At 58.7% G+C, this 41,194-nt stretch carries 39 protein-coding genes and 1 pseudogene; 21 read left to right on the top strand and 19 right to left on the bottom strand.

Annotated elements, in window-relative coordinates; translation table 11 throughout:
- The first annotated feature begins 338 nt into the window (after nt 1-338).
- From ACPF7Z_RS18095 to ACPF7Z_RS18085, 3 genes are all read left to right on the top strand, one after another.
- Nucleotides 339-1,370 (top strand): Fe(3+) ABC transporter substrate-binding protein, encoded by a 1,032-nt coding sequence (locus ACPF7Z_RS18095; RefSeq protein WP_425194638.1) that lies wholly within the window; start codon nt 339-341, stop codon nt 1,368-1,370.
- Between the two features lie 92 nt (nt 1,371-1,462).
- Nucleotides 1,463-3,172 carry an ABC transporter permease gene (locus ACPF7Z_RS18090; protein WP_425194637.1) on the top strand — a complete coding sequence of 570 codons (1,710 nt, stop codon included), beginning with the start codon at nt 1,463-1,465 and terminating at the stop codon, nt 3,170-3,172.
- An 84-nt stretch (nt 3,173-3,256) separates the two neighbouring features.
- Complete coding sequence (locus ACPF7Z_RS18085; protein ID WP_425194636.1) at nt 3,257-3,619, top strand: hypothetical protein; 363 nt, start codon at nt 3,257-3,259, stop codon at nt 3,617-3,619.
- Nucleotides 3,620-3,624: 5 nt separating this feature from the next.
- Here ACPF7Z_RS18085 and ACPF7Z_RS18080 read toward each other — a convergent pair whose 3' ends face one another.
- Together ACPF7Z_RS18080 and ACPF7Z_RS18075 are read right to left on the bottom strand one after the other, a co-directional pair.
- The gene (locus ACPF7Z_RS18080; RefSeq protein ID WP_425194635.1) at nt 3,625-4,104 is read right to left on the bottom strand and encodes a hypothetical protein; all 480 of its coding nucleotides are present in this window, start codon (nt 4,102-4,104) and stop codon (nt 3,625-3,627) included.
- Nucleotides 4,101-4,958 (bottom strand): TatD family hydrolase, encoded by an 858-nt coding sequence (locus ACPF7Z_RS18075; RefSeq protein ID WP_425194634.1) that lies wholly within the window; start codon nt 4,956-4,958, stop codon nt 4,101-4,103. Before ACPF7Z_RS18075 ends, ACPF7Z_RS18080 begins: the two co-directional genes overlap by 4 nt.
- A gap of 113 nt (nt 4,959-5,071) precedes the next feature.
- Here ACPF7Z_RS18075 and ACPF7Z_RS18070 point away from each other — a divergent pair, with 113 nt between their 5' ends.
- Nucleotides 5,072-7,015, top strand: a complete 1,944-nt coding sequence (locus ACPF7Z_RS18070; RefSeq protein ID WP_425194633.1) for an ATP-binding cassette domain-containing protein — start codon at nt 5,072-5,074, stop codon at nt 7,013-7,015.
- A 70-nt stretch (nt 7,016-7,085) separates the two neighbouring features.
- On the opposite strand, the gene ACPF7Z_RS18065 is transcribed toward ACPF7Z_RS18070, so the two are convergent.
- Nucleotides 7,086-7,541 carry a universal stress protein gene (locus ACPF7Z_RS18065; RefSeq protein ID WP_425194632.1) on the bottom strand — a complete coding sequence of 152 codons (456 nt, stop codon included), beginning with the start codon at nt 7,539-7,541 and terminating at the stop codon, nt 7,086-7,088.
- Nucleotides 7,542-7,634: 93 nt separating this feature from the next.
- On the opposite strand from ACPF7Z_RS18065, the gene ACPF7Z_RS18060 reads away from it, so the two are divergent.
- Nucleotides 7,635-8,168 carry a preprotein translocase subunit YajC gene (locus ACPF7Z_RS18060; RefSeq protein ID WP_425194631.1) on the top strand — a complete coding sequence of 178 codons (534 nt, stop codon included), beginning with the start codon at nt 7,635-7,637 and terminating at the stop codon, nt 8,166-8,168.
- 5 nt (nt 8,169-8,173) lie between these two features.
- Here the strand turns inward: ACPF7Z_RS18060 and slyA are convergent, their stop codons facing one another.
- The 3 genes and pseudogenes from slyA to ACPF7Z_RS18045 all read right to left on the bottom strand — a co-directional run.
- Nucleotides 8,174-8,620 carry a transcriptional regulator SlyA gene (gene slyA / locus ACPF7Z_RS18055; RefSeq protein ID WP_425194630.1) on the bottom strand — a complete coding sequence of 149 codons (447 nt, stop codon included), beginning with the start codon at nt 8,618-8,620 and terminating at the stop codon, nt 8,174-8,176.
- A gap of 95 nt (nt 8,621-8,715) precedes the next feature.
- Nucleotides 8,716-9,006: a DUF2914 domain-containing protein gene (locus ACPF7Z_RS18050; RefSeq protein WP_425194639.1), complete on the bottom strand. Its 291-nt coding sequence runs from the start codon at nt 9,004-9,006 to the stop codon at nt 8,716-8,718.
- Nucleotides 9,007-9,057: 51 nt separating this feature from the next.
- Nucleotides 9,058-9,843, bottom strand: a pseudogene (locus ACPF7Z_RS18045) (DUF5924 family protein); the annotation flags it as partial.
- Between the two features lie 178 nt (nt 9,844-10,021).
- Here ACPF7Z_RS18045 and fadB point away from each other — a divergent pair.
- The 9 genes from fadB (at nt 10,022) to ACPF7Z_RS18000 (ending at nt 20,766) form a co-directional block, all read left to right on the top strand.
- The gene (gene fadB / locus ACPF7Z_RS18040) at nt 10,022-12,202 is read left to right on the top strand and encodes a fatty acid oxidation complex subunit alpha FadB (protein WP_425194629.1); all 2,181 of its coding nucleotides are present in this window, start codon (nt 10,022-10,024) and stop codon (nt 12,200-12,202) included.
- 26 nt (nt 12,203-12,228) lie between these two features.
- Nucleotides 12,229-13,407, top strand: coding sequence for an acetyl-CoA C-acyltransferase FadA (gene fadA, locus ACPF7Z_RS18035; protein ID WP_425194628.1), 1,179 nt, complete (start codon nt 12,229-12,231; stop codon nt 13,405-13,407).
- A 282-nt stretch (nt 13,408-13,689) separates the two neighbouring features.
- Entirely contained in the window at nt 13,690-15,600 is a 1,911-nt protein-coding gene (gene thrS, locus ACPF7Z_RS18030; protein WP_425194627.1) for a threonine--tRNA ligase, read from the top strand.
- Entirely contained in the window at nt 15,551-16,159 is a 609-nt protein-coding gene (gene infC / locus ACPF7Z_RS18025) for a translation initiation factor IF-3 (RefSeq protein WP_425194626.1), read from the top strand. Before thrS ends, infC begins: the two co-directional genes overlap by 50 nt.
- An 89-nt stretch (nt 16,160-16,248) precedes the next feature.
- A complete protein-coding gene (gene rpmI, locus ACPF7Z_RS18020) occupies nt 16,249-16,443 on the top strand; it encodes a 50S ribosomal protein L35 (RefSeq protein ID WP_227369601.1) in 195 nt (64 codons plus the stop codon).
- Nucleotides 16,444-16,480: 37 nt separating this feature from the next.
- Nucleotides 16,481-16,834 carry a 50S ribosomal protein L20 gene (rplT, locus tag ACPF7Z_RS18015; protein WP_425194625.1) on the top strand — a complete coding sequence of 118 codons (354 nt, stop codon included), beginning with the start codon at nt 16,481-16,483 and terminating at the stop codon, nt 16,832-16,834.
- 134 nt (nt 16,835-16,968) lie between these two features.
- The gene (gene pheS, locus ACPF7Z_RS18010) at nt 16,969-17,988 is read left to right on the top strand and encodes a phenylalanine--tRNA ligase subunit alpha (protein WP_425194624.1); all 1,020 of its coding nucleotides are present in this window, start codon (nt 16,969-16,971) and stop codon (nt 17,986-17,988) included.
- Nucleotides 17,989-18,013: 25 nt separating this feature from the next.
- On the top strand, nt 18,014-20,416 hold the full coding sequence (gene pheT / locus ACPF7Z_RS18005) for a phenylalanine--tRNA ligase subunit beta (protein WP_425194623.1): 2,403 nt from the start codon (nt 18,014-18,016) through the stop codon (nt 20,414-20,416).
- Nucleotides 20,417-20,445: 29 nt separating this feature from the next.
- On the top strand, nt 20,446-20,766 hold the full coding sequence (locus ACPF7Z_RS18000; RefSeq protein ID WP_425194622.1) for an integration host factor subunit alpha: 321 nt from the start codon (nt 20,446-20,448) through the stop codon (nt 20,764-20,766).
- 116 nt (nt 20,767-20,882) lie between these two features.
- Here ACPF7Z_RS18000 and ACPF7Z_RS17995 read toward each other — a convergent pair whose 3' ends face one another.
- The gene (locus ACPF7Z_RS17995; protein ID WP_425194621.1) at nt 20,883-21,092 is read right to left on the bottom strand and encodes a DUF2788 domain-containing protein; all 210 of its coding nucleotides are present in this window, start codon (nt 21,090-21,092) and stop codon (nt 20,883-20,885) included.
- Between the two features lie 152 nt (nt 21,093-21,244).
- Here ACPF7Z_RS17995 and ACPF7Z_RS17990 point away from each other — a divergent pair, with 152 nt between their 5' ends.
- Nucleotides 21,245-21,706, top strand: a complete 462-nt coding sequence (locus ACPF7Z_RS17990; RefSeq protein ID WP_425194620.1) for a flavodoxin domain-containing protein — start codon at nt 21,245-21,247, stop codon at nt 21,704-21,706.
- Between the two features lie 45 nt (nt 21,707-21,751).
- Nucleotides 21,752-22,123: a hypothetical protein gene (locus ACPF7Z_RS17985; protein WP_425194619.1), complete on the top strand. Its 372-nt coding sequence runs from the start codon at nt 21,752-21,754 to the stop codon at nt 22,121-22,123.
- A gap of 28 nt (nt 22,124-22,151) precedes the next feature.
- Here the strand turns inward: ACPF7Z_RS17985 and ppnN are convergent, their stop codons facing one another.
- A complete protein-coding gene (ppnN, locus tag ACPF7Z_RS17980) occupies nt 22,152-23,516 on the bottom strand; it encodes a nucleotide 5'-monophosphate nucleosidase PpnN (RefSeq protein WP_425194618.1) in 1,365 nt (454 codons plus the stop codon).
- Between the two features lie 20 nt (nt 23,517-23,536).
- Complete coding sequence (locus tag ACPF7Z_RS17975; protein WP_425194617.1) at nt 23,537-23,827, bottom strand: hypothetical protein; 291 nt, start codon at nt 23,825-23,827, stop codon at nt 23,537-23,539.
- Between the two features lie 247 nt (nt 23,828-24,074).
- Between ACPF7Z_RS17975 and ACPF7Z_RS17970 the strand changes: the two genes are divergently transcribed.
- Nucleotides 24,075-24,992: a LysR family transcriptional regulator gene (locus ACPF7Z_RS17970; protein WP_425194616.1), complete on the top strand. Its 918-nt coding sequence runs from the start codon at nt 24,075-24,077 to the stop codon at nt 24,990-24,992.
- 99 nt (nt 24,993-25,091) lie between these two features.
- Here the strand turns inward: ACPF7Z_RS17970 and gcvP are convergent, their stop codons facing one another.
- Both gcvP and gcvH read right to left on the bottom strand, forming a co-directional pair.
- On the bottom strand, nt 25,092-27,986 hold the full coding sequence (gene gcvP / locus ACPF7Z_RS17965) for an aminomethyl-transferring glycine dehydrogenase (protein ID WP_425194615.1): 2,895 nt from the start codon (nt 27,984-27,986) through the stop codon (nt 25,092-25,094).
- 307 nt (nt 27,987-28,293) lie between these two features.
- Nucleotides 28,294-28,689, bottom strand: coding sequence for a glycine cleavage system protein GcvH (gcvH, locus tag ACPF7Z_RS17960; RefSeq protein ID WP_425194614.1), 396 nt, complete (start codon nt 28,687-28,689; stop codon nt 28,294-28,296).
- A 539-nt stretch (nt 28,690-29,228) separates the two neighbouring features.
- Here gcvH and ACPF7Z_RS17955 point away from each other — a divergent pair.
- Together ACPF7Z_RS17955 and gcvT are read left to right on the top strand one after the other, a co-directional pair.
- The gene (locus tag ACPF7Z_RS17955; RefSeq protein WP_425194613.1) at nt 29,229-30,608 is read left to right on the top strand and encodes an alanine/glycine:cation symporter family protein; all 1,380 of its coding nucleotides are present in this window, start codon (nt 29,229-29,231) and stop codon (nt 30,606-30,608) included.
- 38 nt (nt 30,609-30,646) lie between these two features.
- The gene (gcvT, locus tag ACPF7Z_RS17950) at nt 30,647-31,759 is read left to right on the top strand and encodes a glycine cleavage system aminomethyltransferase GcvT (RefSeq protein WP_425194612.1); all 1,113 of its coding nucleotides are present in this window, start codon (nt 30,647-30,649) and stop codon (nt 31,757-31,759) included.
- Nucleotides 31,760-31,877: 118 nt separating this feature from the next.
- On the opposite strand, the gene ACPF7Z_RS17945 is transcribed toward gcvT, so the two are convergent.
- A complete protein-coding gene (locus ACPF7Z_RS17945) occupies nt 31,878-32,312 on the bottom strand; it encodes a DUF488 domain-containing protein (RefSeq protein WP_425194611.1) in 435 nt (144 codons plus the stop codon).
- 187 nt (nt 32,313-32,499) lie between these two features.
- Between ACPF7Z_RS17945 and ACPF7Z_RS17940 the strand changes: the two genes are divergently transcribed.
- Nucleotides 32,500-33,000: a GreA/GreB family elongation factor gene (locus tag ACPF7Z_RS17940; protein ID WP_425194610.1), complete on the top strand. Its 501-nt coding sequence runs from the start codon at nt 32,500-32,502 to the stop codon at nt 32,998-33,000.
- Here the strand turns inward: ACPF7Z_RS17940 and ACPF7Z_RS17935 are convergent, their stop codons facing one another.
- The 7 genes from ACPF7Z_RS17935 to ACPF7Z_RS17905 form a co-directional block, all read right to left on the bottom strand.
- Nucleotides 33,001-34,029 (bottom strand): dipeptide ABC transporter ATP-binding protein, encoded by a 1,029-nt coding sequence (locus ACPF7Z_RS17935; protein WP_425194609.1) that lies wholly within the window; start codon nt 34,027-34,029, stop codon nt 33,001-33,003.
- Nucleotides 34,030-34,076: 47 nt separating this feature from the next.
- Nucleotides 34,077-35,033: an ABC transporter ATP-binding protein gene (locus ACPF7Z_RS17930; protein WP_425194608.1), complete on the bottom strand. Its 957-nt coding sequence runs from the start codon at nt 35,031-35,033 to the stop codon at nt 34,077-34,079.
- A 16-nt stretch (nt 35,034-35,049) separates the two neighbouring features.
- The gene (locus ACPF7Z_RS17925) at nt 35,050-35,949 is read right to left on the bottom strand and encodes an ABC transporter permease subunit (protein WP_425194607.1); all 900 of its coding nucleotides are present in this window, start codon (nt 35,947-35,949) and stop codon (nt 35,050-35,052) included.
- A 10-nt stretch (nt 35,950-35,959) separates the two neighbouring features.
- A complete protein-coding gene (locus tag ACPF7Z_RS17920; protein WP_425194606.1) occupies nt 35,960-36,964 on the bottom strand; it encodes an ABC transporter permease subunit in 1,005 nt (334 codons plus the stop codon).
- A gap of 105 nt (nt 36,965-37,069) precedes the next feature.
- Entirely contained in the window at nt 37,070-38,656 is a 1,587-nt protein-coding gene (locus tag ACPF7Z_RS17915; RefSeq protein WP_425194605.1) for an ABC transporter substrate-binding protein, read from the bottom strand.
- A 108-nt stretch (nt 38,657-38,764) separates the two neighbouring features.
- Entirely contained in the window at nt 38,765-39,664 is a 900-nt protein-coding gene (locus ACPF7Z_RS17910; RefSeq protein ID WP_425194604.1) for a S66 peptidase family protein, read from the bottom strand.
- 42 nt (nt 39,665-39,706) lie between these two features.
- Entirely contained in the window at nt 39,707-40,171 is a 465-nt protein-coding gene (locus tag ACPF7Z_RS17905) for a flavodoxin family protein (protein ID WP_425194603.1), read from the bottom strand.
- A 542-nt stretch (nt 40,172-40,713) separates the two neighbouring features.
- On the opposite strand from ACPF7Z_RS17905, the gene ACPF7Z_RS17900 reads away from it, so the two are divergent.
- Nucleotides 40,714-41,124 carry a hypothetical protein gene (locus ACPF7Z_RS17900; protein WP_425194602.1) on the top strand — a complete coding sequence of 137 codons (411 nt, stop codon included), beginning with the start codon at nt 40,714-40,716 and terminating at the stop codon, nt 41,122-41,124.
- Nucleotides 41,125-41,194: the final 70 nt, after the last annotated feature.

The raw sequence follows: 41,194 nt of genomic DNA, 5'->3' as shown, positions 1-41,194 counted from the left end.
CGGTGGGCATGGTACATTTTGTCATGGCGGCTGATGCGGTTGATTCTGGTGTAGGAGCTTGAATTATAACCGATTTTCAGCCGCTTTTTTCATGCCCGATGCAATATCCGGGCTAGGGCGCAAGCTTTCCACGGCGCGCTACGGGCGTTCTATCACCATCGCCGATCCTTGAGCGAGGCAACCGACCTGGGGAAATCGTCTCTGGCGACGCCTTCGGCTGGATAATAATGTCGCAGCCGGAAATTAATGTGTCTGTAAGTGTTGTTGCGCAATGAAAGTATAAATAGAATGATTCTCAGTTATTATGCGAGCAACTCCTATAGATACAAGGAAACGCCATGTCCGCTTCTAAAAAACTTCTTGTGACCCTCCTGGCATCTTCAAGCGCCTTTGCAGGGAATGCGGCGATTGCCCAGGAAGATGCAGGGGAAGTCAATGTCTACTCCTACCGTCAGCCCTTCTTGATCGAACCGTTCCTCAAAGAGTTCACTGCCGAGACGGGTATCGAAACCAACATTATCTTTGGCGACCAGGGATTGACGGAGCGTCTCAAGCGAGAGGGGCGTAACTCCCCTGCGGATGTGGTGTTGACTGTGGATATTGGGCGTCTACAGGACTTGGTCGACCAGGGGGTGACTCAGCCCATTGAAGACGAGACCATCGAATCCGATATTCCCGAACAGTATTTCGGTGAAAACAACGAATGGGTGGGGCTGACCAGTCGCGCACGTATCTTCTTCACCAGCGTCGAGCGTATGGAGCCTGGCGAGATCGAGACCTATGAGGATCTCGCCGATCCGCGCTTCGAAGGGCGCATCTGCACTCGACCGTTCAACGACGCCTACAATGTCGCTTTGGTCGCCTCGATGATCGCCGAGCATGGCGAGGAAGAGACCAAGCAGTGGCTCGAGGATGTCAAGGAGAACCTGGCGCGCAAGCCTCAGGGCAACGACCGCGCTCAGGTCAAGGCGATTCGTGATGGCGTCTGCGACATTGCCATCGGCAACACCTACTACTACGGCAAGATGATGGAAAACGAGGAGCAGCGCTCCTGGGCCGAGGCTGCGCGTATCGAATTCCCCAATCAGGACGGTCGTGGCACCCACGTCAATATTTCCGGCATGGCACTGGCCAAGCATGCGCCTAACGAAGAAAACGCCTATGAATTGATGCGCTTTCTGACTGAGAAGACTGCCCAGTCGATGTACGCGGATGTCAACTACGAATACCCGCTCAATCCCGAGGTGGAACCTTCCGAGACCGTCGCTTCCTGGGGCGACTTCAAGGCCGACGATGTCTCGCTCGCTGAAGTTGCCTCTCTACGCCGTCGCGCCACGGAACTGATCAATGAGGTCGGCTTCGATGGCTAGACCTGCGTGAGCCGGTGGTCGTTACAATCGATGGAATGTTCAGGGCTGCCGGCATGTTCGGCAGCCTGTTTTGTTGTTAGGGGAGTCGTCGCATGAAGGGTACGGTGATCGCCACGGAGGAGTTCATCGAACGTCAGAGCACCGTCTCGTCGAAACGTATCGGTACCCACTGGGGCTGGTTCATCGCCGCCTGGTCGGTGGCGGCACTGGTGGTACTCCCGGTGTTGGCGGTTATCTTCCTGGCATTCACCGGCAGCGATGGCGGTGGCGGTGTCTGGGCGCACCTGGCTGAAACGGTGTTGCCGGGTTATATCGTGACCAGTCTCAAGCTGATGGTGGGGGTTGCACTGCTGACAGGCAGTATCGGTGTGATCACCGCTTGGTTGATCACGATGTATCAGTTTCCGTTACGCCGCTTCTACGAATGGGCACTGCTGCTGCCGTTTGCAGTGCCCGCCAATGTCATCGCCTATGTCTATACCGATGTGCTTGAGTATGCCGGCCCATTGCAGAACTGGCTGCGTGATCTATTTGGTTGGGAATCGCCCCGGGATTATTGGTTTCCGGAGATAAGAAGTCTCGGCGGTGCCGTGGTCATGCTCTCGCTGGTGCTCTATCCCTATGTGTTCATGCTGGCCCGTGCCGCGTTTCTTGAGCAGTCGGCGGCGTTGCGGGACGTTAGCCGTACCTTGGGGTGTAATGGTTTTCAGAGCTTCTGGCGCGTCGCGCTACCCTGCGCCAGACCTGCTATCGCCGTCGGCCTGGCGTTGACCTTGATGGAAGCACTCAACGACTTCGGTACCGTGGATTATTTTGCCGTACGCACCATGACCGCGGGTATCTTCAACGTCTGGTTGAACATGGGGAGCGTGCGCGGGGCCGCGCAGATTGCCTTGTGCTTGATGGTCTTCATCGTCGGATTGATCTGGATCGAGCGCCATGCTCGTCGGCGTCAGCGTCAATTCGGCAAGGGTGATCAATTCCGCTGTTATCGGCGTCCTCGCCTGGCGACGGGCTGGGGATGGCTTGCCTCCCTGGCCTGCTTTTTACCCTTCGGCCTGGGGTTCGTTTTTCCGGTAGGCGTGCTAACGCGCCATGCCATCGTCTATTTCGAACAGTCCTGGACCGATCGCTTTGTCGAATACGCCTTTAACAGCTTTACGCTGTCGACCAGCGCCGCGCTGCTGACGCTGATCATCGGCGTGCTGCTGGCCTATGCCAAGCGACTTGATCGCACGCGTTCCGTGCAACATGCCCTGAAACTCTCGAGTCTGGGTTACGCGATGCCCGGGGCGGTAATCGGTATTGGAGTGTTGATCCCGCTGGCCGGGTTCGATAACGCCGTCGATGCCTTCATGCGCGATAGCTTCGGCATCAGCACCGGATTGCTGCTGACCGGCTCCATGGCCGCCATCATCATCGCTTACGTGGTCAGGTTTCTGGCGGTCTCCGCCGGCGCCATCGAATCGAGCCTGGACAAGATCACGCCCTCGATGGACATGGCCTCGCGCTCGCTGGGGGAGAATACCCTGCGAACCCTTTGGCGCGTGCACTTGCCATTGATCCGTCCCGGGCTGTTGACTGCTGCTCTGGTGGTGTTCGTCGATGCCATGAAGGAACTGCCGGCGACGCTGTTACTGCGTCCGTTCAATTTCGATACCCTGGCGACCAATGTCTATCAATACGCCTCGGATTCGTTACTCGAAATGGCGGCCTTGCCGGCACTGGTCATCGTCGTCGTGGGGGTGCTTCCGGTCATCATCATTTCGCGCACCATCGTTGCGAGCCGCAATGAAGTGTGATTGCACAGGCTTGATTTTTCTCAGGGATGAGTCAAGGTAATAGTAGAATGTTTGCAGCAATGCATTTCGTCCAAGGAGGGAAATATGCTACATCGCATCGGTGCCATTCTTGCCATCCTGGCTTCGCTCTGGGCGCTTATCGCATCGGGAATTTCCCTTTATCTGGGTACCGACGTGGGGATGCAGAACGATCCTACGGAGCAGACCGTTGCCGGCCTGGGATGGCTGGAGGCAGGGGGCGCGCTGGTCGCCTTGATCGTGGCCGCCGTCACCTTGTTCGCCAAGAGCGCTTATATGGGGCTGGCCCTGGCGGTCATCGGTGTCATCGGCGTGGTCATTTCCAGCAGCAGTAACATCGCCTTCATGGCCACTGTGGCCATCGGCGGATTCATGGCCTTCATGGGTCGGCGCCATGCGCAGCGTCATCAGGGCAAGGAACTACCCTAGACAGGTCATGATGTCTCGCTAAGACGTTGGTGCAGGTACAGCATGACCTGCACCTCATGTTCAGGGCGCAGCGGCTCCAGCCCCAATTCACCAAACAGCTCATTGCGCGCCCGTGCCCAGTCGCCACCGTTCATGGCCGGATAGAGACTCTCCGCTGGCGCCAGTTCGACGAATGGATCGACACCGAAGTCATCGAACAGCCGTGACAAAGCCGCCTCGTCATCGCTCACTCCCGCCGTGTAAAGCGTGACGCTGTAGTGATCGCCTTCGAGTTCGCGAAGTACGTCCAGCGGACTGACGCCGAAGGTGCGCAACTCCTCGAGGCTGTAATCCCCCAGCTTGAGCAGCTCGTCATCCAACCAGTCATCATCGGGTTGAATGAGGGTGTGCTTGATCTGACCATCGGGCAGCGCCCAGGCGATGGCGAGAGGCAGCGCATCGTCCTCGCCGGTCTCGACGGCGATGAAGCCGGGGAAGTCTGTCATGGTGCTGTCTCCAGCCGAAAGAAGCGGCGCGCGGTTGCGGTGGTGGCGCGGGCCAGCTCGGTTTCATCGGTGCCGCGCCAGTGGGCGATCTCTTTGACGATCCAGGGCAGCAAGGCCGGCTCGTGGCGACGCCCCTTGAGTTTGGCGGGCAGGTTGCGCGGCAGCAGATACGGGCAGTCGGTTTCCACCATCAGTCGCTGCAGAGGAATGTCACCGAGCAGTTCGCGTAGATGATGGCCGCGTCGCTCATCGCATAACCAGCCGGTCAGGCCGATGTGCAGATCGAGATCCAGGTAGCCGTACAGGGTCTGGCGCTCGCCGGTGAAACAGTGCACCACGGCATCCGCGATATCGTCCCGCCAGGCACGCAGCATCTCCAGCATGCGCTGTCCCGCGTCCCGTTCGTGAATGAACAGGGGAAGTCCCGTTTCGGCGGCCAAGCCAAGCTGTGCCTCAAAGGCGCGCTCCTGGTCTGCGGGCGTAGAGAAGTTGCGATTGAAATCGAGCCCACACTCGCCCACGGCGACGGTCTCCGGCTGCTCGTGTAGATCCCGCATCCCCCGCGCAAGTGTTGAATCCCAGCGACTGGCATCGTGCGGATGCACCCCGGCAGTGGCGTACAGCCCTGGCGTTTGACGCGCCAGCTCCACGGCCTGTTCGGCATGTTCGAGATCGGTCCCGGTGAGAATGAGGGTCGTGACATTGGCGGCTCGCGCCCGTGCGATTACAGCATCGCGATCCTTCGCAAAGCTCTGGTGGGTCAGGTTGGCGCCGATATCCACTAATGCAGCCGGGGCGACGAATCGCAGCGCCTCAGGCAGGAAGTCGTCGGCGGTGTCGGGGGGCGAGGGCAAAACATGACTCCTTGCAGGTTGAGCAAGGTAGTGTAACGCGTCAGAGCGGGCCACAGTAGACAGGTCATGCGTTACACTAGGCAATCTGAAATGTTGGTGAGCGAGGTAGGCGCGTGACGTTGTTACGTCTGGAACAGTTGCAATTGGCCTATGGCCCGCAGGTGCTGCTCGATGGCGCCGATCTGGTGCTGGAGAGAGGAGAGCGTCTAGCGCTGGTGGGCCGCAATGGTACTGGAAAGTCCACCCTTCTGGGGCTTGTGGCCGGAAACAACCAACCGGACGGCGGGTCCATCTGGCGTGCGCCAGGCTTGCGTATCGGCGTGCTGGAACAGGATCTACCGGCCGCCAGCGGCATGACCATCTTCGATGTGGTGGCTCAAGGGCTGCCCCAGGCAGGCTCGCTTCTGGCGGAATATCATCATCTGATCCAGGCACAGGATCCGGACATGGACCGGATGGCGCAATTGCAGACGCGGCTCGAGGCCATCGACGGTTGGTCGTTCCATCAGCGCATCGATACCGTGCTCACCAAGCTAGGCTTGCCCGCCGATGGCGCCATGAACGATCTGTCCGGCGGTTGGCGTCGTCGAGTAGCGTTGGCCCGCGCGCTGGTGTCAGAACCGGATTTGCTGCTGCTCGACGAACCGACCAACCACCTGGATCTGGATACCATCACCTGGCTCGAGGAGCAATTGATCGCGTTTTCCGGCGCGGTGCTGTTCATCACCCACGATAGGGCGTTTCTCTCGCGTTTGGCGACGGGCATTCTCGAGCTCGATCGTGGCAAGCTGGGGCGTTATCCCGGCAATTACGCCAAATATCAAGAACAAAAAGCCCACGAGCTCGAAGTCGAGGCTCGTGAGAACGCCGAATTCGACAAGAAGCTGGCCCAGGAAGAGGCCTGGATACGACAAGGCATCAAGGCACGGCGTACCCGTAATGAGGGCAGAGTTCGCGCCCTGCAGAAAATGCGCTCGGAGCGCTCCCAGCGTCGCGAGCGTCAAGGGCGCGCAGCGATCAACGTCGATTCCGGTGAACGTAGCGGCAAGCGCGTCGTCGAGTTAAGTGGCGTGAGCCAGCGCTTCGGCGACGACTGGGTGATCCGTGACCTGAATCTGGAAATACAGCGCGGTGATCGAGTCGGCTTGATTGGACGTAATGGTGCCGGCAAGACCACGCTGCTCAAGATTCTCCTGGGCGAACTCGCGCCAAGCGAGGGCAGGGTGCGTCTGGGGACCAACATGAAGGTGGCGTATTTCGACCAGCTGCGCGCTGGGCTCGAGCCTGAAAAGACCGTCTACGACAACGTCGCCCAGGGCAGCGATCGGGTCAGCGTTGGCGGCAAGGACAAACATGTCATCAGCTATCTGCAGGATTTCCTGTTCACCCCGGAGCGGGCGCGCCAGCCGGTCAAGGCGCTGTCCGGCGGTGAGTCGAATCGTTTGCTGCTGGCCAAGCTGTTTACTCAACCGGCCAACGTGCTGGTGCTCGATGAGCCGACCAACGATCTGGATGTCGAAACCCTGGAACTGCTCGAGGAATTACTGCTCGATTTCGACGGCACCCTGCTCCTGGTCTCCCACGACCGCGAATTCATGGATAACGTCGTTACCGAGGTGCTGGCCTTCGAGGGCGAGGGCAAGGTGCGAGAATATGTGGGGGGTTACAGTGACTGGGTGCGTCAAGGGGGAAAACTGCCGCCCGCACCTTGGGATTTTGATGCCCGAGGGGTATCGAAGCAGGCCAAGAGAAGTGCTGGCGATGAGATAAATCCCGGGACCTCGACTGCGACCACTGAGCCCACTAAGAAAAAGGGCAACAAACTTTCTTATAAAGTACAGCGTGAACTGGATAACCTACCGGTGACCATTGAAACCCTCGAGGCCGAGATTGCCGCCTTTGAAGCACAAGTGGGCGATCCGGGGTTCTATCAGCAGGACGGTGCCGAGGTGACCCGCGTATTGGAAGCCTTGTCCGCAAAGCAGGCCGAATTGGATGGTGCCATGGAGCGCTGGATGGAACTGGAAGCGCTGGCCAGTGGTGACACCAACGCATGATGATCAGTTGACCAAGAAAACGGCCGCCTGTCAGGCGGCCGATGAGGGAAAGTGCCGTTTGCTTCAACGTCTATTCGTCGGTCTCGCCATCCTTGCCAACACGCACCGCCAGCACGTCGCACTGGGCGCCATGAAGAACGCCGGTGGACGTAGAGCCGAGTAGCAGCGCGAAGCCGTGACGTCCGTGAGATCCGACCACGATCAGGTCGACGTCGTACTCCCGGGAAAAACGGTGAATCTCGGTATCGGGCATGCCGACCACAACGTGTTGATCATCGCGTGGAACGTCATAGGGATCGGCGATCTCCGCCAGGCGCTGTTTGGCATGATCGTCCAGCTGGTCCTGGATACTGGTCAGGTCCATGGGAATGTCGCCACCATAGGCGAAACCCAAGGGTTCCAGCGTGTGAATGATGGATAGTTTGGCCTGGTTGCGTCGCGCGATGGGGATGGCGCGTTCCAGTACCCTGTGAGAATCCTTGGTCAGATCCACTGCAACCAGTACGTGACGGTATTCATTGCTCATGACGCGTCTTCCTCTACCGCAGATTGAATATCTTCACTTTAGGCCGTGCGTAAAGCACACACAACTGATTCATATCAACTTTAGGGTGCTTAGATGACGTTATGGCTGGTCATGCTGGTCGCCATGCTGGCGATTCTCTCGCCAATGATGTGGTTGCGCCCATCGCGGCGCGATCGACGCCTGGGGCAGTTGCGCGAGCACGCGCGAAAGGCGGGGGTCACGGTGAAATTCGGCAAACCACCCTTGCATCATCCCCCGGCCGGGCTGGTCAGCTATCGCTGGCTCTATTCGCAGGATGGCCCCGGGCCCTATTTCGTGCTGGTGCGAGAGGAATATGCCAGCGACATGTTGAAGCCTGTCGCCGAGGATCGAAAGGAATGGCGCTGGCGTATCGAGCCGCTCAGACCCTTCTCCGAGAAGGTCCGAGACGACCTGGAACAAATGCTTGAGAAACTTCCCGAGGATGCTCTGGTACTCGAATCGGAGCGGCGCTATCTGACGCTCTGGTGGGGCGAATCCCAGAGCGCGGAGGTATTTGACACCACTCATACCGCTCTAGTGGCTATGTGCGAGGCACTGGGCAAACAGGGCGAGGACAGCGCCACGGCCGAAAACAGGCCATATTGAGAACGTCAGACGTCAGTGGCTAATCGAGTCTGTATGCGCAAGCCGTTTTTCTCGATGCGGGTCAGCACGTCTTCGAAGAGCGCTATCTCTTCCTCGGTGATACCGCTGAGCATTTCGCCACGCGCCTCGGTCACGATAGCGTCGATGCGCTCCAGTAGCGGATCGGCCTTGCTGGTGAGGAAGATACGCTTGGTGCGGCGATCGTCGTTGCAGGGCCGGCGTTCGATCAGGCCTTGCTCGGTGAGCTGGTCGAGTGTGCGTACCAGAGAGGGCGCTTCGACCCCGATGGCTCGGGCCAGATCGCACTGTGCCTGACCACCTCCCATCTGCCATAGGTGATAGAGCGTTACCCAGCGGGTCTGGGTCAGGCCCAAGGGTGCCAGGCGTTCATCGAGCACGGCACGCCACAGTCGGGGGACGCGGGAGAGTTTGAATCCGATACTTTCAGACATAACAGGCATCGTCGCTATCACTTCGCAGGCTAATAAGGAGATTGTCCAAGTCTTGTAAGTCCATTGCAAGTGCAATAAAAGTGAGGCAATAAACGCTAAGAGGACCCTTGCAACAAGCGGCTGATATTCAGCCCGGGGATCCCGCCGGGGGCGCGGACAGTGCCATCGGCTTGCATGGCGTTTTGTGCCTCTTCCGCTACGTTGAAGCGAAGTACGCCGATACGTTGACCGGTGTTGGTCATGACGTCGATACGCCAGTCCCCCTGGGTGTTCTCAGGGAAGTGTTGCTTATGAGTCCAGGCACGATAACCCTTGCCGCGACCACCATGAATCACCAGCGGAATGCGATCGATGAGTTCACCTTCATGGCGCCACTCATGATAAATCTTCTCGCGCAGGCCGCGGGGGGCGCGAATCGCGGTATACGCATAGAGTCCATTGTGCTCGAGGGCGTTGGCGGTGAGTGCTATTTCGCCCCGCGGTTCACGCGCCTCGGTATCGAAGCTCGGCGACAGAGCCGAACCGGTTAGCCACAAGGTTGCGGGCGGTACCCAGGCACGGCTGAACCAGGCTGCTCCGGCCAGTACCAGAATCAATCCGAGCATGGCAAGCCAGCGCACCATTCCGCGAGGACGAAGCAGATGAATCAGGCTGGGCACGCTGAAGAACGCGGCGGCTAGCACCGCGAGCAGAAAGCTTTCGCCGGTGGTTAGCTGCAGCATGATAGGAAGCGTCACCAGCACCACTAGAAATACACACTGGGCGTGAAAGATGAAATATAGCCAGCGGTGGCGCTCTGCCAGTCGAAAGTAGAGCGGGTCGAGAATCGATAATATCGCGCAGCCGATCATCAGTATTGTGAACACCGCCTGACCACTGGACCAGACGGTGGTGGCGAGCACGAAAGGGAGAGTGAAGAACAGAGTCTCCTAGTGAATCATCTGCGCAATGAAGGAGGTCACTCCGCCGGGTAGAAGCGTGGAGCCTCGCCGTGCAAGAAAGCGTCCGATCAGGTTCTCCGAAATGAGTAACACCCAGGCCACCAGTAGGCCCAAGGCGAGAAAAGCGCCTAGGGATTGTTGGCGATCCACCAGAAAGAAGCTCAGCGCCCCCATCACGAAGGCCAAGGGAGGCCATAGCCATGCATAGGGACGCAGGCGCTCTATCCAGCGCTCGGCGCGCTGATGCAGCGTGATCCAGCGAGAGGAGGCGTCGGTGGTCATGGTAGGGCTATGCTCGAATCATGAAGTGTCATGCAGCGGCATCTTATCAGCTATACCTTTCGTCTAGGCGACGAATAAGCGTCTCTGCTTGACGCAGACGTCGCACTGACGCAAGCTGGCTGCATTCAAACGGTTGTATGAAATCTTTCTCTGCCCAACTCCTCGTGGAGATTTCTCGATGATCTATCAAGGCAACGCTCTGTCTGTGGCAAATAATGGTGACGGCATCGCCATCATGACCCTCGATCTGCAGGGCGAGTCCATCAACAAGCTGTCCAGCGCCGTTATTCGAGAGCTGCAGGACGCGGTAAAAAACATCCAGGCGGACAAGAATTTGCGTGGATTGATGATTGCCAGCGCCAAGGATGCGTTCATTGTCGGCGCCGACATCACCGAATTCCATGGCATGTTCGCCAAGGACGAGGCGTTCCTGGTCAACATGAATCAGGAAGTTCACGCCCTGTTCAATGCTATCGAAGATCTGCCGTTTCCTACCGTTACCGCCATCAACGGTCTTGCGCTGGGGGGCGGCTGCGAGTTGACGCTGACCACCGATTTTCGCGTGATGGCGGAGAAGGCCCAGATCGGCTTGCCGGAAACCAAGCTGGGGATTCTGCCGGGTTGGGGTGGCTGCGTGCGTCTACCGCGCCTGGCCGGTGCCGACAACGCCATCGAATGGATCGCCGGCGGTACCCAGAATAAAGCGAATGCGGCCCTCAAGAACGGGGTTGTCGATGCGGTGGTGCCGGTGGAGCGCCTGGAGGCGGCCGCCCTGGATATTCTCTCCCGGGCCAACGCCGGTGAATTGAACTACCAGGCACGCCGCGAAGAGAAGAAGGCGCCGCTCAGGCTCAACGCCATCGAGCAGATGATGGCCTTCGAGACCGCCAAGGGCTATGTGGCCGGAAAGGCCGGGCCGCATTATCCGGCACCGATCGAGGCGATCAAGGTGATTCAAAAGGGCGCCGGCGAAGGTCGCGAGCGCGCCCAGGCCATCGAGGCCAAGGCTTTCGCCAAGCTGGCCAAGACCGACGTCTGTTTCAATCTGGTGGGGCTGTTCCTCAATGATCAACTGGTCAAGAAGAAAGGCAGTCAATACGAGAAGCAGTCGGCGGCGGTCGAGCAGACTGCGGTGCTAGGGGCCGGCATCATGGGGGGTGGCATCGCTTATCAGAGTGCCTACAAGGGCACCCCGATTCTGATGAAGGACATCAAGGAAGAAGCGATCGAACTGGGCCTTAAAGAAGCGCGAAAACTGCTCTCCAAACAGGTCGAGCGCGGCAAGTTGAGCACCGACAAGATGGCCGAGGCGCTGAGCAACATTCGCCCGACGCTCTCCTACGGCGACTTCAGCGAGGTCGATCTGGTGGTCGAGGCGGTGGTCGAGAACCCCAAGATCAAGAGCGCGGTGCTCAGCGAAGTCGAGGAACAGGTGGGTGACAACACCATCTTGACCTCCAACACCTCGACCATCTCGATCACCCAGTTGGCGCAGAGCCTGAAGCGCCCGGAAAACTTCTGCGGCATGCACTTCTTCAACCCGGTGCACAGAATGCCGCTGGTCGAAGTCATTCGCGGTGAGAAGAGCAGCGACGCGGCGATCGCCGCCACCGTGGCCTACGCCCGCAAGATGGGCAAGACGCCGATCGTGGTCAACGACTGCCCAGGCTTTCTGGTCAATCGCGTGTTATTTCCCTACTTCGGCGGTTTCAGTCTGCTGGTCGAGCAGGGGGCCGATTTCGAGCGCGTCGACAAGGTCATGGAGAAGTTCGGCTGGCCGATGGGCCCGGCCTATCTGCTCGACGTGGTCGGCATGGACACCGCGGTGCACGCCAACGAGGTGATGGCGGAAGGCTTCCCCGAGCGTATGGCGAGAGATGGCAAGACGGCCATTCAGACGATGTATGAGAATGACCGGCTGGGTCAGAAGAACGGCAAGGGCTTCTATGGCTACGAAGAGGACCGCAAGGGCAAGCCGAAGAAGGTTTCCGACGATCAGGCCCATGATCTGGTCAAGCAGGTCGTGGCCGGTAATCAGGAGTTCAGCGATGACGACATCATCGCGAGAATGATGGTGCCGTTGTGTCTGGAAGCCGTGCGTTGCCTGGAGGACGACATCGTCGGCACGCCTGCCGAAGCGGATATGGCGCTGATCTATGGCATCGGCTTCCCGCCGTTCCGCGGTGGCGCGCTGCGCTATATCGATGCCATGGGTGTGGCCGAGTTTGTCGAACTCGCCGACAAGCTGAGCGCCGAGCTAGGGCCGCTCTATGCGCCGACGGACAAGCTGCGCGAAATGGCTGATAAAGGCGAATGCTTCTACGCCAACGACGCTCAGTCCACACAAACCCAGGCATAAACCACCACGCATTTAGGAGAGTTGCAATGAGTCTGAACCCAAGAGATATCGTGGTGGTCGACGCCGTGCGTACCGCCATGGCCAAGGCCAAGCAAGGCGCCTTTCGCAATGTGCGTGCCGAGAATCTTTCCGCGGCGGTCATGCAGGCATTGTTCGAGCGCAATGCCGATCTCGATCCAGCTGAAGTCGATGACGTGATCTGGGGTTGCGTCAACCAGACCTTGGAGCAGGCCATGAACATCGCGCGGAATGCGGCGGTCATGACCGGCATCCCGCATACCGTACCGGCACAGACCGTCAACCGTCTGTGTGGCTCGTCGATGAGTGCTCTGCACATCGCGAGTGCCAACATCAAGGCCGGCATGGGCGACTTCTACGTTATCGGCGGTGTCGAGCACATGGAGCATGTCCCCATGGACCATGGGGTCGATGTCAATCCGGCCGCCAGCAAGCATGTCGCCAAGGCGGCGATGATGATGGGGCTGACTGCGGAGCTGCTGGGCAAAATGCACGGCATTTCCCGCGAAGACCAGGACGCCTTCGGTGTGCGCTCGCATCAGCGTGCCCTGGCGGCCAACGAGAAAGGCTATTTCGATAACGAGATCATCGGTGTAGAAGGGCATGACGCTGAGGGTTTCCGTCAACTCTTCACCCGCGACGAGGTAATACGAGCCGATGCCAATCTGGAAGACATGGCCAAGCTCAAGCCGGTGTTCGACCCGCGCAGCGGCACCGTGACGGCGGCGACGTCTTCCGCGCTATCCGTCGGCGCGTCGGCCATGGCGGTGATGAGCTACGAGCGTGCCCAGGCCCTAGGACTGACGCCCATCGCCAAGGTCGTTTCCACCGGGGTGGCGGGCTGCGATCCCTCGATCATGGGCTATGGGCCGGTGCCGGCTTCCCAGAAGGCGCTCAAGACTGCGGGCTTGACCATCGACGATATTCAGAGCATCGAGTTGAACGAGGCCTTCGCCGCCCAGTCATTGGCGGTGCTCAAGGACCTGAAGCTGCGCGAGCGCATGGACGACGCGGTCAATCTCAATGGCGGCGCCATCGCCCTGGGGCACCCGCTGGGCTGTTCCGGGGCGCGTATCTGCACCACGCTGCTCAACGTCATGCAGCAGCAGGACACCACTCTGGGGCTGGCGACCATGTGCATCGGCATGGGCCAGGGGGTGGCGACGGTCTTCGAACGTCTCAAGTAATAGAAGCGGCATACCTGCAGGTGGCATGTCGGATAGACGGGTGCAGTGCTGACTGACGCTATCATTGGGTCGTTCTTGGGAGGGCTTGTCGATGCAAACCCTCCTTCTGTATCGATTGCTATTGGCCTGCTCATTTAATTGAAGAGGGTGTGGACTGAGACTGTCGCAAACTGCTAATGTTTTGCCCTCCGTATTTCATTGCCTACGGGCAATAGTTCACCATTCTCCTGCGATATGTGGTCCCTGGTATGGATCACCACTGCGCTAAAGGACGCTTTTTTCATGCCCATCGTGACTCTGCCGGATGGCAGCCAAAGAACCTTCGAAGAACCTCTGACAATCATGCAGCTGGCCGAGTCCATCGGCCCCGGGTTAGCAAAAGCCTGTGTTGGCGGCAAGATCAATGGCGTGGCGGTCGATGCCGCAGATCTGATCGATCATGACGCCGAGGTGGCCATCCTCACCGCAAGGGACGCCGAAGGTCTCGACATCATTCGCCACTCCTGTGCTCACTTGATCGGGCACGCGGTCAAGCAACTTTATCCCGAGGCCAAGATGGCGATCGGGCCGGTGATCGAGGATGGCTTCTATTACGACATCGACTTCGGGCGCTCCGTGACCCCCGAGGATCTCGCCGCGATCGAGCAACGCATGAAACAGCTGATCGACAGCGGCTACGATGTGGTGCGCGAATACGCCGATCGTGACAAGGCCATGCTGACCTTTCTCCATCGCGATGAGCCTTATAAGCAGGAGATCGTGCGCGGCATCCCCGAAGGCGAGACCATCCGCCTGTATCATCATGAAGAATATATTGACATGTGCCGCGGGCCCCATGTGCCCAACACCCGGCACCTCAAGGCATTCAAACTGACCAAACTGGCGGGGGCCTATTGGCGTGGCGATGCCGATAACCCCATGCTCACGCGTATCTATGGGACGGCATGGCCGGACAACAAGCAGCTCAAGGCTTATCTCAAGCGTCTCGAAGAGGCCGAGAAGCGCGATCATCGCAAGCTGGCCAAGCGTATGGATCTATTCCATCTTCAGGAAGAAGCGCCGGGCATGGTCTTCTGGCATCCCAATGGCTGGATTATCTATCAGGCCCTAGAGCAGTACATGCGGCGTGTTCAGCGCGAGCATGGCTATCAGGAGATCAAGACGCCCCAGGTGATCGATCTATCGCTGTGGAAGAAATCCGGTCACTGGGGGCACTATTCCGAGCTGATGTTCGTCACCGAATCGGAGAAGCGGGATTTTGCAGTCAAGCCAATGAATTGCCCGGGCCATGTGCAGGTCTTCAATCAGGGTCTCAAAAGCTATCGCGATCTGCCTCTGCGTCTGGCGGAATTCGGTAGCTGTCATCGCAACGAGCCATCCGGATCGCTGCACGGGCTGATGCGGGTGCGGGCGTTTACCCAGGACGACGCGCACATCTTCTGTACCGAGGCGCAAATTCAAGCCGAAGCGGAAGCCTTCATTGCATTGACGTTGCAGGTCTATCGCGACCTGGGATTCGAGGATGTCGAGCTTAAATTGTCCACGCGGCCCGAATCCTACGTCGGTGAACCGGAAAACTGGGAGCGAGCCGAGAAAGGGTTGGCCCAGGCACTGGATGCCTCGGGCCTTGAATGGGAGCTGCTCCCCGGCGAGGGGGCCTTCTACGGTCCCAAGATCGAATTCTCTCTTCGCGACTGTCTCAACCGCGTCTGGCAATGTGGTACCCTGCAGCTCGACTTCAACCTGCCGGGTCGTCTCGGGGCGCAATATGTCGATGAAAACGGTGCCCGCAAGACCCCGGTCATGCTGCATCGTGCGATTTTGGGATCCTTCGAGCGCTTCCTGGGTATCCTGATCGAGCATTACGCGGGCGCATTGCCTTTGTGGCTCGCACCTCAGCAAGCAGTCGTGTTGACCATCACCGATGCTCAGCGCGATTATGCCGTCGAACTCGAGCAGCGATTGCAGAAAATCGGGCTTCGCGTCAAGGCGGACTTGAGGAACGAGAAGATCGGCTTTAAAATCCGTGAACATACGTTGCAGAAGGTCCCGTACCTGCTAGTAGTAGGGGACAAGGAAATAGAGTCCGACTCAGTGGCTGTTCGTACCCGTAGCGGCGAAGATCTGGGCACCTTGCAGGTGGATGAATTCATTGCCCGCCTCGAGGCCGAGCGGGACGGTTCACAACGTTAACCGGAACGGAGACTTAACGATCAAGCGGAATACTCAGCGTGGGCGTACCCAAGACAAGCGCCCCCCAATGAACGACCGTATCCAGGAAGACGAAGTTCGTCTGATCGAAAGCGATGGCGAACAAATCGGTGTCGTGCCAACCAGCGAAGCGCTGGCACGTGCCGAGGCGTCGGGGTTGGATCTCGTACAGATATCCAATGCCGATCCCATCGTCTGCAAGATCATGGATTATGGTAAGTTTCTTTTCGAGCAGAAGAAGCAAAAAGCCGCTCAGAAGAAGAAAACCAAGCAGATTCAGGTCAAGGAAGTGAAATTCCGGCCTGGCACCGACGAAGGTGACTATCAGGTGAAGCTCAAGAACTTGATACGATTCCTCGAAGGTGGCGACAAGGGCAAGGTCACGCTGCGTTTTCGCGGTCGTGAAATGGCGCACCAGGATATCGGTCGCAGACTGATGGAGCGGATCGCGTCGGATCTTGAAGAACTGGCGGCGGTTGAATCCTTCCCTAAGATGGAAGGGCGTCAGATGGTCATGATCCTTGCCCCCAAGAAGAAGTGATCCGCCGGCAAGTCAACGAATGGTCGCGGTAGCAATGCCTCGGCCATTGGCCACGGATTTTCTAAAGAACCCGAGTGGAGTGTTCCCTCATGCCGAAGATCAAGAGTAACAGTGGCGCTGCCAAGCGCTTCAGGAAGACGGCCAATGGCTTCAAGCACAAGCAGTCTTTTCGTAGTCATATCCTGACCAAGAAGTCCACCAAGCGTAAGCGTCAGCTGCGCGGCACCAAGCTGATCCATGATGCCGACAAGGCATTGATTCAGCGCATGCTGCCCAATCTGTAACGCCCTCGGTCGAATTTCGTAACGTCAGGAGAATGCTATGAGTCGTGTCAAGCGTGGCGTCGTTGCTCGTCGCCGCCACAAGAAGATCATGAAGCAGGCCAAGGGTTACTACGGTGCCCGGTCTCGCGTATTCCGTGTCGCCAAGCAAGCGGTGATCAAGGCGGGTCAGTACGCCTATCGCGACCGCCGTCAGCGCAAGCGTCAGTTCCGTGCACTGTGGATCGCGCGTATCAACGCAGCGGCGCGGCAGAACGGCCTATCCTACAGCCGCTTCATCGCCGGCCTCAAGCAGGCGGGCATCGAGATCGATCGCAAGGTGCTTGCCGATCTTGCCGTCCATGAAAAGGCGACCTTTGCTGCTATCGTCGAGAAGGCCAAGGCTGCCAAGTGAACGATGAGCGCGGTTGCTTCAGCTAACCGTACTCGTTGTGAACGTTCCAGGGGAAGAGCGGCTGCTCTTCCCCTGTTTTTTTGGATCGCGTTTCGCTGATGCATCCTGCGATACACACATTATTGGAGTAATGGATGGAGCATCTTCCCTCTCTGGTTGCCGAGGCTCGCGCCGCTATCGCCAAGGCCGAGGACGTTTCCACGCTGGATGCCGTGCGTGTCGAGTATCTAGGCAAGAAAGGCGAAATAACGACTCTGCTCAAGGGGTTGGGCAAGCTGCCGGCGGAACAGAGGCCCCAGGCGGGAGAACAGATCAATCAGGCCAAGCAGCAACTTGGCGGTGAAATCGAGGCACGCAAACACGAGCTCGGGCAGGCGGCGCTCAATGCCCGGCTGGCCAGCGAACGTCTTGATGTGACGCTACCGGGCCGTGGTCAGTCCAGCGGTGGGCTGCACCCCGTGACGCGCACCCTGGAGCGAATCGAGGGCCTGTTCACGCGTATCGGCTTCGATGTCGCCGTGGGGCCGGAGATCGAGGATGATTATCACAATTTCGAGGCCCTCAATATTCCCGTGCATCATCCGGCCCGGGGCATGGCGGATACCTTCTACTTCGATGCCACTCGGCTGCTGCGTACCCATACCTCGCCGGTGCAGGTGCGGACCATGAAGTCCCAGGCACCACCGATTCGTATCGTCTGTCCCGGCCGCGTCTATCGCAGTGACTCGGATTTGACCCATACGCCGATGTTCCATCAGGTCGAAGGGTTGTTGATCGACGAGGATGTCAGCTTCGCCGATCTCAAGGGCACCATCGAAGACTTCCTGCACGCCTTTTTCGAACGCGATGATCTTTCGGTGCGCTTTCGGCCATCCTACTTTCCATTCACCGAGCCATCCGCCGAGGTCGATATCCAGTGCGTGATGTGTGGTGGCGACGGTTGCAGGGTATGTTCCCATAGCGGCTGGCTGGAGGTGATGGGATGCGGCATGGTGCATCCCGAAGTGTTTCGGCATTCCGGCATCGACGCCGAACGCTATACCGGATTTGCCTTCGGCATGGGAGCCGAGCGTCTGGCCATGTTGCGTTATGGCGTCAATGATCTGCGGTTGTTTTTCGACAATGATCTGCGCTTTCTGCGCCAATTTGCTTGATTCTTGATGGAGGCGGAGATCCAGGATGAAATTTTCCGAACAGTGGCTGCGTGAATGGGTTTCGCCGACACTCTCGACCCAGGAGTTGGCTGATCAGATCACCATGGCCGGTCTCGAAGTGGATGCGGTAGAGGCGGTGGCGGCACGATTCGAGGGTGTCGTGGTGGCGAAAGTCGTTGCCAAGGAGCCGCACCCGGATGCCGATAAACTCAGCGTTTGCCATGTCGATGACGATGCCGGCCATCCGACACAGGTGGTGTGTGGTGCACCCAATGTAGCGGTGGGGCAGAAGGTGCCTTTCGCGCGGGTGGGTGCCATTCTGCCCGGCGATTTCAAGATCAAGAAGGCCAAACTGCGCGGTGTCGAATCCCGGGGCATGATCTGTTCCGCCTCGGAGTTGGGTCTCGAGGAGGACGCCTCGCCAGGCATTCTCGAGTTACCGCTGGATGCTCCGGTCGGTGAGAACCTGCGAGACTGGATGAACCTGGACGACACCACCATTGAGGTCGATCTGACCCCCAATCGCGGTGATTGCCTGAGTGTGAAAGGACTGGCGCGGGAGGTTGGCGTGCTCAATCGCTTGGCATTGAGTGGTCCTGATCTCACCCTTCAGCCGCCGAGCAACGACGATGTGTTCCCAGTGCGGCTCAGCGCGCCGGCGCAGTGCCCACGCTATGTCGGGCGAGTGATCCGTAATGTGGATGTTACGGCGCCTACGCCACTGTGGATGGTCGAGCGACTGCGGCGTGCAGGCGTGCGCTCTATCGATGCGGTGGTTGATATTACCAACTACGTGATGCTCGAACTGGGGCAGCCGCTCCATGCCTTCGACCTGGCGAATCTACAGGAGGCGATCGAGGTTCGCCTAGCTCGGGAAGGGGAGCGCTTGGTGCTGCTCGATGGCCAGGACGTGGCCTTGCGTGAAGGCACGCTGGTTATTGCGGATCGTGACAAGGTGCTCGCCATTGCGGGGGTAATGGGTGGCGAGCATTCCGGTGTCAGCCCGCGCACCCGTGATGTATTCCTCGAATCCGCTTTTTTCGCGCCGCTGGCCATCGCCGGTCAGGCGCGCTCCTATGGGTTGCATACCGATGCGTCGCATCGCTTCGAACGAGGCGTCGATCCCGAACTGCCCCGCCAGGCGGCGGAACGTGCCACGGCGCTGTTGATTCAGATTACCGGGGGAGAACCGGGGCCGGTCAATGAAACCGCGAGCCCCGATCATCTACCTGGTGAACGTCAAGTGCGCCTGCGCGCGTCACGAATCAAACAGTGTCTGAACATCGCGCTGCCGGGTGCGGAGATCGTCGAAATTCTCGAGCGACTCGGTATGCAGGCCAGCCGCGAGGGAGCTGAGATAGCCGAAGGGGATGACGCCTGGCAAGTCGGGGTGCCGAGCTGGCGCTTCGATGTCGCGATCGAAGAGGACCTGATCGAAGAGTTGGCGCGCATTCACGGCTACAACCGATTGCCGGTGCGTCGTCCGGCGGCGCGTCTCGGTCTCGTTGCCGATGAGGAGCGTCGCCAGCCTCTGACTCGTCTGCGTCGACAGTTGGTGGCGCGAGGCTATCAGGAAGCCATCAGCTACAGTTTCGTGGCGCCGGAATTGCAAGCGCTGCTGGCGCCCGGTGAGCCAGCGCCACGCTTGGCCAATCCGATTTCCAGCGATATGGCCGTCATGCGCGCGAGCCTGTTCCCTGGCCTCGTCAAGGCATTGATGTATAACTTGAATCGTCAGCAATCACGTATTCGGCTATTCGAAACCGGGTTGGTGTTCCGTGGCGAACTCGACAGTGTCGAACAGACCACCATGTTGGGTGGATTGATTTGTGGCCCGCGGGATCCCGAGGGGTGGGCCGCCCGTCGCGAGAGTGTGGATTTCTTCGATCTCAAGGGCGATGTCGAAAGCCTGTTGGAGGTGGGCAGCAATCATGCCGCCTGGCGTTTCGAGCCGGCAGAGCATCCGGCGTTGCATCCGGGGCAGACCGCCCGTTTGACCTATCAAGGTGAGGCGGCAGGTTGGCTCGGAGCACTACATCCCGCGATACGCGCCGAGCTGGGTATCAAGCCCGAGGTGTTCGTCTTCGAGGTGCGCCTCGATGCCTTGACTCAAGGACGTCTGCCGACTTTCAGGGCGTTGTCGCGTTATCCCGAAGTCCGCCGTGATCTGGCCCTGGTGGTCGATGAAGGGGTGCCGGTACAGGCGCTGCTCGATAGCTTGCGTGAACAGGCCGGCGAATGGCTGGTCGGACTGCATCTGTTTGATGTCTATCAGGGGGCCGGCGTTGTTGAGGGCAAGAAGAGTGTCGCCTTGGGCTTGACCTGGCAACATCCTTCGCGCACGCTTAATGACGAAGAAATCAATCAGTTAATTGATTCGATCGTCATCGAGTCCCGCCAGCGCTTTGGCGCCGAGCTGCGAGGCTGAACGTCGACATCCTGAGTGAGGGCACGGTTATGGGGGCATTGACTAAGGCGGAGTTGGCAGAGCATCTGCACAGTGAGCTGGGTTTCTCGAAACGTGAGGCCAAAACGATGGTGGAAGCATTCTTCGAAGAAATTCGTGGCTGCCTGCGCGAAAACGAACAAGTAAAACTGTCCGGTTTTGGTAATTTCGATTTGAGAGACAAGGGGGAGCGCCCTGGACGCAACCCCAAGACCGGTGAAGAGATCCCTATTTCCGCGCGACGAGTGGTCACGTTCAGGCCCGGTCAGAAGCTCAAGGCCCAGGTCGAGAGTTACGAAGGTGAGAAAACGCTTCTGGACACGGGTGCCTAAAAGGCTGAACACCTGACAGCTAGCGCATTCGAAAAGCGCAACGAGACCGGCTCCATGGGCCGGTCTCTGTCATTCAAGTCAGGGACAGCCCGGCAGATTAGGCCCTGTGCACGCTCCTATAGCGTTCCTCCCCTCTCGAGTAACTCGGTGATCACGGTCTTGAGCACGAATCCCAGCATTCCCGCTCCCAGTACGATGAACAGCATGATGGTGCCGAATTTGCCCGCCTTGGACTTGCGCGCAAGGTCCCAAATGATGAAGCACATGAACAGTATGAGGCCGCCGATCATCAGCGGTGTGATCCAGGCTTCGAATGCTCTCTCCATGATGTCCTCCGTGCAGTGGGGCGACTAGTATACCTGCCCGATCACTACCGCGCATGTGAGCCAGTTCCGGTGCCTTCGTTACCGGCAAGCGCGTGAGTGGGGGTGCCTTTACGTGCTAATATTCCAGTAAATTTCTCAAGCAAACGTACGTAATGCCTACCCTCAAGATTTTTGTCGCCACCATGTATGGCGGCGCTCTGGATGTTGCCGAGCAGGTCAAGCCATTGTTCGAGGAGTGCGGTTATGAGGTGACCATCCACGAGCAGCCGACGTTAGAAGACTTGATCGAGCCTCCGCCTGATTTGACGCTGTTTTGCGTCTCGACAACCGGCAGTGGTGACTACCCGGGGAATTTTGCGGCCCTGGCCGGCGCCATTGCCGAGAAGGGACCGGATCTTGCGCGACTGCGTTACGGACTGATCGCCCTCGGGGATAGCTCCTATGGCGAGACGTTCTGTGGCGCAGGGCGCGCACTTGACAAACTGCTTCAAGAGCATGGCGCCGAACGCCTTGGAGAGCGCCTGGAGGTAGATGCCATGGAGACCTTCATGGCGGATGATGAGGCAGTGCCCTGGGTCGAAGCGTGGATCGAGGAGCAGGAGTTGAGAACCTGAACCTTCAAGAACATAGAATACTGCTACAGCAGGAGTAATGTCAGCATGGCGGCTTCGATGACCCCCGAACGGCTCAGTGTGATGATCGGTGTGCTTGTCGCGATCCTGGCGACGCTGCCCCGTTACCTGGTTTATGGACATCAGGAGCGCCTCATCCTGATCCTGATGGCGTTCGTCGCCATTGCGGCAGTGATCATCTTTACCTGGCGCCGGCTGCCCTCAGAAGCACGGCAACCTGTACCCAGGCTGCTTGGCCGGCTGGCAGCCATGGTGCTGCTTGGCATGGCGTTGGTCGTGCTGTGGCAAGTGTTCACCAGCGGCGTGAATGGACTCCTGCTGCTGTCGCACGGGGCCACGCTGGGACTTTTGCTTCATGCCCTGGCCATGGGCGTGCAACAGCGTAACGCCTGGTATTGATGCAGGTCATGGCCAGAGCAGGGTGCGATCATTCCAGGGTATAGCAGGGCACATAATGGCTGCCGGGAAGCTTCATCCGCGCCTGGGCCACAAACGATGTCAGCAGGTCGTCCAGGCGTGCCATGAGCTCAGGCTCGGCGTGTAAGCGAAAAGGACCATGGGCCTCGATGGTGCGAATGCCGGGCTCCTTGACGTTACCGCTGACGATGCCGGAGAACGCGCGTCGCAGGTTGGCGGCCAACTCGTGGACGGGGTGTTCCCGATGTAGTGCCAATGCCGCCATGGCCTCATGAGTGGCTTCAAAGGGGTGCTGGAAGTCCGCCTCGACGTTGAGTCGCCAGTTGAAATAGAACGCATCCTCGTGGGTGCGCCGGAATGCGGTGACCTCCTCGATGCCTTCCCGCATGGCCCGCGCCACGGCAATCGGATCGTCGATGATGATGCGATAGCGTTTGCGTGCTTCGTCACCCAGGGTATAGGCCAGAAACTCATCGATGCGCTGAAAATATTCGGCGCTGCTGCGGGGGCCGGTGAAAATGATCGGGAAGGGGGTATTGGCATTGCTCGGATGCAACAGAATACCCAGCAGGTAGAGAATTTCCTCGGCAGTGCCGACCCCGCCGGGAAAGATGATGATGCCATGGCCGACCCGAATGAACGCCTCCAGACGCTTTTCGATGTCGGGCATGACAACAAGCTCGTTGACAATGGGGTTGGGTGACTCCGCGGCGATGATTCCGGGTTCGGAAATGCCCAGATAGCGACCTCGCTTACGGCGCTGCTTGGCATGCGCCACATTGGCGCCTTTCATCGGTCCTTTCATCGCCCCCGGGCCGCAGCCGGTACAAATATCCAGGTCGCGTAGACCGAGTTGATAGCCGACGCCCTTGGAATAATCGTATTCTTCACGAGAAATCGAGTGGCCACCCCAACACACCACTAGACTCGGCTCCCGGGAAGAATCCAGGGTGCCGGCGTTGCGCAGGATGTGAAAGACCGCGTTCGTGATGCTCTCGCTAGAGGTAAGATCGAAACGCGGATGTTGCTGTATCTCGTTGAATACGTAGACGATGTCTCTCAGCACGGAGGAAAGGTGCTCACGAATGCCGCGGATCATGCGCCCATCGACGAACGCCTCTGCGGGGGCATTGGTCAATTTGAGGCGAATCCCCCGATCCTGCTGCAGCACTTCGATATCGAAGTCATGATAAGTCTGCATGACCGCCAGGCCGTCATCGGTTGGGTTGCCGCAATTGAGTACGGCCAGCGCACAGCGCCTGAGTATGTCATGTAGGCCATTGGCGGAAGTATCGCGCAGTCGGTTCACTTCATGTTGAGAAAGAACCTCCAGGCTGCCTTCGGGGGTGGTCGTTGCGGATAGCGTTTCTGTCATCTTGGTGTCCATGAGGAGCATCAGGCAGCACGGGTGCTGGCGCGCGCCTGTGCCCATAGTTGGGCGATGCGGGTACGATCGTATTCGCTCATGCCATCTTCCGCGAATGTCGATTCGAGCCACTGCCAATAGGTGACATCGAAGTCTTCGGCGTCGACGGCGTTCGCGTCGTAATCGGCCATTTCCAGCACCAGGCCAATCTGCGGAATCATGTAGCCGACGGCGAAAAGATCATCTTCCGCGGCATCGTTTTCCATGACAAGCAATGTGCGATGAAGTGCCTGCGCACGATCGGCGAAGGGATCTGACATGATAATTGCGGCTCTTTTGACGGTAGGTTGGATGTCTATTGAATAAAGGCTGCACGCAGTGAATGCTAACATGCCCGCGGGCGGCTCGCAGCGCTGCGCCACGACGAATTGTTTGATAAGCTTTATCCGGCAGGGCGGTTCGCTGAGAAAACGACTGACTCGATGCTATATCGGTTATCCGCTGCAATCACCCCGAAAGCGGGCCAGGCTCAGCGATCGAATCAGTCTCGAATGGAGGTGTTCTGCCATGTTCAATGCCCAGTATTTCCGCACCTTCATTACGCTGGTGGAAACCGGTAGCTTTACCGTTACCGCGCAGCGTCTGGAAATGACTCAGCCGGGAGTTAGCCAGCATATCCGCAAACTGGAAGACTATCTCGGCAAGCCACTGCTCAACCGTCACGGTCGTCGCTTTACCCTCACCGAGGCGGGTCGGCGGGCTTACGATTACGCGATCAAGCTGTTCGTCGAGCACGAGTATTTCCGTCATTCGCTGGACAATGATTCCCTCGACTCCGGTGACTGCCGGGTCGCCTCACCGACGAGTGTGGGGTTGATGTTCTACCCGTTTCTACTGGGGTATCAGCAAACGAATCCTGGCCTGACGGTCAGCTATCACTTTGCCTTCAATCGCGACATCGTTCAGGGCGTGTTGGATGGTCGTTACGATCTGGGGATCGCCGCTGAGGTAACCAAGCATCCGGAATTGGCCTATACGCCTTGGTATCAGGAGCCCTTGTGTCTGCTCACACCGGCGGATTTTACCGGATCGACCCTGAGTGAACTGGCGGCACTGGGCTTTATCGATTATTCCGGCGCCAGCGATAATGCGAGTCAGCTATTGCGTGCCAATTTCGGCGATGAATTTCGTTCAATGAACCATGTGCCCAAGCAGGGCTTCACCAATGAAGTGAGCATGGTGCTGGATGCGGTGGCAAGAGGCTTGGGATTCACGGTGGTGTCCCGGCTGGTGCTTGAAACATCCCCTTGGCAGCGTCAGGTCAAGGAGTTGGTAATGACCAATCCGGTCTATGAAACACTGCATGTGATCACGCTGATCGATACCGATCCTCCCAAGCGCTATGCCCAGCTACTCGACGATTTCCGCCAGCAGCGTCGCAACACGCTGTATGCGTTTTCCGAAGAGCCATGTTTTGATAGTTGAGCGCTACGTCCGATCGCTTGCAGTGCCAAACCCCCTGAACCAAAACCCCCTGGGCCGAGGCTGCAGGGGGTCAATGGCAGGCGCTGATGGGATCAGGTCTCAGTCGCGGTAGTTGTCGATGCTCGGGCACGAACAGATCAACTGCCGGTCGCCATGGACATTATCGACTCGATTGACCGCCGGCCAATACTTGGCCGCTTGAACGTGCTCAGAGGGGAAGGCGCCCAGTTTGCGTGAGTAGGGTCGCTCCCAGCTTTCATCCATGAGGTCGGCCATGGTGTGCGGCGCGTTCACCAGAGGATTGTCCTCCGCCGGCCATTCACCTTTCTCGACGCGTTTGATCTCCTTGCGGATGGCGATCATGGCATCGCAGAAACGATCGATCTCATAACGCGATTCCGACTCGGTAGGCTCGATCATCAGAGTGCCCGGTACCGGGAAGGACATGGTCGGGGCATGGAAGCCATAATCCATCAGGCGCTTGGCGATGTCTTCCTCGCTGATCCCCGAGGCCTGCTTGAGCGGGCGAATATCGATGATGCACTCGTGAGCCACGGTGCCATTGATGCCCTGATACAGCACCGGATAGTGCTCTTCGAGGCGTCTGGCGATGTAATTGGCATTGATGATGGCAAGCTCGGTGGCTTCGCGGAGCCCGCGGGCACCCATCATCTTGATATAGGCCCAGGAGATCGGCAGGATCGAGGCGCTGCCGAAAGCCGTTGCCGCCACCGCGCCACACTCTTCCCGGACTCCGGCAATCGGTGTCACCACATGATTGGAGACGAAGGGGGCAAGATGCGCCTTGACGCCGATCGGCCCCATGCCCGGTCCGCCACCTCCATGGGGAATGCAGAAGGTCTTGTGCAGGTTGAGATGTGAAACGTCGCCGCCGAAATCACCGGGACGGCACAGCCCGACCTGGGCATTCATGTTGGCGCCGTCGATGTACACCTGGCCGCCATGTTTGTGCACGATATCGCAAACCTCGCGCACGTCTTCCTCGAACACGCCATGGGTCGAGGGATAGGTGATCATGGTGGCGGACAGGGTGTCGCTGTATTGCTCCGCCTTGCTGCGAAGATCTTCAAGATCGATGTTGCCGTCCTTGTCGCATTCGACCACGACCACCTTCATTTGGGCCATGGCGGCGGAGGCTGGATTGGTACCGTGAGCGGAGCTTGGAATCAGGCAGATGTTGCGGTGGCCTTGCCCTTGGTCAGCTTGATAGCGCCGAATGGCCAACAGGCCGGCGTATTCGCCCTGAGCACCGGAATTGGGCTGCATGGAAATATGATCATAGCCGGTGATCTCGACCAGAAATGCCGATAGCTCATCGATCATCTGCTTGTAACCCACCGCCTGCTCCGCCGGCACGAAAGGGTGGATGTTGGCGAATTCGGGCCAGGTGATGGGGACCATCTCGCTAGTGGCGTTGAGCTTCATGGTGCAAGAACCCAGCGGTATCATGGCATGAGTCAGAGACAGGTCGCGATTTTCAAGACGCTTGAGGTAGCGCAGCATCTCGGTCTCGCTGCGATAGCGCTTGAAGGTCGGATGCGTCAGGTAGTCGCTTTCACGAAAATAGTGATTCGGGATGCCGGTGGTGCCCGCCGCCACGATCTCGTCGTCGAGCGCGCTGACCGAGAGATCGTGTTCTTCGTCGAGCAGCACATCGAAGAGCATGGCGACATCCGCCGCCGTGGTGGTCTCGTCCAGGCTGATGCCGATGCGACCATCCTTGTGCATGCGCAAGTTGATTTCGTGGGTCAGGGCACGACCGTGGATCTTGCCGGCATCGGCACCGACCAGGGTCAGGGTGTCGAACCAGCTGTCGTGAGCGAGTTCCAACCCCTTGCGTGTGAGCCCCTCAGCGAGAATCGTGGTCAGGCGATGGATGCGCGTGGCAATGGTGCGCAGACCCTCGGCACCATGATAGACCGCGTAGAAGCCGGCCATGTTGGCCAGCAGCGCCTGGGCGGTGCAGATGTTGGAGGTGGCCTTCTCGCGGCGAATATGCTGCTCCCGGGTCTGCATGGCCATGCGCAGGGCGAGCTGGCCACGGCTGTCCTTCGAGACACCGATGATGCGACCGGGGATGGAGCGCTTGTGCTTGTCCGACGTGGCGAAGAAGGCGGCGTGAGGGCCGCCATACCCCATCGGCACACCGAAACGCTGGGAGTTGCCCAGCACGATATCGGCCCCTAGTGTGCCCGGCTCCTTGAGCAGGGCCAAGCTCATCAGATCCGCAGCCACACAGGCCATTGCACCTTGACGATGAGCCTTCTCGATCAGGGGGGCCAGATCGTGTACGCGCCCGGTTTCGCCGGGATACTGGAACAGTGCACCGAAGGTCTCGTGTTCTGCGACATTCTCGGCGCTATCGATGACCAGCTCGAAACCGAAATAGTCGGCCCGGGTACGCAGGACATCGATGGTCTGAGGCAACACGTCATCGGCGACGAAGAACCGATTCGATTTGGTCTTCTTGTTGGCGCGTCGACAAAGCGCCATGGCCTCGGCGGCAGCAGTCGCTTCGTCGAGCAGCGAGGCGTTGGCCAGATCCATCCCGGTCAGATCCATGACCATCTGCTGAAAATTGAGCAGTCCCTCGAGACGTCCTTGGGAAATTTCCGGCTGATAGGGCGTATAGGCGGTATACCAGCCCGGATTTTCGAGCACGTTACGTGCAATCACAGCCGGGGTGTGGGTACCGTAATACCCCTGACCGATATAGGTCTTGAACACCTTGTTCTGACGCGCCAGGCGCTTGAGATAGTCGAGGGACTCGGCTTCGCCCCGCGGGGTGTCCAGGTTGAGCTCGCGATTCAGGCGTATGCCGGCCGGAACGGTCTTGTCGATCAGGGCTTGAGGGGTATCGATGTCGAGTATTTCAAGCATCCGGGCGACATCGTCGCTATCCGGTCCATTATGGCGGTGAACGAAAGCATCGTGGCTTGCAAGCTCGGCGAGCCGGCGTGGATCTTTGGCCATGGAACACCTATTTAGTTGGCGGGTCGGTCAGAGGGTGTTTACAAAATGCCTGCACTTGGCAATACAGTGTTGAAATTATCCTGGTGCGCCAGCCCGGGCAAAATGCTCATTTACTCCACGTGAACTGCGCTTTTTCGTTTAATTTCGCTCTGTGACCTACATGGATGTAGGAAATGCGTTAGCCTGCCTGGAGCGGGCTTCGCCCTTGCCTTCGTTCGCCTATTTTGTAAATACCCTCTCAGGTCGAGTAAAAATACGCAGTGCGATTACCCTAGTGGAACGGGGCTGGGTCGCCCCGTCGGGTAGATCAGTCTTCTTCAGCCTCGGCGTGCCGCGTGTAGGCATCGGCGTCAAGTAGATCATCCAGTGCATCACCATCGGTGAGCTTGAGCTTGACGATCCAGCCGCCTTCGTAAGGCGCTTCGTTGATGGTTTCCGGTGCGTCCTCGAGACTCTCATTGATCTCGACCACTTCGCCGGCTAGCGGCGCATAAAGATCCGACGCGGCCTTGACCGATTCGATGACGCCAAATTCATCACCGTGGTCGAGTGCGCGGCCCACTTCCGGAAGTTCGACGAACACCACATCGCCCAGTGCCTGCTGGGCATGATCGGTAATGCCGATGGTGACGGTGCCGTCGCCATTGTCCTGGACCCATTCGTGGCTTTCTGTGTAGCGCAGGTTCGCGGGAATGGAACTCATATTTTTTCCTATAAGAAAAGGTTTTCTATACTGGGGAATCGTACCGTTATTACACCGGATTGACGAGCCCCTGCCTGCTTACAATCCTACATTTGCTGTGCTCAGTTTGTCGCACGGACCCTGACCCCCGAAGTAAGAGTGGCCGAGTTCATGTCATTCGTCCAGCCGGGACATGACTAGTGAAGGTATCCCGTGTCTGCAGCGCGCTCAACCGGGGGCGCTATCGACTCCGGCATCACTTGAAACCACACAACGCCACTGCGTTGGCCAGGGAGGCTGCAGCGATAGCATGTTTCTTATTGGAAACATGTTTCATGTTTGGTCATTCGCGAGACAAGGCGCGAGATGCTTGATCGGCTGCCATGCATTTCGCGACACTCTTTTTTTATCGGAGTGTATATTTTCCTATACCGAACTGGTGGAAGGCTAGTGGTATCCGCTAAGGTAAGCGGGTTCGAGCATCGTCATTGCTGCAGCGCCTCCGGCTTGTAGCTGTTCGAGGACGGTGCATAACAAGAATATGTCTGGAGAAATACTCTATGGAAACCTTGACAGGAATTTTTACAGCGGTCGAAAACGTGGTATGGGGGCCGTTGATGCTGGTCCTGTTGCTGGGGGTCGGGCTCTACCTTCAGCTGGGCTTGAAATTGTTGCCGATTCGCAAGCTCGGCATGGGGTTCAGCCTGCTATGGAAAGGGCGGGTTACCCAAAAGGGGGAAGAAGGTGAAGGGGAGGTGTCGCCCTTCAATGCCCTGATGACATCGCTGTCGGCGACCATCGGCACCGGTAATATCGCAGGCGTGGCTACTGCCATCTTCTTGGGGGGGCCGGGCGCCGTCTTCTGGATGTGGATTACCGCGCTGGTGGGGATGGCGACCAAGTTCTCCGAGGCAGTGCTGGCGGTGCGTTACCGTGAAGTCAATCAGGCCGGCGATCACGTCGGTGGTCCGATGTATTACATCCGCAATGGTCTGGGCAAGAAGTGGGCCTGGATGGGCGGTGCCTTTGCCTTCTTCGGCGCGGTGGCTTCCTTTGGCATCGGCAACACCGTGCAGTCCAATTCAGTGGCCGACGGGCTCAATCAGTCCTTGGGACTGCCCTACTGGATAACCGGGCTGGTGATCATGGTGCTGGCGGGCGCGGTGATCCTGGGGGGGATTCGGCGTATCGCCAAGGTGGCGGGCAAGCTGGTTCCCATCATGGCGATTGCCTACATCACCGCCGGCATTGTGGTCTTGATTATCAACGCCGAACAGATCGGTGCCGCTTTCGGCATGATCTTTACCCATGCCTTCACGCCGATCTCCGCCGCAGGCGGTTTCGCCGGTGCAGCAGTGGCCAAGGCCATTCAGTTCGGGGTGGCGCGAGGTGTGTTCTCCAACGAGGCGGGGCTTGGCAGTGCGCCCATCGCCCATGCCGCGGCACAGACCAAGGACCCGGTGCGTCAGGGGTTGGTCGCCATGCTGGGCACCTTCATCGATACCATCGTGGTGTGTTCGATCACGGCGCTTGCCATTCTCACCTCGACCCATTGGACCGGGGGAGAAACCGGGGCTGCGCTGACCACGATGGCTTTCAATGAGTCCTTGCCGGGAGTTGGTCAGTACATCGTGTCCTTTGCCCTGGCGGTGTTCGCCTTTACGACCATCCTGGGTTGGGCCTTCTATGGCGAGAAATGCTTTGAATTTCTGTTCGGGGTGGGCTCGATCAAGGTTTACCGCGTCGTCTACATTCTGGCGATCATGCTGGGGGCGATCGCACCACTCAATTTCGTCTGGCTGATGGCCAGTGTCTTCAACGCCTTGATGGCGATTCCCAATCTGATCGCCCTGGCGCTGCTGTCGCCGGTGGTTTTCAGCTTGACCAAGCGCTATTTTGCCGGTGAGACGATATTGCCGGGTGAGGATCTGAAACGCTAACAGGCGTATTCGATAATTCGTACTGGTGGAGGGACTCAATGGACGAACTCAACAAGACCCCGTTATACGACCTGCATGTCGAACTGGGGGGCAAGATGGTCGAATTTGCCGGTTACAGCATGCCGGTTCAGTATCCCCTGGGGGTCAAGAAGGAGCACGAGCATACCCGTGCCGCCTGTGGCCTGTTCGATGTTTCGCACATGGGTCAGGTCAGCGTCAGTGGGCCCGCGCCGGCGAAGGCACTGGAAACCCTGGTGTGTGCCGACATCGTTGGCTTGCCGGTCGGCATGCAGCGTTATGCGCTTTTCACCAATGACGAGGGCGGTATCATCGACGATCTGATGGTCGCCAACGCCGGGGATCATCTCTTCCTGGTGGTCAATGCCGCCTGTAAGGCTCAGGACATCGCTCACCTGCGAACCGGACTTGGCAGCGATCATCAGGTTGAGGAACTCGAGCGGGGGTTACTGGCGCTGCAAGGACCCCAGGCGTCGAACGTCATGACGCGCCTGTGTCCCGATGCCTGTGAACTGGTGTTCATGCAACATGGTGTCTTCGACATGGGAGGCACCGAGGTCTGGATCAGTCGCAGCGGCTATACTGGTGAGGATGGCTTCGAGATCTCGATCCCCGCTGCTCAGACGGACGCCATTGCGCGACGGCTGTTGCAGGAACCCGAGGTCGAGGCCATCGGTCTTGGTGCTCGGGACTCCCTGCGTCTGGAAGCGGGATTGTGCCTCTATGGGCACGATATCGACCAATCCACGACACCGGTCGAGGCGGGGCTGATCTGGGCGGTAGGTAAACCGCGGCGTCGAGGCGGCGAGCGCGAAGCCGGCTTTCTCGGAGCGGATATGATCCTGCATCAGATCCAGGCCAAGGATCATCGGCGCAAGCGCGTTGGCCTGCTGGGCGAAGGGCGCGCACCGGTGCGTGAGGGGGCCGAGCTCTATAGCGATGACGATCGTCATATTGGCGTGGTCACTTCGGGAGGCTTCGGTCCCAGTGTCGGCAAGCCCGTAGCACTGGGGTATGTCAATGTCGATGATGCCGATATCGGCAAAGGGGTCTATGCCGAGGTGCGTGGCAAGCGGTTGCCCATGACGATCAGCAAGACGCCATTCGTGAGGCCGGGTTACCACCGCGGTTGATATAAATTATACCGTTATCTTGATTTGCCAACCGCCTCTTTTGAGGCGGTTTTTATGCGCGCCATATTCGGCGCGCAATGCTTGGCTGGCGCTATTTCTGGGAGCCTATTGAGATAGATTACTTAGGTTGCTCTGAGAACTGTTCGGCATAGCAGGGGGGCGAACTGAGCCCTGGACCGTCGGCGTCAATATCCTCTTGGCCCAAGGCCTCGAGAATGGCATCGCGCAGGATGGGAAGGTGCGATTGATCGAGGTTGCGGGCGCCACTGAGAAGCGTGAGTCGACCCTCGCGACACCAGCGCATCAACGGCACCAGACAATCCTTGGCATCGGCCATCTCCCAGCGGTAGCGACGGATGAACACGGCATGGCTGATCTCACCTTGTTGCCACTGACGCCGCAGAATGTTGGAGGGTGACGCATCGCGATACCAATCGGTCAGCGACAGGGCGTCGCGACGCTTGCCTCGAGGCCATAGCCGATCCACCAGCACCCGCGCACCATCTTCCGGATCGGCTTCACTATAGATTCGCTTGAGGCGGATATCGTGCATGCTGCTGTCCTCATCTGACGCTTGCGCTTCTTGGATATTGTTGCTTGTCGTGGGCCTGTCGACCTGTCGTGTAAGAGCCCTACGGCAAAATGCATTCGGGGTTTAAGATACCACTATAGTAAAGCGATGCGAGCATACTTATCGGTATTGCGATAAATCTTTTGGACCATGACAGGGGTAACATTTCATGAGCCGCGCTTTCGTCAAGGAAGATAGCGACGCCCCGGACACCTTGCCGGAGCGCGCTGTCAGTTCACTACCCAATTATATGACTCCGACTGGTCATCGTGCTCTGCAGCAGTGGCGTGCCGATTTGATCGCCGAACGGGATGCCTTGCAAGGTGGCAACTTGCAGGCCCAGTCGCGCATCCCGATGCTGGAGCGTGACATTCGCTACTGCCAGACACGTTTGCAATCGGCCCAGGTCGTCGAGCCGCGAGACGAAGCGCCGCAGAAAGCGATCTTCGGCTGTCGGGTCAGCTTCATCGATGATGAGGATAGAGCCTACCAATACCGAATCGTCGGCGAGGACGAGGCGCTGAACCGCCATGATGATAAGAGTGAGCCCGTGATCAGTTGGGCCTCACCCCTTGGTCGGGCACTGCTGGGGTGCGAAGAGGGCGAGGTGACGACCTGGCCGAAACCCAGCGGCGATATCGAGATCGAAATCACCGCCATCGCGCCCTGATCAGATTGCTTCATCCTTCTCTACATGAATGCAGGCGACCTTGACTCGAGGATTGATCGCCTCCAGAGGAGGGTCGCCCTGAGTGCATTCCTCGGTGGCCATGAAACAGCGCGGCGCGAAGGGGCAGCCCGGAGGTGGGGCCAGCGGCGAGGGTGGCTCGCCCTTGAGCTTGACGCGCTCCTTGCGATGATTGGGATCGGCCACCGGTGTTGCGGAGAAGAGTGCCTGGGTATAAGGATGGCGCGGCTTGGTGAACACCTCAGAGGCGGGTCCGGTCTCCACCGGCTGTCCGAAGTACATGACGATCACATCGTCGGCGATGCGCCGCACCACCGAGAGATCGTGGGAAATGAACACGTAGGCGAGACCGAACTCGTCCTGTAGATCGCTCAACAGGTTCAATACCTGGGCCTGGATCGACAGATCGAGCGCCGACACCGGCTCGTCGAGCACCAGGATCTTGGGATTGAGCATCAGCGCCCGAGCGATGGCGATACGCTGGCGCTGACCCCCGGAGAACATGTGAGGATAACGGTCGGCGTGTTCCGGGCGCAGGCCGACCCGATCGATCATCTCCAGGGCCTTCTGTCGTCGCTGCTCGGCGCTTACCTCGGGTCGATTGAGCTTGAGCGGCTCTTCGAGCATGGTCGCCACGGTCTTGCGCGGATTCAGCGAGCCATAGGGGTTCTGGAAGATGATCTGCACCTCGCGGCGTAGTTCCCGAGGCGGTGGCTCGCCCTCCTTGAGTTCCACGCGCTGGCCATTGATAGTCAATTGTCCACTGGTGGGCGGCTCGATCATGGTCAGCACCCGGGCCAGGGTCGACTTGCCGCAGCCCGACTCGCCGACCACGGCCAGGGTCTGGCCGGGATAGAGATCGAAACTGGCTTCGTTGAGCGCCTTGACCACCGCCGGGGCAGCGAAGGGACTGGTCTTGACGTGGTAATAACGCGTCAAGTTGACGGCATGGATCAGGGCGTCGCCGCGCGTTGCGGTATTCTTGTCGGTGTCGGTTTCTTGGCTTTGCATGATGGCCTTCGGGTGCTCTCGCACAGGGTATTTTTACAAAGGATGCCTTACAAGGGATAGTGACACAGCGTCTGCGCCGGATCGTCAGCAGCGGGGCATGGCTCCACCTCCCGGCAATGATCCGTGGCGTAGCGACAGCGCGGGTTGAACAGGCAGCCGCTGGGGCGATTGTGCTGACCCGGCACCACGCCAGGAATCGTCGGTAGGCGGTCCTGATCCCCGGCACGTTCCGGCAGGGCCGAGAGCAGCGCCTCGGTGTAGGGATGCCGGGGATGGGCGAACAACGCCTTCACGTCCTGACGTTCGACCTGGCGTCCGGCATATTGAACGATCACCTGTTGCGCCGTTTCCGCGACCACCCCCATGTCGTGGGTGATCAGGATCAACGCCATGTCGTGCTCTTGCTGTAGTTCCAACAACAGATCGAGTATCTGGGCCTGGATGGTCACATCGAGAGCGGTGGTGGGCTCGTCGGCGATCAAGAGGCGCGGGTTGCAGGAGATCGCCATGGCGATCATTACCCGCTGGCTCATGCCGCCGGATAGCTGATGCGGGTAGGCGCCGATACGTTTGCGTGGATCGGGAATGCCCACCTGGGCCAGCAGGTCCAGGGCACGCTCCTTGCGCTCCTTGCGGGAACCGCCGCGATGCTGCTTGAGCATTTCGTCGATCTGGGTGCCGACGGTGAAGCAGGGATTGAGGCTGCTCATCGGTTCCTGAAAGATCATCGACATCTCGCCGCCAACGATCTGACGTCGCTGACGGGAGCTCAGCTGGCGCAGTTCCTGGCCGTCGAAGAGCATCTTCTCGGCGGTGACCTGGGCCGTCCAGGGCAGCAAACCCATGGTCGCCAGCATCGAGACCGACTTGCCCGATCCTGATTCGCCGACGATCGCGAGCACCTCGCCCTTGTCGATGGTGATATTGGCGTTTTCGACCGCCGGGAACAGGCCGCTGGTGGTGCGAAAGTTCACGTCCAGCCCTGTGATTTCCAGTAGTGCCATGGGTTTCTCGTCGCTCTTAGGATTGCTTCATCTTGGGGTCCAAGGCATCTCGTAGGCCGTCGCCCATCAGGTTGATCATCAGCACCGTCAGCAGGATCACCAGGCCGGGGAAGGTCACCGCCCAGTAGGCGCTGCCCATGAACTCCCGCGCGTTGGCCAGCATGGCGCCCCATTCCGGGGTCGGGGGCTGCACGCCCATGCCCAGAAAGCCCAGCGCAGCGATGTCCAGGATGGCGGTGGAAAACGACAGCGTGGCCTGCACGATCAAGGGGGCCATGCAGTTGGGCAGCAGGGTGTTGAACATCAGCCGGGTATGGCTGGCGCCGGCCAGACGACTGGCGGTGACGTATTCACGATCCTTTTCGCTCATCACCGCGGCCCGTGTCAGGCGCACGAAATAGGGCAGCTGCACCACGGCGATGGCGATCATCGCACTGGTCAGGCCCGGGCTCAGCACGGCGACCAGCCCCAGCGCCAGGAGCAGACTGGGAAAGGCCAGCACCACGTCCATGGCCCGGGTAATCAAGGTTTCGATCCAGCCACGAAAATAGCCGGCCAGCAGGCCGAGGAAGATGCCCACGGCCATCGACAGCACCACCACCATGGCGCTGATGAACAGCGAATAGCGGGCGCCGAAGATCAATCGCGACAGGATATCGCGGCCGACGGCATCGGTGCCGAGGATATAATTCCAGGTACCCTCCGCATGCCAGACCGGCGGCACCAGGAAGGCTTCGCGATTCTGCAGGGCTGGATCGTGGGGCGCCACCCAGGGCGCCAGCAGGGCGACGACGAGAATCGTGACGATGAAGATCAGGCCTACCAGGGCGCCACGACTGGCGCTGAAGTAGCCCCAGAATTCGGCAAGCTGGTAGCGAAACGTGCCTGGGGCTGAAGCGGTGGTTGAAGTGCTCATGCCAGGCTCCCTAGTAGCGGATGCGTGGGTTGATGACGCCGTAGGCGACATCCACCAGCAGATTGACGATCATGACGATGAAGGCGATCAGTACCAGGCCGCCCTGAACGGCGGGGTAATCGCGCCGCGAGATGGCATCGATCATCCACTTGCCGATGCCCGGCCAGGAGAAGATCGTCTCGGTGAGGATGGCCCCGGCCAGCAGCAGCCCGACCTGCAGGCCGATGACCGTGACCACGGTGATCAAGGCATTGCGCAGGGTATGCACCATGATCACCCGGAAGTTCGAGAGCCCCTTGGCCCGGGCGGTACGGACATAGTCCTCGCCGAGTACCTCGAGCATCGACGAGCGGGTCTGTCGCGCGATCACCGCCATGGGGATGGTGCCCAGCACGATGGCCGGCAAGACCAGGTGATGCAGCGCCGAGAGGAAGGCGTCCCAGTTGCCGGCCAGGAGGGTGTCGATGGTCATGAAGCCGGTGACCGAGTCGATGAAATAGAGAAAGGAGATGCGCCCCGAGACCGGTGTCCAGCCCAAGGTGCTGGAAAAGAACATGATCAGCAAAAGCCCCCACCAGAAGATCGGCATGGAGTAGCCGGTCAGGCTGATGCCCATGACGGTATGGTCGATGGTGGTGCCCCGTCGCGTGGCGGCGATGACTCCGGCGGGCAGGCCGATGAGAATGGCGAACAGCAGGGCGAACAGAGAGAGTTCCACGGTAGCCGGGAAACGGTTCATGAACTCGTCCATTACCGGGGTGTGGGTGACCAATGAGGTGCCCAGGTTGCCCTGAAGAAGATTGCCGAGAAAATCGAAATACTGAATGAACGGCGAGCGATCGAAGCCGAGTTGCGTCTCGAGCTGGGCGTAGCGCTCCTCGGAGATGCCGCGCTCGCCGGCCATCAACAGAATAGGGTCGCCAGGCAGCAGGCGGATGAAGGCGAAGGCAACGATGGTGACGCCGATGAAGGTCGGTATCAACTGTGCCAGTTTGACAAGAATAAATTTGAACATGAGGTCGTATGTCGATTAGGTCGAACGACGAAAAGCCGGGTCGAGCGACGAATAGGTAAGCCGGGCGGTCGTCACGACCGCCCGGCCTTCAGCACGCTGGTCGGGTTACTTGAGGTCCACGCCTTCGAAGTTATGACCGCCCAAAGGGTCGATCGTGTAGCCGGTGACCTCTTGGCGCAGCGGCATGAACACCGTGGAGTGGGCCAGGGTGTTCCAGGGCGCCTGCTCCTTGAAGATGGCCTGGGCCTCCTTGTAGAGTTCCGCGCGCTCGGATTGATCGGTCAGGGTCTTGGCCTCCATGATCAGCTCGTTGAAGGGCTCGTAACACCACTGGGCGCGGTTGGCGCCGCCGACCCCATCGCAGCCCAGCAGTACGGCGAGGAAGTTGTCCGGGTCGCCGTTATCGCCGGTCCAGCCGAGGATGACCGCGCCGTCGCGATCGGTATTCGAGGAGCGCTTGAGATATTCACCCCACTCGTAGGTGACGATCTCGGCGTCCACGCCGACCTTGGCCAGATCCGCCTGCATCAGTTCGGCGGTGCGGCGAGCGTTGGGCATGTAGGGGCGCTGCACCGGCATCGCCCAGATGTTCATCTCCAGGTCCTCGACCCCGGCGTCTTTCAGCATCTGCTCGGCCTTTTCCGGATCGTAGGGATCGTCCTCGATGGCTTCGTTATAGCCCCACATGGTGGGCGGGATGGGGTTCTTGGCCACCTGCCCCGCGCCTTGGAACACCCCCTTGATGATCGCTTCCTTGTTGACCGCCATGTTCAGGGCCTTGCGCACCTGGGGATCGTTGAAGGGTTCCTGCTGGGTGTTGTAGGCAAAATAGGCGACGTTCAGTCCGGGCTCCTGAAGCACCTGAATACTCTCGTTCTGCTTCATCTCCTCGATATCCGAGGGATTGGGGTAGGGCATGACGTGGCATTCGCCGGCGCGCAGCTTCTGGTAGCGCACCTGGGCGTCCGAGGTGATGGCGAACACCAGGTCGTCCAGGGGCTGCTGGCCGCGAAAATAGTCCGGGTTGGCGGCATAACGAATCGCCGCGTCTTCGCGATAGTTGACGAACTGGAAGGGACCGGTGCCGATGGGCTGCTGATTGACCCTCTCCGGCGTGCCCGCCTCGAGCATCTTGTCACCGTACTCCTTGGACTGGATCGAAGCGAAGTCCATCGCCAGGTTGGCCAGGAAAGGTGCCTCGGGGCGAGTGAGCTCGAACCGTACCGTGTGCTCATCAACCTTGACGATGTTCTTGATCAACTCGGACATCGACATGGCGTTGAAGTATTCATAGCTGCCGTTGTTGTGCTGATAATAGCCGTTGTCCTCGTTCATCTGGCGCTCGAAGGAGTAGATGACGTCATCGGCATTCAGCGGTCGGCTGGGGGTGAAGTAGTCGGTGCTGTGGAACTGAACGTCGTCGCGCAGATTGAAGGTGATCTCCGTGCCGTCCTCCGATACTTCCCAACTTTCGGCGATGCCAGGGCGCAGCTCGGTGGTGCCAGGCTTGAATTCGACCAAGCGATTGTAGATCGGCTTGCTGGAGGCATCGAAAGTGGTGCCGGCGGTATAGAGCGAGGGATCGAAGCCTTCCGGCGAACCCTCGGAGCAATACACCAGGGTCTTGGCCATGGCTGGGGTCGTTCCGAGCGCAAAGGCAGCGATTCCGGCTGCCAGCAGCGTTTTTTTCATTGTTTCTCTCCTGCAGAGTGCGTAAGAAATTGGCACAGCCCAAGATCGAACGAGATATTAACGCTGCGCCATGGCGGTAGTTTGCGGGTCCAACGAGCGTTTGATCAACTAACCCCTTAGTTCAAGATGCCCATTGGCGATACGCCCTTGCGTTCCATATCGCCAGGGGCGGTTATGCAACCCATGGCCTATCGGTAGGCCGCTGAACAGCGGCAGTGATAGAGGATGAAGCACGTCGGCGAAGATCGTTTCGAGGGACGTGTCCCCATAGGGAGAGCATCCCTCGAAGGTGCCAAGACAAACCGCGCCGGCCTTATCGAAAGCGCCGGAATGAACCAACTGCCACAGGGCGCGTTCGAGGCGGTAGTAGGGTTCGCCGACATCCTCGAGAATTACTAAAGCGCCGGGCGGTGCCTTGAATTGCACCGGTGTTCCGGCGACGCAGGCCAACGTCATCAGGTTGCCGCCCACCACTGGTCCTTCGAGGTTGTTTTCTTGGGAAGAAGCACCACCAGACTCATATCGTTTCAAGGTAAATGCAGCGGGTGTCTCACCTTCAAGCAATCCCATCAGCTCTTGAATCTGGCGTTGGGCGACGTGACGTTGCTCCTGCGAGTCGTGTTGCATCAGGGCCGCTTCTTTCATTACCGGGCCGTGTATCGCCGGCAAGCCCTGCCGATAGCATTGATCGAGCAGCACGCTGATATCGGAATAGCCGATCAAGGGTTTGGCGGAGGACAATCGCGCCCAGTCGATGTGTTCGATCAGTTGAGCGCAGCCGTAGCCGCCTCGCACCGCCCAGACCGCCTGAGTATCGGGATCGGCGTAGGCAGCGTAAAGGCCCTCCAGGCGATGCGTCACGTTGCCCGCCAGATAACGTTCGGGTGATTGCAGCGCGGTGGGTATTCGGGCCTCGATGCCCAGCGTCTTGAGCGCGACCAAGGCGGCATCGATGGTTCTTGGGTCCGTGTAAGAAGCAGGGGCGACGATGCTGATGGAGAGCGACATGCAGGAAACTCTAAAGTAATGAATTGAATTTGCTTTAAGCTGTCAGATCATGCCGCTCTCAAGCGCAGCAGCCATGGTCAGGCCCAGTGCCTCGACCTCATCGGCGAAGCCGTCCTGCCACTCGCCTTGCAATATCAGCGGCTCCTGCACCCAGCGCCAGCGCAGGCCGGTGACGATGCCTTCCACCGCACGGCGCGTGCCTGTGCCATCGCGGCCCGCGCGTATGTAAAGCGCGCAGGGCAGCCCCTGTTTTTCTTCCAGCACCGGATAGTAGCTGCGGTCGAAAAAGTCCTTTAGGGCGCCGCTCATATAGCCCAGGTTCTCGGTAGTCCCCAGCAGGATGGCATCACAGCCCAGCACGTCGTCCGGCACCGCCTCCAGGGGGGCTTTCACTATTGGCTCGACGCCTTCGATATCGGGATGACGCGCTCCGCGTTCTGCGGCCTCGCGTAGCTTGAGGGTGTTGGGTGAGGGAGCATGGGCCACGATTAGCAGTCGTTTGATCATGGTCGGTCGAAGCCAAAACAGGAGAAAACAACACGGCAATGGAATTAGTCCATCTAATCTCATTGTCGAATCAGTTTGTCACGATATTCGTCACTTTGCAGCAAAAGGCTGACTGGTGCCCTGAGGCGATAAGGGAGATGCAGCAAGCCGCGGTACATTCACTAAGCATTGGCGTGCTTCTCAAAAAGGAGGTTTATTAGGAAATTGGTAGACATAAATTTGCAACAAAAAACAAGCAGCACTTGCAACTTGCAGGGTTGATTATTTTTGTAACTTTATGTTAAAAACATATTGTTTCATAAAACGAAACCCTCACTGTGGCAGATTAACGTGAGAACATCGTGAAATGTATGAAGGCGTGGCTGTGTCGTGATAGTGAAGATGAGTTATGGCATCAACAATGAAAAATGCAATGAGTTTTTTCAGTGCGGTGATTTTTTCAGCGGGTGATGAAGTAGGCGAAAGTTATGTGAAGCACCATTTTGAATGCATGCAACCATTTGTTATTTGCATGATTCCTATCTCCGGGGGAGGTAGGAATCATGCTGTTTAAGCCCGCTAAAGAGCTGATAAAATATTCTTTATATAGTGTAGGCATTGAAGTCAGGAGAAAGGTGGATGAAGAACTATTTGATCTTACGCAGGCAGACTGCTCCCATCCTCTTGAGGCAGTTTATAGGTCCAATGGAAAGACATGTCTCATCAAAGTTCCATTGAGCCGTATAGTTACCTTCAATTACAGTGCTTTTTCATTAAGAAGAGATGGAGGGCATCCATTCATAAGAACGTTGAATGAGTACGAGAATAACAGTGACATGACTGCGGGGAATTCGCCCCTGCGACATTATTACGGGCTTTATCAGCCAAAGAATGCAAGTGAATTGATGGATATTAGTTATCCTAGCCCGGATATTGCACCAGACATGCAAAAAGCGGCTGAAAATCGGTTATAATTCAAGCTCCTATACAAGAACCAACCGACTCAGCCGCCATGACAAAATGTACCACGCCGACCGCCGCCTT

Origin of the sequence: Halomonas sp. GXIMD04776, from assembly GCF_049808615.1 — a bacterium.
Taxonomy (GTDB): domain Bacteria; phylum Pseudomonadota; class Gammaproteobacteria; order Pseudomonadales; family Halomonadaceae; genus Modicisalibacter.
The sequence above is the reverse complement of the archived record's forward strand: the minus strand, read 5'-3'. Positions and strand labels throughout refer to the sequence as shown.

Bases quoted from the DNA above. Each gene is read 5' to 3' on its own strand.
- gcvT (WP_425194612.1), top strand. From the start codon at position 30,647: ATGGACGAACTCAACAAGACCCCGTTATACGACCTGCATGTCGAACTG.
- ACPF7Z_RS17945 (WP_425194611.1), bottom strand. From the start codon at position 32,312: ATGCACGATATCCGCCTCAAGCGAATCTATAGTGAAGCCGATCCGGAA.
- ACPF7Z_RS17990 (WP_425194620.1), top strand. From the start codon at position 21,245: ATGCCTACCCTCAAGATTTTTGTCGCCACCATGTATGGCGGCGCTCTG.
- ACPF7Z_RS17955 (WP_425194613.1), top strand. From the start codon at position 29,229: ATGGAAACCTTGACAGGAATTTTTACAGCGGTCGAAAACGTGGTATGG.
- fadA (WP_425194628.1), top strand. From the start codon at position 12,229: ATGAGTCTGAACCCAAGAGATATCGTGGTGGTCGACGCCGTGCGTACC.
- ACPF7Z_RS17940 (WP_425194610.1), top strand. From the start codon at position 32,500: ATGAGCCGCGCTTTCGTCAAGGAAGATAGCGACGCCCCGGACACCTTG.
- ACPF7Z_RS18065 (WP_425194632.1), bottom strand. From the start codon at position 7,541: ATGAGCAATGAATACCGTCACGTACTGGTTGCAGTGGATCTGACCAAG.
- ACPF7Z_RS17900 (WP_425194602.1), top strand. From the start codon at position 40,714: ATGCTGTTTAAGCCCGCTAAAGAGCTGATAAAATATTCTTTATATAGT.
- ACPF7Z_RS18080 (WP_425194635.1), bottom strand. From the start codon at position 4,104: ATGACAGACTTCCCCGGCTTCATCGCCGTCGAGACCGGCGAGGACGAT.
- ACPF7Z_RS17975 (WP_425194617.1), bottom strand. From the start codon at position 23,827: ATGTCAGATCCCTTCGCCGATCGTGCGCAGGCACTTCATCGCACATTG.
- ACPF7Z_RS18060 (WP_425194631.1), top strand. From the start codon at position 7,635: ATGACGTTATGGCTGGTCATGCTGGTCGCCATGCTGGCGATTCTCTCG.
- pheT (WP_425194623.1), top strand. From the start codon at position 18,014: ATGAAATTTTCCGAACAGTGGCTGCGTGAATGGGTTTCGCCGACACTC.
- ppnN (WP_425194618.1), bottom strand. From the start codon at position 23,516: ATGACAGAAACGCTATCCGCAACGACCACCCCCGAAGGCAGCCTGGAG.
- rplT (WP_425194625.1), top strand. From the start codon at position 16,481: ATGAGTCGTGTCAAGCGTGGCGTCGTTGCTCGTCGCCGCCACAAGAAG.
- ACPF7Z_RS17905 (WP_425194603.1), bottom strand. From the start codon at position 40,171: ATGATCAAACGACTGCTAATCGTGGCCCATGCTCCCTCACCCAACACC.
- ACPF7Z_RS17915 (WP_425194605.1), bottom strand. From the start codon at position 38,656: ATGAAAAAAACGCTGCTGGCAGCCGGAATCGCTGCCTTTGCGCTCGGA.
- slyA (WP_425194630.1), bottom strand. From the start codon at position 8,620: ATGTCTGAAAGTATCGGATTCAAACTCTCCCGCGTCCCCCGACTGTGG.
- infC (WP_425194626.1), top strand. From the start codon at position 15,551: ATGAATTCATTGCCCGCCTCGAGGCCGAGCGGGACGGTTCACAACGTT.
- ACPF7Z_RS17920 (WP_425194606.1), bottom strand. From the start codon at position 36,964: ATGTTCAAATTTATTCTTGTCAAACTGGCACAGTTGATACCGACCTTC.
- ACPF7Z_RS17970 (WP_425194616.1), top strand. From the start codon at position 24,075: ATGTTCAATGCCCAGTATTTCCGCACCTTCATTACGCTGGTGGAAACC.
- pheS (WP_425194624.1), top strand. From the start codon at position 16,969: ATGGAGCATCTTCCCTCTCTGGTTGCCGAGGCTCGCGCCGCTATCGCC.
- rpmI (WP_227369601.1), top strand. From the start codon at position 16,249: ATGCCGAAGATCAAGAGTAACAGTGGCGCTGCCAAGCGCTTCAGGAAG.
- ACPF7Z_RS18095 (WP_425194638.1), top strand. From the start codon at position 339: ATGTCCGCTTCTAAAAAACTTCTTGTGACCCTCCTGGCATCTTCAAGC.
- gcvP (WP_425194615.1), bottom strand. From the start codon at position 27,986: ATGGCCAAAGATCCACGCCGGCTCGCCGAGCTTGCAAGCCACGATGCT.
- ACPF7Z_RS17985 (WP_425194619.1), top strand. From the start codon at position 21,752: ATGGCGGCTTCGATGACCCCCGAACGGCTCAGTGTGATGATCGGTGTG.
- ACPF7Z_RS17910 (WP_425194604.1), bottom strand. From the start codon at position 39,664: ATGTCGCTCTCCATCAGCATCGTCGCCCCTGCTTCTTACACGGACCCA.
- ACPF7Z_RS18000 (WP_425194622.1), top strand. From the start codon at position 20,446: ATGGGGGCATTGACTAAGGCGGAGTTGGCAGAGCATCTGCACAGTGAG.
- gcvH (WP_425194614.1), bottom strand. From the start codon at position 28,689: ATGAGTTCCATTCCCGCGAACCTGCGCTACACAGAAAGCCACGAATGG.
- ACPF7Z_RS17995 (WP_425194621.1), bottom strand. From the start codon at position 21,092: ATGGAGAGAGCATTCGAAGCCTGGATCACACCGCTGATGATCGGCGGC.
- ACPF7Z_RS18085 (WP_425194636.1), top strand. From the start codon at position 3,257: ATGCTACATCGCATCGGTGCCATTCTTGCCATCCTGGCTTCGCTCTGG.
- ACPF7Z_RS17930 (WP_425194608.1), bottom strand. From the start codon at position 35,033: ATGGCACTACTGGAAATCACAGGGCTGGACGTGAACTTTCGCACCACC.
- ACPF7Z_RS17935 (WP_425194609.1), bottom strand. From the start codon at position 34,029: ATGCAAAGCCAAGAAACCGACACCGACAAGAATACCGCAACGCGCGGC.
- ACPF7Z_RS18090 (WP_425194637.1), top strand. From the start codon at position 1,463: ATGAAGGGTACGGTGATCGCCACGGAGGAGTTCATCGAACGTCAGAGC.
- ACPF7Z_RS17925 (WP_425194607.1), bottom strand. From the start codon at position 35,949: ATGAGCACTTCAACCACCGCTTCAGCCCCAGGCACGTTTCGCTACCAG.
- thrS (WP_425194627.1), top strand. From the start codon at position 13,690: ATGCCCATCGTGACTCTGCCGGATGGCAGCCAAAGAACCTTCGAAGAA.
- fadB (WP_425194629.1), top strand. From the start codon at position 10,022: ATGATCTATCAAGGCAACGCTCTGTCTGTGGCAAATAATGGTGACGGC.